The sequence below is a fragment of the Rhodothermales bacterium genome (genome assembly GCA_017643395.1).
Taxonomy (GTDB): domain Bacteria; phylum Bacteroidota; class Rhodothermia; order Rhodothermales; family UBA10348; genus JABDJZ01.
The window spans coordinates 1-57,671 of record JAEPNP010000008.1 but is presented as its reverse complement, the minus strand read 5'-3'; the positions used below and the strand labels follow the sequence as shown (position 1 = coordinate 57,671).

54 protein-coding genes and 1 tRNA gene (1 of these 55 running past the window's edge) are annotated in these 57,671 nt (G+C 63.0%); 13 read left to right on the top strand and 42 right to left on the bottom strand.

Translation table 11 applies throughout. The features are described from left to right. On the top strand, positions 1-339 hold the 3' portion of the coding sequence (locus JJ896_18230; protein MBO6781602.1) for a methyltransferase domain-containing protein. The gene continues 1,455 nt to the left of window position 1, outside the view; the window shows 339 of its 1,794 coding nt (coding positions 1,456-1,794); its start codon lies off the left edge, out of view; the stop codon is at positions 337-339. Here the strand turns inward: JJ896_18230 and miaA are convergent. The 5 genes from miaA to JJ896_18205 form a co-directional block, all read right to left on the bottom strand. Then, on the bottom strand, positions 317-1,228 hold the full coding sequence (gene miaA, locus JJ896_18225; GenBank protein MBO6781601.1) for a tRNA (adenosine(37)-N6)-dimethylallyltransferase MiaA: 912 nt from the start codon (positions 1,226-1,228) through the stop codon (positions 317-319). The genes JJ896_18230 and miaA overlap by 23 nt on opposite strands. A 1-nt stretch (position 1,229) precedes the next feature. Then, complete coding sequence (locus JJ896_18220) at positions 1,230-1,565, bottom strand: rhodanese-like domain-containing protein (protein ID MBO6781600.1); 336 nt, start codon at positions 1,563-1,565, stop codon at positions 1,230-1,232. Positions 1,566-1,745: 180 nt separating this feature from the next. Then, on the bottom strand, positions 1,746-2,666 hold the full coding sequence (locus tag JJ896_18215) for a tyrosine-type recombinase/integrase (GenBank protein MBO6781599.1): 921 nt from the start codon (positions 2,664-2,666) through the stop codon (positions 1,746-1,748). 699 nt (positions 2,667-3,365) lie between these two features. Continuing rightward, positions 3,366-4,172, bottom strand: coding sequence for a TerB family tellurite resistance protein (locus JJ896_18210; GenBank protein ID MBO6781598.1), 807 nt, complete (start codon positions 4,170-4,172; stop codon positions 3,366-3,368). A 61-nt stretch (positions 4,173-4,233) separates the two neighbouring features. Continuing rightward, positions 4,234-4,860 (bottom strand): thioredoxin family protein, encoded by a 627-nt coding sequence (locus tag JJ896_18205; protein MBO6781597.1) that lies wholly within the window; start codon positions 4,858-4,860, stop codon positions 4,234-4,236. Between the two features lie 154 nt (positions 4,861-5,014). On the opposite strand from JJ896_18205, the gene JJ896_18200 reads away from it, so the two are divergent. After that, positions 5,015-5,458, top strand: coding sequence for a CBS domain-containing protein (locus JJ896_18200; protein ID MBO6781596.1), 444 nt, complete (start codon positions 5,015-5,017; stop codon positions 5,456-5,458). Between the two features lie 31 nt (positions 5,459-5,489). Here JJ896_18200 and JJ896_18195 read toward each other — a convergent pair whose 3' ends face one another. From JJ896_18195 to JJ896_18150, 10 genes are all read right to left on the bottom strand, one after another. Then, positions 5,490-6,368: a hypothetical protein gene (locus JJ896_18195; protein MBO6781595.1), complete on the bottom strand. Its 879-nt coding sequence runs from the start codon at positions 6,366-6,368 to the stop codon at positions 5,490-5,492. Then, the gene (locus JJ896_18190) at positions 6,365-7,162 is read right to left on the bottom strand and encodes a HEAT repeat domain-containing protein (GenBank protein ID MBO6781594.1); all 798 of its coding nucleotides are present in this window, start codon (positions 7,160-7,162) and stop codon (positions 6,365-6,367) included. The genes JJ896_18195 and JJ896_18190 overlap by 4 nt, the downstream gene beginning before the upstream one ends. Continuing rightward, entirely contained in the window at positions 7,162-7,788 is a 627-nt protein-coding gene (locus tag JJ896_18185) for a HEAT repeat domain-containing protein (protein MBO6781593.1), read from the bottom strand. The genes JJ896_18190 and JJ896_18185 overlap by 1 nt, the downstream gene beginning before the upstream one ends. Positions 7,789-7,888: 100 nt before the next feature. Further along, complete coding sequence (locus tag JJ896_18180) at positions 7,889-9,637, bottom strand: HEAT repeat domain-containing protein (GenBank protein MBO6781592.1); 1,749 nt, start codon at positions 9,635-9,637, stop codon at positions 7,889-7,891. A 56-nt stretch (positions 9,638-9,693) separates the two neighbouring features. Continuing rightward, positions 9,694-10,488: a hypothetical protein gene (locus JJ896_18175; protein ID MBO6781591.1), complete on the bottom strand. Its 795-nt coding sequence runs from the start codon at positions 10,486-10,488 to the stop codon at positions 9,694-9,696. Then, positions 10,485-11,018: a sigma-70 family RNA polymerase sigma factor gene (locus JJ896_18170; protein MBO6781590.1), complete on the bottom strand. Its 534-nt coding sequence runs from the start codon at positions 11,016-11,018 to the stop codon at positions 10,485-10,487. The genes JJ896_18175 and JJ896_18170 overlap by 4 nt, the downstream gene beginning before the upstream one ends. A gap of 156 nt (positions 11,019-11,174) precedes the next feature. Beyond that, positions 11,175-12,050, bottom strand: coding sequence for a hypothetical protein (locus JJ896_18165; protein ID MBO6781589.1), 876 nt, complete (start codon positions 12,048-12,050; stop codon positions 11,175-11,177). A gap of 108 nt (positions 12,051-12,158) precedes the next feature. After that, on the bottom strand, positions 12,159-12,440 hold the full coding sequence (locus JJ896_18160) for a hypothetical protein (GenBank protein ID MBO6781588.1): 282 nt from the start codon (positions 12,438-12,440) through the stop codon (positions 12,159-12,161). Positions 12,441-12,461: 21 nt separating this feature from the next. After that, positions 12,462-12,534 (bottom strand) — tRNA-Lys (locus tag JJ896_18155). A gap of 75 nt (positions 12,535-12,609) precedes the next feature. Next, a complete protein-coding gene (locus JJ896_18150) occupies positions 12,610-13,551 on the bottom strand; it encodes a S8 family serine peptidase (protein ID MBO6781587.1) in 942 nt (313 codons plus the stop codon). 222 nt (positions 13,552-13,773) lie between these two features. On the opposite strand from JJ896_18150, the gene JJ896_18145 reads away from it, so the two are divergent. Continuing rightward, positions 13,774-14,697 carry a hypothetical protein gene (locus JJ896_18145; GenBank protein ID MBO6781586.1) on the top strand — a complete coding sequence of 308 codons (924 nt, stop codon included), beginning with the start codon at positions 13,774-13,776 and terminating at the stop codon, positions 14,695-14,697. Here JJ896_18145 and JJ896_18140 read toward each other — a convergent pair. From JJ896_18140 to JJ896_18090, 11 genes are all read right to left on the bottom strand, one after another. Next, a complete protein-coding gene (locus JJ896_18140) occupies positions 14,694-16,631 on the bottom strand; it encodes a type IIA DNA topoisomerase subunit B (GenBank protein MBO6781585.1) in 1,938 nt (645 codons plus the stop codon). The genes JJ896_18145 and JJ896_18140 overlap by 4 nt on opposite strands. 1 nt (position 16,632) lies before the next feature. Next, the gene (locus JJ896_18135; protein MBO6781584.1) at positions 16,633-18,960 is read right to left on the bottom strand and encodes a DNA topoisomerase IV subunit A; all 2,328 of its coding nucleotides are present in this window, start codon (positions 18,958-18,960) and stop codon (positions 16,633-16,635) included. A 594-nt stretch (positions 18,961-19,554) separates the two neighbouring features. Beyond that, a complete protein-coding gene (locus JJ896_18130) occupies positions 19,555-20,238 on the bottom strand; it encodes an ATP-binding protein (GenBank protein MBO6781583.1) in 684 nt (227 codons plus the stop codon). After that, positions 20,235-21,263, bottom strand: a complete 1,029-nt coding sequence (locus tag JJ896_18125) for an NAD(P)H-dependent glycerol-3-phosphate dehydrogenase (protein ID MBO6781582.1) — start codon at positions 21,261-21,263, stop codon at positions 20,235-20,237. The genes JJ896_18130 and JJ896_18125 overlap by 4 nt, the downstream gene beginning before the upstream one ends. Before the next feature lie 4 nt (positions 21,264-21,267). Next, the gene (plsY, locus tag JJ896_18120) at positions 21,268-21,951 is read right to left on the bottom strand and encodes a glycerol-3-phosphate 1-O-acyltransferase PlsY (GenBank protein ID MBO6781581.1); all 684 of its coding nucleotides are present in this window, start codon (positions 21,949-21,951) and stop codon (positions 21,268-21,270) included. Positions 21,952-22,024: 73 nt separating this feature from the next. Then, complete coding sequence (locus tag JJ896_18115) at positions 22,025-23,032, bottom strand: phosphoribosylformylglycinamidine cyclo-ligase (GenBank protein MBO6781580.1); 1,008 nt, start codon at positions 23,030-23,032, stop codon at positions 22,025-22,027. 26 nt (positions 23,033-23,058) lie between these two features. Then, positions 23,059-23,847, bottom strand: a complete 789-nt coding sequence (locus tag JJ896_18110) for a hypothetical protein (GenBank protein ID MBO6781579.1) — start codon at positions 23,845-23,847, stop codon at positions 23,059-23,061. After that, a complete protein-coding gene (locus JJ896_18105; protein MBO6781578.1) occupies positions 23,829-24,623 on the bottom strand; it encodes an enoyl-CoA hydratase/isomerase family protein in 795 nt (264 codons plus the stop codon). Before JJ896_18105 ends, JJ896_18110 begins: the two co-directional genes overlap by 19 nt. After that, entirely contained in the window at positions 24,620-25,567 is a 948-nt protein-coding gene (locus JJ896_18100) for a hypothetical protein (protein MBO6781577.1), read from the bottom strand. The genes JJ896_18105 and JJ896_18100 overlap by 4 nt, the downstream gene beginning before the upstream one ends. Next, on the bottom strand, positions 25,564-27,159 hold the full coding sequence (locus JJ896_18095; protein MBO6781576.1) for a M14 family metallopeptidase: 1,596 nt from the start codon (positions 27,157-27,159) through the stop codon (positions 25,564-25,566). Before JJ896_18095 ends, JJ896_18100 begins: the two co-directional genes overlap by 4 nt. A 2-nt stretch (positions 27,160-27,161) precedes the next feature. Further along, entirely contained in the window at positions 27,162-27,263 is a 102-nt protein-coding gene (locus tag JJ896_18090) for a 30S ribosomal protein THX (GenBank protein MBO6781575.1), read from the bottom strand. 63 nt (positions 27,264-27,326) lie between these two features. Between JJ896_18090 and xseA the strand changes: the two genes are divergently transcribed. After that, entirely contained in the window at positions 27,327-28,571 is a 1,245-nt protein-coding gene (xseA, locus tag JJ896_18085; protein ID MBO6781574.1) for an exodeoxyribonuclease VII large subunit, read from the top strand. After that, positions 28,571-29,641 carry a hypothetical protein gene (locus JJ896_18080; protein MBO6781573.1) on the top strand — a complete coding sequence of 357 codons (1,071 nt, stop codon included), beginning with the start codon at positions 28,571-28,573 and terminating at the stop codon, positions 29,639-29,641. Before xseA ends, JJ896_18080 begins: the two co-directional genes overlap by 1 nt. A gap of 31 nt (positions 29,642-29,672) precedes the next feature. Here JJ896_18080 and JJ896_18075 read toward each other — a convergent pair whose 3' ends face one another. Then, positions 29,673-30,449 (bottom strand): SDR family oxidoreductase, encoded by a 777-nt coding sequence (locus JJ896_18075; GenBank protein MBO6781572.1) that lies wholly within the window; start codon positions 30,447-30,449, stop codon positions 29,673-29,675. 92 nt (positions 30,450-30,541) lie between these two features. Here JJ896_18075 and xseB point away from each other — a divergent pair, with 92 nt between their 5' ends. The 4 genes from xseB to JJ896_18055 are packed head-to-tail and all read left to right on the top strand — an operon-like array spanning position 30,542 to position 33,304. After that, complete coding sequence (gene xseB / locus JJ896_18070) at positions 30,542-30,817, top strand: exodeoxyribonuclease VII small subunit (protein ID MBO6781571.1); 276 nt, start codon at positions 30,542-30,544, stop codon at positions 30,815-30,817. 6 nt (positions 30,818-30,823) lie between these two features. Continuing rightward, on the top strand, positions 30,824-31,339 hold the full coding sequence (locus tag JJ896_18065; GenBank protein ID MBO6781570.1) for a hypothetical protein: 516 nt from the start codon (positions 30,824-30,826) through the stop codon (positions 31,337-31,339). After that, on the top strand, positions 31,291-32,349 hold the full coding sequence (locus tag JJ896_18060; protein MBO6781569.1) for a potassium channel protein: 1,059 nt from the start codon (positions 31,291-31,293) through the stop codon (positions 32,347-32,349). Before JJ896_18065 ends, JJ896_18060 begins: the two co-directional genes overlap by 49 nt. Positions 32,350-32,359: 10 nt before the next feature. Further along, positions 32,360-33,304, top strand: coding sequence for a L,D-transpeptidase (locus JJ896_18055; protein MBO6781568.1), 945 nt, complete (start codon positions 32,360-32,362; stop codon positions 33,302-33,304). 428 nt (positions 33,305-33,732) lie between these two features. On the opposite strand, the gene lepB is transcribed toward JJ896_18055, so the two are convergent. Genes lepB through lepA form a run of 3 tightly spaced genes read right to left on the bottom strand, consistent with a single transcriptional unit; the run spans position 33,733 to position 37,467 of the window. Next, positions 33,733-34,827 carry a signal peptidase I gene (lepB, locus tag JJ896_18050; protein MBO6781567.1) on the bottom strand — a complete coding sequence of 365 codons (1,095 nt, stop codon included), beginning with the start codon at positions 34,825-34,827 and terminating at the stop codon, positions 33,733-33,735. A gap of 30 nt (positions 34,828-34,857) precedes the next feature. Continuing rightward, positions 34,858-35,661 carry a hypothetical protein gene (locus JJ896_18045; GenBank protein MBO6781566.1) on the bottom strand — a complete coding sequence of 268 codons (804 nt, stop codon included), beginning with the start codon at positions 35,659-35,661 and terminating at the stop codon, positions 34,858-34,860. After that, positions 35,662-37,467 (bottom strand): elongation factor 4, encoded by a 1,806-nt coding sequence (gene lepA, locus JJ896_18040; GenBank protein MBO6781565.1) that lies wholly within the window; start codon positions 37,465-37,467, stop codon positions 35,662-35,664. It lies immediately after the preceding gene. Between the two features lie 342 nt (positions 37,468-37,809). On the opposite strand from lepA, the gene JJ896_18035 reads away from it, so the two are divergent. From JJ896_18035 to JJ896_18025, 3 genes are all read left to right on the top strand, one after another. Continuing rightward, on the top strand, positions 37,810-38,385 hold the full coding sequence (locus JJ896_18035) for an RNA polymerase sigma-70 factor (protein ID MBO6781564.1): 576 nt from the start codon (positions 37,810-37,812) through the stop codon (positions 38,383-38,385). A 13-nt stretch (positions 38,386-38,398) separates the two neighbouring features. Continuing rightward, positions 38,399-39,373, top strand: coding sequence for a FecR domain-containing protein (locus JJ896_18030; GenBank protein MBO6781563.1), 975 nt, complete (start codon positions 38,399-38,401; stop codon positions 39,371-39,373). Positions 39,374-39,803: 430 nt separating this feature from the next. Then, complete coding sequence (locus JJ896_18025) at positions 39,804-42,602, top strand: carboxypeptidase-like regulatory domain-containing protein (protein ID MBO6781562.1); 2,799 nt, start codon at positions 39,804-39,806, stop codon at positions 42,600-42,602. A gap of 72 nt (positions 42,603-42,674) precedes the next feature. Here JJ896_18025 and lspA read toward each other — a convergent pair whose 3' ends face one another. From lspA to JJ896_17980, 9 genes are all read right to left on the bottom strand, one after another. Then, positions 42,675-43,766, bottom strand: coding sequence for a signal peptidase II (gene lspA, locus JJ896_18020; protein MBO6781561.1), 1,092 nt, complete (start codon positions 43,764-43,766; stop codon positions 42,675-42,677). Between the two features lie 10 nt (positions 43,767-43,776). Continuing rightward, a complete protein-coding gene (locus JJ896_18015) occupies positions 43,777-44,172 on the bottom strand; it encodes a TraR/DksA C4-type zinc finger protein (protein ID MBO6781560.1) in 396 nt (131 codons plus the stop codon). 38 nt (positions 44,173-44,210) lie between these two features. After that, positions 44,211-47,387 carry an isoleucine--tRNA ligase gene (locus JJ896_18010; GenBank protein ID MBO6781559.1) on the bottom strand — a complete coding sequence of 1,059 codons (3,177 nt, stop codon included), beginning with the start codon at positions 47,385-47,387 and terminating at the stop codon, positions 44,211-44,213. Between the two features lie 102 nt (positions 47,388-47,489). Beyond that, positions 47,490-48,122, bottom strand: coding sequence for a hypothetical protein (locus JJ896_18005; GenBank protein MBO6781558.1), 633 nt, complete (start codon positions 48,120-48,122; stop codon positions 47,490-47,492). Beyond that, positions 48,119-49,339: a DivIVA domain-containing protein gene (locus tag JJ896_18000; protein MBO6781557.1), complete on the bottom strand. Its 1,221-nt coding sequence runs from the start codon at positions 49,337-49,339 to the stop codon at positions 48,119-48,121. Before JJ896_18000 ends, JJ896_18005 begins: the two co-directional genes overlap by 4 nt. Continuing rightward, entirely contained in the window at positions 49,336-49,596 is a 261-nt protein-coding gene (locus tag JJ896_17995) for a hypothetical protein (protein MBO6781556.1), read from the bottom strand. The genes JJ896_18000 and JJ896_17995 overlap by 4 nt, the downstream gene beginning before the upstream one ends. 7 nt (positions 49,597-49,603) lie before the next feature. Beyond that, a complete protein-coding gene (locus tag JJ896_17990) occupies positions 49,604-50,293 on the bottom strand; it encodes a YggS family pyridoxal phosphate-dependent enzyme (protein ID MBO6781555.1) in 690 nt (229 codons plus the stop codon). After that, entirely contained in the window at positions 50,290-52,806 is a 2,517-nt protein-coding gene (locus tag JJ896_17985; GenBank protein ID MBO6781554.1) for an ABC transporter permease, read from the bottom strand. Before JJ896_17985 ends, JJ896_17990 begins: the two co-directional genes overlap by 4 nt. After that, positions 52,806-53,507 carry an ABC transporter ATP-binding protein gene (locus JJ896_17980; protein ID MBO6781553.1) on the bottom strand — a complete coding sequence of 234 codons (702 nt, stop codon included), beginning with the start codon at positions 53,505-53,507 and terminating at the stop codon, positions 52,806-52,808. The genes JJ896_17985 and JJ896_17980 overlap by 1 nt, the downstream gene beginning before the upstream one ends. 59 nt (positions 53,508-53,566) lie before the next feature. On the opposite strand from JJ896_17980, the gene JJ896_17975 reads away from it, so the two are divergent. Beyond that, positions 53,567-54,289 (top strand): arylesterase, encoded by a 723-nt coding sequence (locus JJ896_17975; GenBank protein MBO6781552.1) that lies wholly within the window; start codon positions 53,567-53,569, stop codon positions 54,287-54,289. 90 nt (positions 54,290-54,379) lie between these two features. On the opposite strand, the gene JJ896_17970 is transcribed toward JJ896_17975, so the two are convergent. Genes JJ896_17970 through JJ896_17960 form a run of 3 tightly spaced genes read right to left on the bottom strand, consistent with a single transcriptional unit; the run spans position 54,380 to position 57,222 of the window. Further along, positions 54,380-55,801 (bottom strand): NAD(P)(+) transhydrogenase (Re/Si-specific) subunit beta, encoded by a 1,422-nt coding sequence (locus tag JJ896_17970; protein MBO6781551.1) that lies wholly within the window; start codon positions 55,799-55,801, stop codon positions 54,380-54,382. Between the two features lies 1 nt (position 55,802). Next, positions 55,803-56,078 (bottom strand): NAD(P) transhydrogenase subunit alpha, encoded by a 276-nt coding sequence (locus tag JJ896_17965; GenBank protein ID MBO6781550.1) that lies wholly within the window; start codon positions 56,076-56,078, stop codon positions 55,803-55,805. A 7-nt stretch (positions 56,079-56,085) separates the two neighbouring features. Further along, a complete protein-coding gene (locus tag JJ896_17960; GenBank protein MBO6781549.1) occupies positions 56,086-57,222 on the bottom strand; it encodes a Re/Si-specific NAD(P)(+) transhydrogenase subunit alpha in 1,137 nt (378 codons plus the stop codon). Between the last annotated feature and the right edge of the window lie 449 nt (positions 57,223-57,671).

The following is a 57,671-nucleotide window of genomic DNA, read 5'->3' as shown; positions in this document are numbered from 1 at the left end:
ATCGATGCGGCCTGCGCCGTGTTTGTGCTGCATCACGTCGACAACCCCGGAGGACTCCTAAGAGAGATGGCGCGCGTCAGTCGCGGACCGGTCATTGTGGTGGAGAGTGTGCTGCGAGGAGACGTGGATCGACACGTGCTGCCGGTACTCGACCGGCTGGCCAACTTCTGGCGTGCGCCTTCGCGGGCCGCGTGGAAGGAGCACTCCTCCTTCCGATCAGCGGCCGATTGGCGCGCCCTGTTTGCTGATGCCGGCTTTCAGGTGACGGCTGAGTCGATCCGGTACAGTCCGCTGCACGCCAAGCACTTGTGGCGCCTCACATCCCGAGACGCTGTCTGACTGCGGCGCAGGTCGCATCGACCGAATCGAATCCATCGAGGGGCAGCCAATGCCAGTCATCGCGCCCTCGAAACCATGTTAGCTGCCGCTTGGCGTAGCGACGTGAGTTGCGCTGGATAAGTGCAATGGACTCATCGAGACTGCGCTCGCCACGCACAAAGGGCACCAGCTCCGAGTAGCCGATGGTACGCAAGGGATTGGCTTCCGGGTCGTAGCCCGCCTCCATCAGCCGATGCAGCTCCTCGATGAGCCCCGCCTCGATCATGGCGTGAACACGCTCGTCGATTCTGGCATAGAGGCGTTCCCGTTCCCGGTCCAGCACGACCACCCCGTACGAAAAGCGGGGAGGGGGCATGTCCTCAAAGAAGGAGGAGAGCGGCCTGCCGGTGGAGGCGTAGACCTCGAGACCCCGCACGATGCGCTGGCTCTTCGTGGGATCCAGGGTGGACGCAAATGCAGGGTCCACTCGCTCGAGAGCCTGGAAGAGCACGGCCGGACCAACGGTTTCCAGCTTTTCGTTCAGAGCAGCACGTACCGCGGGGTCCGTGGCCGGAATGTCCGCGAGGCCCTCGACCAGCGCCTGGATGTACAGCGTGGACCCTCCAACGACGACCGGCGAGCGGCCGCGATCCAGGATCTGGGCGATGCGTTCTTCGGCCACCCGGGCGTAGCGCCCGGCCGACCACGGGTCGCCAACGGTCGCCTCGCCAATAAAGTGGTGCGGAACGGCTGCGAGCTCTTCCTGGGTGGGTTTGGCTGTGCCGACATTCAGTTCAGCGTACAGCTGCCGGCTGTCACACGACACAATTTCCCCGTCCAGTTCGCCTGCCAGCTTCAGCACCACGGCGGTTTTGCCGACCGCGGTGGGCCCGGTGATCAGCGGGATCACATCAATACTGGGGCATTTCCGGGTCGATTTCCCGGCTCCACGCGAGTACGCCTCCGTCGAGGTTCACCGCACCCGTGAATCCATGCTGCTGGAGGTACTGAACCACGCGGGCCGACCTCTGGCCTGAACGGCAGTAGACGATCAGCTCGTCCGAACGATGGGACTCGAGTTCCTCCAATCGATCGGGTAACTCTGACATCTCGATGTGCAGGCCGCCGAGTGAGGCGATTTCCCGCTCGAAATCACGCCGCACATCCAGGAGCACCGGATCGGCGCCCGCTTGTCGGCGGGCCTTGAGGGCGTGAACGTCGATTGACGGAATCGAGGTGGCAAACATGTGGGACCGATGGGCTCTGAGGGACCCCGAAAATAGCACACGGTATAGTGTAATACTTGTGCAAACAGATAAATGCCGTTATTGGGATCCCTCCAGGAACGCAGGATCAGGGGCCACTTCCGTTATTGGGCCGATATCCGTATCGACCGGGGCGTGGCCATTGGCAATCGCGAGCCGAGCCTATACGTCCAGGTAGTTGGCCGAAGAGTCGTCCGGTCGTGCGTGGGTGTACTTGCTGGTCGTGGCGAGCGACTCATGACCGAGGGTCTCCTTGACCAGATGAACCGGAGCACCCCGGTCGAGCGCGTGGGACGCGTGCGCATGGCGCAGCCAGTGTGGAGAGACTTTTTGCGGCAGCCCCGCGCGCCGAGCCGCGCTTCGCACAATGCGCCACATCTGTTGGCGCGAAAGCGCTCCACCACGAATGGACCGAAACACCGGATCATCCGGGCGGCCGAAGCCGCCGGCCTGCTCGGACTCCCAGTACCGAGCAACCACGTCCCAAACCGATGCCGGAAGTAGCACGGTGCGCACTTTCGAGCCCTTTCCCAGAAGCGTGATCTGAGCGGTCGCACGCCCGTTTGATGATTTGCGCGGTCTCACGGACGTCCACGTCAGAGCAACGAGCTCGGAAACGCGGGCTCCCGAGGCGTAGAAAAGGCGGAGCAGCGCCGTATTGCGTGTAGAATCCGGATCGTTCAGCAAGAGCCGCGTTTCCTCCTCGGTCAGAATGCGCTCGGACAGGTGGCTGGGCACCTTGGGCAGATTGAAGGCCGCTCCGACATTGACCGTCAGCACGCCGATGCGATGACCGAAGCTGAACAGGCTCTTCAGCGTCGCCATCTTGCGAGCGATTGAGGACACCGACAAGTCGCGGGCCGTGAGCTCGTCATTCCATTCCCAGAGGTCGTCCAGCTTGACGTAGTGCAAGCTGCCGCCGAAGAACTTCAGGAATTGGTTCGTGTCCCGACGGTAAGCCTCGGCCGTCCGCGGACTCTTGCCGCGCAGCCAAAGATTGATCAGATCCTGGTCAGACCCGGTCGACCGCGCCAGACGCATCTGATCACGCTCACTGTACACAGGAACCAACTTATCGGACATGGGGGCTCTCAGCGCCGTTTGTTACCTTCGTGATGAAACATAAGGTAAATTACGTTGCATTAGCAAGTGGTTGGGTTGGTGGGCGTTTGAGGGAATTGCGTGGGCTGCGGCATGGCGGCCCCTGCGGCTGGTCTGTCCGCTGCGGCGATGCGGCGCGACGGCCTTTGCGCCACGTGTCCGCAGCTGCGCCGCGTCGTTGCGGCTGGCGTGTGCTTTGGCGCCGAGGCCGATGCGCCGTTGTGTGGCCCGCTCGCCGGTGCGCTCAAAAGCTGATTCGCCGCCGACATGGAATAGCGTGCCCGGATTCCACCTCATGACACTCCAGAACCGACCGCGAGTGGAATACGGGCCTCCAGTCCATGTCGCGACCACGGCGACGTGGTCCCATGTGTAATGCGCCGGGCGTTTTCCACAAACGCGCCCGGCCGCAGGCCCCAGACGCGCGGTTTCAAGCCGGACGCAGCGCGCGGCCAGAGCTCGAACCCGGCCCCGCGGCCAAGCGCGACACCGCCCCCAAGCCGAGCCCGCGGCGCAAGCGCGGGCCCAGAGAGCCGGCCCCCGGACGCGGGCGCGGCCACAGCTAGCAGGCCCCACGATGCAGCGCGCCTCAAGCCCCCATCGCCGGGCACGTTGCGCACCCTGCCCCGCCGGCCGGGCGCCGCTCGGCCCAGGATTCGCCCCGCGAGGCAAAGACAGAACTCAGGCGTCGACCCGCACGCCCAGCTGCCAAGCCTGCGCAAGCGACCCGATCATGTCGGCCTCGTTACGGTTCATGCGGCCGTCAGCCTCAGCCACCGCGATCAGGTCATCCAGCACGATCAAGCGCAGCGCGTGCGGCAGCCGCTCCTTGATGGAGCTTGCGCTCTGCTGCAGGATGACCGTGAGCTCGAGCGTTGAATAGATCTCCAGCGCCGACCGAATGATTTCCCGCGTGTCGTCGATCTCCAGTTCGGAACGCCACCCCGAGAGCCGGCCGGACAGGCTGTCGATCTCGACCTCGTCAAGACTGCCGGTGGAGCCATGCGCCACGGCGATGCCCAACACGGCGATGTCATGCAAAATGGACCACACCGGGCGGCTGTCGATGGTCGCCGTGGTATTGGCGATCAGTTCCGCCTCCGAACCGCGCAGATCCCAGGTCGCGGCCAGCACAGCAATCAGCGACCGTTCCGAGGTCAGCAGGAGCCCATCGGCCTCTGCCACGCGCATGACGTCTTCCAGTGCGCGCTGCTTGGACGCAGGTTTGAGCACCGTATTGAGGTTTTCGATGGCTCGCACCACCTCGTCACCCTCCTCGTCCTCCTCGAACACCGCCCAGGCTTCGACAACGATCTCGCGGATTCGCTCTTCGTCAGCCTCGGGGCGCCAACGGGAAAGCGCCGCCGTCAGACTTTCGATCTCCCGGTCGGTGAGTTCGGCGTCTGCGCCGTAGGCAAGGGCGATGAAAATCAGCGCCAGGTCCTGGGCGTTGTCAGGGCTGGTCGTAGGGTCGGTCTTTTCGCTCATGGGCTCCATGTCAAGATCGGCGAAAATAGGGCACAACCGTCCTACATTCCGCCCGTCCCGATCAACCGGAGACTGCCAGAAAACGCTCCTCCAGCTCTCTCGCCACCTCCAGCCAACCCTCGCCTTCGTACCACTTGATGGTGGCCGCAGATACGGTCGGACCGTCGGCGCCTGATGCCTGCAGCTCCTTCCGGTGTACGTCCAGGGCCAGAGGCTTGGATCCCCACCGAAGAATCTCATTGCCCTGGGCATCGAAGACAGCCAAAACCGGAATGGACCGGGCCTTCTTTGTCAGATACCGCTCCATTACGGACAGGTTGTCGTCCCGAAGGAGGAAGCGCACCTCCGCGCTCGGGGCGGCCTCAGCGGCCGCCAGCACCACCGGCAAACTGTAGGCGGCATCGGCACACCAGTGCTCCGTCAGGAAGAGCCAGGTTTGTGCCCCCTGCAGGCGCATCAGGGCCTGGAACGACTCAGGCAGCTCGAATGACTCGGTGACCCGATTGAATCGCTCCCAGTTGTAGCGCACATAGAACCGGTATCGGCGCTCCTCACGGTCGAGCCCGCGCAGCGGCGCCTCCGCAAGCTGCTGCCACTCGGCCAGCAGCTGCTCCGTGGTCATGCCTTTTCGGGTCAGATCATACGCCTCGGACATCGAGACGGGTACGATAAGGTCAGTATCAATCATGGTTGTCGGGCTTGCCATGCTTAGACCACAACGACTCATATTTGTTACAACAAATACCGTGCAGTTCCCGGTCAGGGAACCACCACTTTGTCCTGCTAGACTTGCATTTGGCGTCGGGATCGTTTGATTGTGGTGGATCCAACCCGTAAGTGCCATGAATACAAGCGTTGACGACCTCCTCCGCCGCAAGGGAAACGACGTCATCACCATCGACGAGAACGCCACGGTGTTTCAGGCGATAGAGATCATGGAGGCCCGCAGGGTTGGTTCCATTATCGCCACCTCAGAGGGCCGGACGGCCGGCATTTTCACCGAGCGCGACTATCTGCGCCGCATAGTCTTACAGGGACGCACCTCGCGCAGCACGTTGGTCAAGGACGCCATGACGAGCGATCTCGTCAGCGTGGAACCGGAGATGTCGGTGCAGGACTGCATGGCGCTGATGACCGAGCACCGCATCCGACACCTTCCGGTTATGGCGGACGGACGCCTGGTCGGTGTGCTGTCCATCGGGGACCTGGTAAAAAGCCTCCTGAAAGAATCACAGGCCAAGGCAGAGCACCTGGAGAACCTCATTTCCGGATCCTATCCCGGCTGAGTGTTCCCCGGGTTCCCAACCCCCTCCCCGACTACTTCAAGAGACCCGCCCTCCGGGCCAGGACCTCCAGCGCAGGCAGGCCCCGACCGTCGTCCAGATAGGCAAGATTCAAGACGGCATGCCGCTTGACCTCTTTGCTGGTGCCTGACTCAATCAAGCGCTCCAGCCTCGCCGGAGCGCCGGCCTCGTCGGAATTCACCAGCGCATAGACGGCGCTCCGTTGCACGCGAGCGTCGTCGCTATCTCGCTCTTCGGCCGAGCCACGCATGAGGCCCATCCGGCTCGCAACGGCATCGGCCATCCAGAAACGCGCCCGTTCCCTGACCTCCTCATCCGGATCGGAGTGGGCAAGCTCAAAGAGAAACGGCACAACGGTATCCGGCAATTCGTGCAGACCGATTGCAGACACTAGGTCCTCCCGTAATTCCCCACGTGAATCGTCCAGGAGCGCCATGAGCCAGGGCAGGGAATCTAGCGGGTCCGCCTCCCCCAGCCAGACCAACGGCTGCCCGCCGAGTCCCGCTGGCGCGCCCATCGACCGAATGCGCGCATCCCGAAGACTACCCTCCTCAAGCTGAAGAAGGACAGCCACGGCGGTCGTTTCTGTCTCCTCACCGGATGCGCGCAGCAGTGCGCGCCGGGCCGCCTGCTCGACCGTCGGTGGATCCAAAACGTCTTCCAGAGTGCGTCGGTCTGAATTCAGATTGCCGCCGTAGTACATACCGCCGTACTCCGTGCGAGGAACGGTGAACCCCACCCAGACACGGTCCCACTCCCGATCCTGCGCGATCCCTGCAGCGTAGCTGAGCGACTCGGTGACGTGTACCCCGGTGGCCCGTACGACATCCTGCCCGGAGGCCGGCACCGCGAGGGTCAGGACGGCGGCCCACACTGCCAACTTCTCCTTCATTGTTCCGTGCGGGCGAGTTCCAGCAAGTACATCCGGGCTTCCGGCAGGTCCAGGTTCCCCACTGCATACACCGCCGCCTTCCGGATTTCCCGGGACGTGTGACGGGCGATGAGGTCCTGCAAGGCCGTCAGGGCCTCGGGCGTGTTCACGGCCCCGATGGCGTACCCGGCCGCCTTGGAGACATCAACGGACGGGTCCTCCAGCGAGGCCCGCTTCAGTCGCTCTATGGCATCGTTTCCCGAGTGCCTGCCCAACGCATACGCGGCGGCCTTCCGCAGGTCGACGGACTCGCTTGAGACCAGCGCATCTGAGACCACGCGACCTGCTGCCGGCACATCAGACAGAATCCCGTAGGCGTACAGTCTGCCCCGTATCGCCCGGCCGCTGACGCTCAGCCCGGAAAGCGCCGCGAAACTCTCCGATTGAGTAGCGGCACCCAACCAGCGGATCGGCCTTCTGCGCTCCTCTGGCCTTCGTTCCACTGCCGGAGAATCCAGCCTCTGCGTACGGATGTGGACCACCGATCCTCCCTCGAGTCTAAGCATGATGGCTGCCTGGGCCGGGTCTCCGTCAGACAGGCCGAGCACCTCACGCAACGGCGGATCGTTCTCCGACCAGGACGACATCATGGCCTGCGAATCCACGGTCCAAAGTATGGTCGCCTCCCCCCGCTGGGCCAGCGCCCAGGAAAGGCGGTCCTCAAAGGTCTCCGCCGTGGCGGGAGGCTGAACCACCTGCTGAGCCCGGACCATGCCCGGACTCAGCAGGAGAAATGCAATGAGCAGGCGACGCATTAGTCCAACCCGCCGACCAGGTTGATCAGCACCTCCCGAGCTGACTCCAGGTCACTGTTCCCCAGCGCATAGACGGCCGCTTTCCGCAACTCCGGTTCGCCCTCCCGCGCGATCTCGGCGAGCGTAGCGACGGCCTCCTCAGAGTCCTCATTGCCGATCTGGTACAGGGCCGCCTTCCGGACTTCGAGCACATCCGATTTCTGCAGCACCTCTACAAGCGGACCGACGTCGTTGTCCTCGATCGTGTTCGACAAAGCGTACAGCGCGGCCTTGGCGGTCTCGGTCTCCCGGTGCGAGATGGCCGTTTCCTTTAGAAACTCCGCAGCCGATGCTCCGCCAACGTTTCCAATGGCGTAGAGCGCTGCCTTGCGCACCTCCTCATGCTTCGCCTCGTTGACGATGGGCACCAGAAGATCAATCTCTCCCTCCTCCAGCGAGTTCGCCAGCGCATAAATGGCAGCCTTGGCCACCTCAGGATCTTCAGAGTCCGAAGGCACCGGGGTGTCTGCAAGGACCACTTTGGCGGACTGCGTAGCGGTGCGGACCTCGTCTACAATGAAGGGGGACGCGATCAGGAGCGCAGCGGCACCGATGGTGGCCCATCCCAGGAATTTCGTTGTGTTCATGGCAGTTTCCTCCAGATACAGTGGTGGCTATTCGTGCCGCACATCGGCCGAAGAACCGTGTTAATGGGTGATTGCGCGTCGCCCTGCGGCGACAAACCGACTAGTCGTCGCCGCCTTCCAGGATTTTGAGCAAGGCCTCCTGCGCAGCCTCCGTGCCTATGTTGCCAAGGGCCTGAACAGCCGCGGTGCGCACGCGCGTGCTGGCATCTTCCTGGACCACGCGCACCAGGATTGAGACAGCGCGGTCCTCACCCGTATTGCCCAGTGCGAATACGGCGGCACGGCGCAATTCGGGGTCGCGCTCATCTTTCAAGATGCTATCCAGGGCCGCGGTCGCCTGGCTCGTATCGGAATTGCCGATGGCGTAGAGCGCGGCTCGGCGGACCTCGGCATTCGTGGCCTTGCGCAGGACTTCGATGAGCACACTGGTATCGTCATCGACGTGGTTGCCCAGCGCGTACACGGCAGCCTTGGCCAGTTCCGACTCTGCCGAGGTCGTCGCGACGTCCATGAGGAAGTCCCTGGCACCCCGCCCTTCGCTGTTTCCGATGGCATACAGGATCGCTTTCCGGACCTCCACCGACTCGCTTGCGCCGTAAATCTGCCGCAGAGCGCGCGATGCACTCTCGCCATCCGCATTTCCGATGGCGTAGACAGCAGCCTTCTGCAACTCGTTGTCATCAGAAGACATGGCCACCTCGCGCAGCATTTCAACCGCACGCGCGCCGTCCCGGTTGCCCAGCGCATACAGCGCCGCCTTCCGTACCTCGACGGACTTGCCGTTCTGGACCACGGACATCAACGCCTCCGAGCCGGCGCTTGAATCGTGGTTTCCGATGGCGTAGGCTGCAGTTTTTGCCAGTTCCGCATTGGTGGAGGATGTCGCGATCTCAGCCAGGAACGGCACCAACCCACCGTGGTCGCTGTTGCCCAGGGCATACAGCGCGGCCTTCCGGACTTCGACGGCCCCATCGCCCGAAACAATGGTTTTGAGCGCCTCCACGGCTGCCGCTCCGTCGCTGTTGCCCATCGCGTACACCGCCGCCTTGCCCAGCTCGATGTCGCCGGAGCCGGCAGCCAGTTCGGCGAGTACTGGCACCATGTCGGGAGCATCCACATTGCCAAGGGCGCGGACCGCGGTCTTGCGGATTTCGGTCTCCGCATCCGAAGCCACTATGGCCTTCAGCGCCGTGACAGCCTCGTTGTGCGAGTCGTGATTGCCCAGGGCGTAGACCGCGCTCTTGCGCACGGAAACGGACGCGTTGCCGAGGGCAATCTCCTGGAGTTTGGGCATCACTGCGTCGCTGTCGAAATCGCCCAGCATATACACGATGCGGCTGCGCACCTTGTCGCTCGTCGAGCGGTCGTAGACGGCCAGAATGGTGTCCAGCGCGCGATCGTCGCCGAGGTTTTGGAGGGCATACAGGGCGGCCAGAGCCACGTCCTCATCGTTCTCCTGCTGCAGATCCCTAATGCGGGTCATGTACTCGGGCTGGCCGGCACTCGAGAGCGCACGAGCCACCCTGATCATGTTGGCTTTGGCATCGTCGGCGTAGTTGCTGCGACCGTGGGCTTCCACGAAGTCGGAGTAGCACTCAAATACCGCGGACGAGGCCGAGTCCAGCTGATCCTGCGCGTAGCAGGCGTAGAATGACGCATCGTCGGCGCGGTCATGACGGCTGTACGTCCGCGCAAACTGCCGCATCGCGTCGCGGGCCTCGGACCAGCGCTGGTCCAATACCAGGGAATTGGCCGCACGGTAGGCGGCATCTGCGTCGGAAGTCTGGGCGGCGGCTGGCGCGACAAGTGTCGTCAGCAGCACAATCAGGATGATCTTGTACTTGGTCATGGCTCTTTCCGGATGGCCCGGAGGCTGGCGTATCTATGTACAGTCGACGGGTAGCGCTACACGGCCGCTCCCGGATCCTTGCGGGTCTCGGGTTTGCTCACCGTGCGGCGCATCTGCTCCACATCGATCTTGAAAAGGAGTGCGTTCTGATCCACGCCCGCCTTCATGATCTCGAGTTCGGGCACGTCCACGCGCTCCTCAAGATTGGCGAGTTGAAGCAGAATGATTTCGAGTTCGCTGACCAGGGCCCTCAGACGCTGCTGTTCAGACTCGGAGAGTGTCGTCTTCAGAAAGTTGGCCTCCTGCAGCAGTTCTGAGGCAATCGCACTGCGCTGAGGCAGGTTCAGGCTGGCCGGGTTGTCCGTCGCAGGGTCAAAATTGACCACGCCGAGCAGCACCGTCTTTGAGCGGTCGAGGTACGAATGTGCGCGGGCTTCCACAGGCGTGAGCTGCGCAGTCAAAGGCAGACTGGCATTCGGAGCGCTGGTCTCCTCCTGCGGAATGAGGCGTCCGATGGCAATCCCGATCACCAGAACAGCGGCCACGGCAACCATGCGATACGTCCACGCGGGCAAACGACGCATCCGGGGCATCGGCAACGGGCGCAGCGTGTGACGAGCCGTTTCGGTCAGGACGCGCTCTTCCAGGCGCGCAAGAACGGCTTCTTCAGGCGCGAAGGCCGGCCGATCCGCGGTCAACTCGAGCGTCTCCTGCAGCGAGCGAAACTCAGCGGCGCAGGTCGGGCATTCCCGTAGATGGTTCGCAATCACAGCCTCGTCGGCATCGCCGAAGAGGACATCGACCATGACAGGCTGCCAGGATTCACACGCGGTGAAATGATTCTCTTTCATGATTCCTGCCTCAGGTAATGCAGGGAGGAACGAAGTTTTGTGGTGGCGCGGAAAAGCAGACTCTTCACGGTGCCGTCCGCCACGCCCATCGCCTCGGCCACCTCGCGGGTGGAGAGCTCCTGGTAGTGTCGCATGACGAACGCACTGCGTTCTCGGGGAGAGAGCTGCTCGAGCGCACGATCTATGTGCGAGCGGGTGTCTGTGGCCTCGGCACCGGAATCCGGTGGCCTTTCGGCGCCTTCCCAGGTGTCGGTTTCCGAGACGTCGCCGAACAGCCTCATGTGGCTGACGGCTTTTTTCCGCTTGCGATTCAGGTGTGTGTTGACCGCAATGCGCCGCAGCCAGGCATAGATGCCGGAGTCTCCGCGAAAGGTCGAGAGCCCACGATGGGCCTTGATAAACACCTCCTGCGCTAGGTCCTCGGCGTCATGCGCGTTGCCCGTCAGGTCGTAGGCCAGCGCCAGAACGCCCCGTTTGTATTGCCGGACGATCTGCGGAAAGTCCAGCTGGCGGTGGAGCGGGGTCTCCATGGGGAGTGTTTGGGTGACGGCGTACATGCTGTGGCGAGAGCGATCGTCTCCATAGACAGCATGCGGCGTGGCGCGGTTTACACGAAACGCAGGGTTCGTGCGATGGGGTCCGCGCCGGGCCTGAGCGGAGCTCGGTTGGGGCGCGCCAGCGTCGGTTTACCCCGCGGCGATCACCCGGTGAAAGTGCAGCCGCACCTCCCCCATCACTACGCGCCTGAGCCCCTCTACAATGCAATGCGGCTCGTTCTCGGACTGGCCCTGCCGGATCACCTGCTTCAGCGGAGTGCCCGGCGGTACCGCAAAGGTGCTTTGGTATACAATCTGATTGCCCGCATCGAGCTCCGGAACGATGAAGTGGCAGGTGGCGCCAAACGTCAGCATGTTGCTGGCGAAAGCCGCGTGATACGGCCGAATGCCCGGAAAACCTGGAAGCAAGCCGTGGTGCAGATTGATGATTCGCCCGCCAGCAAAGCTCCAGCACATGTCTGGCGGGACCAGACGCATGTAGCGCGCCAAGACCACGTAGTCCACCTGGTAGTCGTCGATCAGGCTCATGAACCGCTCGTTGTCCGGTTCGCCCTTCTCGTCGCCGATCATTTCAAACGGTACGCCCGCGTTGTCTGCCAGCGGCCGGCAGCGGTCGCGATTGCCGATCACCACCACCGGATCCGCGGGCAAAACGCCGTTCGCAGCTGCATCCAGAATCGCCTGCACCGGCTCCTGCCTGATGGTGCAGCAAATGGCGATGCGCGCCCGACGCCCCCAGCGCGGGACCCAGGTCCGGATCATGAGGTGGGTCTGACGGCCAATCTCCTTCATCTCCGCTCGGAGGCGCTCAACGCGGTCATCCGCCAGGTGGACACGCACGAGCATGGCGAACTGGCTCGCCTCGTCGCGGTCGTACATCTGGATCTCGGCGATATTGGCGCCGGCCTGCGTCAGGCAGTGGATGATCGGATCCGCCAGGCCCCGGTGGTCCGGGCCAATTGCGGTTACGATTACTTCCGATTCGTCGGGGCGAAGGTCGGTCATTCCTTGCTATCGCTCGTTCAGCGCCTCGGCCAGCGGCACTCTGACTTCTGTGAGGCGGCCAGCGCCCTTCGTCTCAAGACCGACCTCGGTCCACCACAGGACGAGTACCTAGGTCTCTCCCTCCCAGTAGAGCGAAAACTCTTCTTCGGGCACGACGGTGCTCTCTCCTGGCTCCAGGAAGGTCCCATTCAGATCCGGTGCAAGGTCTGACAGGCCTGCCATGAGTTCGCCGATCACCATGTAGTGGACGCGTTCATCCAGGCCGTTACGAAGGACGAGCACACCGTTGCCGGCACCGACGCTGAATTCGTCCTCATCCCCGATGGGCCATTCGCACGCGCAGAGGGAAACAAGCGCCAGAGCGAGAGCAACCAGAAATCGGCGAGTCAACAAATCAGTAACCGAACGTCGTAGGCCCGCGGGGACTCGAACCCCGAACCCGCTGATTAAGAGTCAGCTGCTCTGCCAATTGAGCTACGGGCCTGAAGGCGCGCTACAACCTCGTACCCGCAAACACGCTCCCTGCTTCAACAAAAACAGATGGTTGGGGCTCGTTGCCCTACCGACCCGACGTCGGCTCCGCACTCGCCAGCGCCGGCTCCAGCTCAACCGGAGGCGCAACCGGAATCATGTATGCGTCTCCGCGCGGATCCATGACGATGCCATCCGCAAGCATGCCGCCTCGCAGCAGCATGCCGGTCACGTGAGCTGCCGCCGCTGACGTGCCGCTGATGGTCTTGTAGCCCCCGTCCTTCCACGTCGAGCGTACCCGCACGCCCGGAGCCGCGAAGTCGACGGCCGTAGATCCGAAATTGGAGAACATCGGCCAGCGGTCCCCCCTCGCAATCGCCGTGACGGTGTACACGTTCTTGGCGTTGAGGCGGGCTGGAGAGAAATCGCGCACGTGGCGGCCCTTGTTGCCTGCGGAAGCCACGAAGGGCACCCGTTTGGCGGCCCGCCGAACGGCCTTGTCAACCCGTTTGTCGGCTGCAGCTCCTATGCTGAAGTTCACCACGTCGCACAGCTGCTGGCCGTCCTTCAGGCGCGATGCGGCGTATCGAATGCCTGCGAGCACATCGCCCGTATAGCCCTGGCCGTCCTTGTTGACCACCTTGATGGCCACGACGGTGGCGCCGCTTGCGATCCCCGTGACGCCGATTCCATTGTCGATGGCGGCGACGATGCCGGCCACATGCGTGCCGTGCCCGTTGTAGTCATGTGGATCGCCCTGCTCCGGTCCTCTGGACACAAAGCTGCGACTTAGTTCTTTGGAAACGTTCAGGTCGGGGTGGTTGAGATCGACGCCGGAATCCAGGATGCAAACTCGCCCATTAACCGGGGCTGCCCCACCAGAGCGCACGACATTCCACAAGTCGGCATCGCTGTGTGTGGTAAACCCGGCCAGTTCGAACCGTGGCTCAGGCCGCTCGAATCCTGCGCACCCCGCGACGCCGGCAACCAGAAGGGTCGCGATGGCGCTCATGTAGCGGGAGTGGTTCATATGTCGGCCTCGTTCTTCTGCGCCGAGTCGCACAACCGCTGCACGACCGACGCGCATTCATGGAGGCTTCAAGAAGCCTGCCACTTACGATTTCGGCCGATCTCGAGAATTCGAAAGCGTTTACGTGAACAAATCCCGGAATTTCTGGACGACGAGGCGGCAATTCGGGCCGGCGCCATCCTTGCCCTTGGGTGTTGAGGCGCCGCGGCAGGTATCAAAGACATGCGAGCAAGTAGCCTCTCCGTTTTGTTGCTTCTGGTGGTGGGGTGTGACTCCGTAGTAGGGCCGGCAGCGCCGTCCCGGGACGACTCGGAGAAGCCGCCTCCATCCGACAACGTGCCGTTCGGCACTCCTCCCTTTACCGCGTTTGGCCGCGACAGCGACGACCCTGCGTCGCAGTGGGATCTGGACGATTTCTTTGTCGATGTGGCCACCTACCAGGTGGTTGCCTCCCATCATTCGGTAAGGGCCTACCTGATCGGCTCGGACACCAGGATCCTGTCCGTTACACCAACAGGCGAAGGTTCTGGCGTGGTGGTCGTTCGCCTGACTGGCACCGACGGTCGATCCTGGAATTGGGAGTTCACCACGCAGATCGCCGACGCGTGCGACCGACCGGTTGATTGGAGCGCGATGCTCATGCCCGTCTCAGCGGCCTCGGAGTGGGCATTCGATTACCGACACACATTCACAAATTTCAACGCGCCGTTTCCCATCACCTGGGTGCGCGGGGGCACGGCCACGTGGACATTTGCGAACCAGCGGTGCGACGACGGGGTGTACTCGGCGACGGTGCAGGAGCACATCCAGGCCCGACAGGAGTGGGAGCCTTACCCGGACTACGCAGCCGATTGGGGCCTATTTCCCCCGCAGCCCTTCGACACAACGTTCACCCGGTCCATGCTGTTGAGTCTGTCCAGGGATTCCCTATCCGGAACAGGGTACTTCGGGCTGATTGATCCGCTGCCATACGGCACGCTGCAGCCGAACACGCCAGATTCAATCGATGTACTGCTCCGGGCCGGTTTCGGTGGATCAACGTCACTGAGAGCCAGATTCGAGCCCGGTCGGGGTCTGGTCCGTCTCCAGCACTACGAATTTGGACGAATAGGCTCCTTCAGCGAGGACCTCTGGAGAAGGGACTAGACGTCCAGCTCCTCCACCTCCCCTGCGTGGTCCATGATGAAGCTGTAGCGCGCAGAGGCGTCCTTTCCCATCAGGTCGGATATGGTGCGTTCGGTCTGTACCCGCTGCCCCTCCGGAATGGCCACACGCAGTAGGCGCCGCCGTTCGGGATCCAGCGTGGTTTCCTTCAACGTGGCCGGCATCATCTCTCCCAGGCCCTTGAAGCGCTGAAGTTCGACCCGCGTGTTGCGGTTCTTCTTCTTGATAGAGGCCACGATCCGGTCTCGATCCGCCTCGTCCAACGCCCAGTAGGTATCCTTCGCCGCGTCGATGCGGAAGAGCGGGGGCTGGGCGATGTATACAAAGCCCTCGTCGATCAGGGGCTTCATGTACCGATAGAAGAAGGTCAGAAGCAGGGTTGAGATGTGGTGCCCGTCCGAGTCGGCATCCATCAGGAGAATCACCTTGTGGTAGCGCAGCTTTTCCAGGTCCAGATGGTCTCCCACCCCACAACCCAAAGCCTGAACCACATTGGATAACTCCTTGTTGTCCAACACCTTATTTAGCGCCGCCTGCTCCGCATTCAGCACCTTGCCGCGCAACGGGAGAATGGCCTGGTATTTCCGGTCCCGGCCTTGCTTGGCAGAGCCTCCGGCGGAGTCCCCCTCGACAATGAAGATCTCGCTCTCGGCCGGGTCTGTGCTGGAGCAGTCGGCCAGCTTTCCCGGAAGATTCAGCCGATGCGAAACGCTGGTCGCCCGACGCACGGTACGCGCCGCAGCCCGAGACGCGTGGCGTGCGCGGGCGGCCTGAATCACGCGGGCGGCGATGGCCTCCCCCGTCGTGGGGTTCCTGTTCAGATACTGCTCCAGCTCCAGCCGTAGCGCGCCGGAGACCAGCCCTTTCGCCTCCGGGTTGTTTAGCTTCTCCTTGGTCTGCCCCTGGAACTGGGGGTCGACCATGAAGAGGCTGATCACGGCCACTATGCCCTCCCGGATATCGTCTGCCGAGATTTCGAGCTTCTTCGGCAGCAGGTCGTGCGTATCCATGTACGCGCGGATCGCGCTTCGAACCGCGTCCTTCAGGCCGGCCTCGTGCGTGCCCCCGTCCGGCGTTGGAATGCCATTGACAAAGCTCTTGATCTGCTCCCGCGGCAGTTCGGTCCAGCGGACCACGATTTCGACGCGGCTGCCGTCTCCCATGTCCTGACGGACCACGAACGCTTCATCCTGAACCGGGCGAGCGCCAAGCGACTTGAGCAGGTGCTGCTCATACTCGGCGATACCTCCCTCATGGTGGAATTCGTGGCGCTCGCCGGAGGTCTCGTCGCGAAAAACAATGCGCAGCTCGCCATTCAGGTAGGTCTTTATCTCCAGCTGCTCCGCAATCCACGCCGGATCGAAGTCCACCGACTCGAAGATTTCCGGGTCGGGTCGGAAGAACATCGACGTGCCGGTGCCACGGATTCCGGTGCCGACCACCTTCAATTTGGTGATCGGAACGCCGCGAGCATAGCGCTGCTCGTATGTCTTGCCGCCCCGTTTCACCTGCGCTACCAGTTCCTCCGAAAGCGCGTTCACCACGGATGCACCCACACCGTGCAGACCGCCGGAAGTGATGTAGTTCGAGGAATCGAACTTGCCTCCGGCATGCAGAGTGGTCAGAATGACCTCAAGCGCAGGCTTTTTCTTGGTGGGATGCCTGTCCACGGGGATGCCACGACCGTTGTCGACCACGGTGACGCTACGACCGTCCGCATGCAGCACCACCTCGATGTGCGACGCGTACCCGTTGGTGGCTTCGTCGACGGCGTTGTCCACGACTTCCCACAACAGGTGGTGCAGCCCGGGTTTGCCGGTGCCGCCAATGTACATGCCCGGACGCTTCCGAACGGGTTCCAGGCCTTCAAGGACCTGGATATCAGCTCCTGTGTAGCTCTTTGCAGCTGTCGCCATCTTATGCCGTTCCGTTGCGCCGGATCTCAACCGGCGTTCGAACCACCTTGACCAGGGATCCGCGCTGGATCACCAGGCGGCCCTTGTTGCCACGGTTGGAGACTTCAAACTTAGTAGTCCGCACGACCTCCCGGCGGCCACGGGTCGTCTCCACTTCAAGTCCCTGACGCGCCGCCTGAGACAGCGTGAATCCGAGCACCGAGTCGCGAGCACCCAACCGCACAGCAATCACGCCCTTGGCTGCCCCCTTCATCACCGGGACCTGCTGCACCGGATAGATGAGTGCAAAGCCCTCTTTCGTAGCAAGACAGACGTTTTCGCTTCCGGAGGCCGGCTCAACACCCAACACCTCATCGTTGCCCAGGAGACGCATGAACCGTCGCCCCACGCGGGTGGAAGGCTCCGAGAACGTGGACAGCGGCAACCGCAGACACTGTCCATTGCGGGACATGGCCACAAAATACGGCCCTTCATTCGCGGGCTCCCGGTCTCCAAAGAGCTCGGGTTCGCTGTCGGGTTCAACCACCGGTTTGGGAAGCGCCGCCTCGTCCATCGACACTACACCTACGATGCGCTCTCCGTCCGAAAAATCGAACAGTTTCTGGATGGGCAGCCCATGACCGGTAGTGCTTGGCAGGGCCTCGATCCTCGTGGTGTAGGCGGTACCCACGTTCGTGAAGAAGACGGCGGCCTTGCGGGTGGAACCCGGAAGCACCCAACTGACGGAATCGCCGTCCCGGACCCGAATCGACTCGACGTCCTTGTACGATCCCTGGCGCTTTACCCAGCCATCCCCGGTGACGATGACGTAGACTTCCTCGTCCACGATGTAGTCTTCTACCGAGTACTCCAGCGCCTCATCCGGGCCTGCAACCAGCGTGCGACGGTCGTCGCCGAACTGCTTGCGCACCTCGCGAAGCTCATCCTTGATGAGTTTCCAGCGCGCGACCTCGTCTCCGAGCAGTTCCCGCAAGGCCGCCGCCGCAGCTTCCTTTTCGGCCAGCTCTGCGCGGATGGCCTCGATTTCCAGGCGGGCGAGCTTGTAGAGCTTGGTTTCAAGAATCGCTTCGGTTTGAACCTCATCCAGCTCAAACCGCGCCATGAGCTTCTCGGCTGCGTCACGCTTGCCGTCCGAGGCCCGGATCAGCCGGATGGCTTCGTCCAGGTCATTGAAGATGATCTCGAAGCCACGAAGAATGTGGATGCGCTTCTCCAGCTCATGCAGGTCATAGCGCAGACGTCGCACCACGACTTCCATGCGGAAGTCCAGGAAGTGCCTGAGCACCGTCTTGAGGTCAACCTTTTCCGGCCGGCAGACTTCCGGGTTGTCTGTCGGTAGCAGGCACGTCATGTTGACATGGAAGCGCGTCTGCAGCGACGTGTGTTTGAGCAGATACGCCATCGCCACTTCCGCGGCGGCCCCTCGCTTCAGCTCCAGCACGATGCGAACATCGTCGGTGGACTCGTCCCGCACATCGACCACCTGGGGCAGCTTCCCCTTGATGATCTGATCGGCGATCTGCTCGATCAGCGAGCTCTTGGAGATCCCGTAGGGAATCGAAGTCACGATGACCCGACTCTTGCCCTCGGACTCGTATTCGCCCCGCACCTCAACGGGCCCTTCCCCATTTTCGTAGATGGCAAGCAGCTCGTCCGGCGTGTTCAGAATCCGGCCTCCCGTCGGAAAGTCCGGAGCCCTTACAAACTTCTCCACCAGCGTCGACACCCTCGGGTTCGGATTGCCGACCATGTAGATGAGCGCATCGACCACCTCGCCCAGGTTGTGCGGCGGGATGTTCGTGGCCATGCCGACGGCAATGCCGGAGGAACCGTTGACGAGCAGGTTCGGCCAACGGGCCGGAAGGACTACCGGCTCGTTGAGCGTTCCGTCGAACGTGGGCCGAAACGCGACGGTGTTTTTCCGGATCTCCTGCAGCAGCTCCATCGCTACTGCCTGAAGCTTGGCCTCCGTGTACCGCATGGCGGCCGGGCTGTCACCGTCCAGGGAGCCAAAATTGCCATGGCCGTGGACCAGCGGTACGCGCAGTGAGAAGTCCTGGGCCATGCGCACCATCGCTTCGTAGATGGCCGAGTCTCCGTGGGGATGGTACTTGCCCATTACCTCGCCGACCACCGTCGCGGATTTGCGAAACCTTCCGTCCGGATAGAGGCGGAGGTTGTTGTACATCGCGTACAGAATCCGCCGGTGCACGGGCTTCAGGCCGTCCCGGATATCGGGCAGCGCCCGGGAGGTAATAACGGATAACGCGTAGTTGAGATACCGCTGACTGGTCGTTTCGTGCAGCGGGACTACATCGACGATGGGCATTAAGCGCTCACAATAACGGATGCATGGTCCGACCGCATAATCTACGACGCCCCTGTGACATCCTTATGCCCCCGAGAGGGGATGTGGAAAGGTTGGTTTCTCCGACGCTCTCCCTGCGGTAGTCAAATCGGCCGCCGACCTCGGGCCCGGCGGTTGGGCGATATGGAAACAGGTAGGCCGATTCCACAACCGGATCCTGCGGCATCCCGGCGATGTGGGATAAGGGCCCGGATTCCATATGCGGGTCGTGCTGAGTTGCCTCTGAGTGGAATCTCGGCCCCGGATTACACTTGGGGGCATTTTGCGGGCGCGCTCGGGTCGAGCCGGCGGCATCCGCGGGCCTGTGGGCCTCGTTCGGCCGCCGGGCGGGCACCCCGGGCGCCCCGCCACGGCGCCGAGAGGGCTCCACGCCACGCCGCCACGCCAGCGCCAAGCCGCCGGGCGGGCGCCCCGCCACGGCGCCGAGAGGGCTCCACGCCACGCCGCCACGCCAGCGCCACGCCAGCGCCACGCCACGCCGCCACGCCAGCGCCACGCCAGCGCCAAGCCGCCGGGCGGGCTCCACCCCGCGCCGCCGAGCCCGCCGAGCCCCCCTCAGGCAGCCCGGTTCCTCGCCAGCGTGAAGTAATCGCCGCCGGCGTCAATGTGCAGCTTCAGCACCTCGGCGCGCGCGAGCAGCACCAGCGTGTGCGACGCGCGCTTGTTCGGGATGTCGGCGAGCTGCGCGAATTGGCTGACCGTGATGCGCTGGTACTCGTCGAGGTAGCGCATGAGCAGCAGTTCCTTCTTGCCAAACTCGAAGCTGGTATCGGAATCGGTACCGGTCCGCATGAGCCGCACCGCCTCCCGGCTGGCCTCAATGCTCATGTCCTTGACGCGTACGTAGGCGGTCCTCCGCATGGGATCATCGGGCTCGATCACAAAGTGGGGCTTGCCTTCCGATTCGGGGACGCGCACCACGATAACCTCGCGACGGCGACTGACCTCCACCCGCTCCAGCGAATACGCGACGGCCGGATAGCAGTGCTGCTCCAGGGCACGTTCGAGCGCGAAGATCTCCTCATGCACATCGCGCAAGCCGACAACTTCCCCCGCATCGTTCACACCAAGCAGCAGATGTCCGCCGCTGGAATTCGCAAACGCCACGACCTCCTTGGCGAGGCGGCGCCCCTGAGGGACTCGCCGTTTGAACTCGATAAACTGCCCCTCCCCGATCCCGGCAAGACGCTGGACATCACTAAGACTGAGGCTCTTTTCCTGGGGGGATTCGGAAATCATGCCGGGCTGTCGATGTAGAGACGGTCTTCTCGCTTGGCCGCGCGGGTCATGAGATCGTGCACCGCGGCCCTCGGCGCCTTCCCGTTAAACAGGATGTCGTAGACGGCTTCGACGATGGGCATTTCCACCTTGTGCCGGGCAGCCAGTTCATGCACCGAAACGGCCGTGCGCACGCCCTCTGCGACCATCTTCATTTCGCTGCGAATGTCGTCGAGGGCACGCCCCTTTCCGATCTGCTCTCCTACGTACCGGTTGCGACTATGTCGACTCATGCACGTCACGACAAGGTCACCGATGCCTGCGAGGCCGGAAAACGTCTCCTCCCGCGCCCCCATCGCAACGCCCAGGCGCTTGATTTCGGCGATGCCCCGGGTGATCAGGGCGGCCTTGGCGTTGTCGCCGTAGCCAACACCATCACAAATGCCGGTGGCGATGGCCAGGATGTTCTTGACCGAACCCGCGATCTCAACGCCCAACAGGTCCGGGTTCGAGTAAACGCGAAGTCGGGGCGACATGAAGAGGTCCTGCACGTGCTCGGCCACCTCCAGGTCGTCGAACGCCACCACAACTGCCGTCGGCACTGCGGCAGCGACCTCTTCGGCGTGACTCGGGCCGTACAGCACGCCGATGCGCTCGGCAGGCACCGTCGGCACGGCTTCCCGCAACACGCCGGACGTGGTCAGAAGCGTGCCGTTCTCAATGCCTTTTGCGACCGAAACCAACACGTGCTTCGGCGTCGCGAAACCAGCCACTTTGCCCGCCACTTCTCGCACGGACTGACTGGGAGTGGCAAACAACCAGACTCCCCTGTCGCGGATGGCCGATTCCAGATCAGACGTGACCTGGACACCGTCCGGAATGATGGCCCTGGGGAGATACGTCGGATTGTGGCGCTCGGTCCGCATGACCTCGGCCGCCTCCGAACGACGCGCCCACAACGAAACATCCCGCCCTCCCAGGGCGAGACTGATAGCCAGCGCGGTTCCCCAGCTGCCGGCTCCGATTACGGCAATACGATCTTCCACAAAGTCAGAGTTCTCCCCGATTCCGCATCCCGACGGCAGGTCGGAAGCTGCGGATCCGGGACTCGGTCCCACTGCGCAATCGCTCGATATTGGATCGGTGGCCGTAAAAAATGGCAGCCGCCATGATCAGGCTCAGAAAAAGCAGACTGGCGTCCAGCGTGTCGACCCCAAATACATATTTGCGGATCGCAATCGTGGACGGGAACGCAGCCGTGGCGGCTAGGCTGGCCAGGGAGACGTAGCGCGACAGGAACAGCACTGTGGCGAATACCGCCAGTGTGATGAGCATCGAAACCGGCGTAAGCGCAAAGAGCACGCCCGCCGACGTGTTCACGCCCTTGCCACCCCGGAATCCGGCCCACACGGGATACATATGTCCCACCACAGCCGCAATCCCTGCGATGAGTCTGATCACCGATTCGGCATTCCAGAAGCCGAGTCCCTGCGGCACCGCGTCAATGCGGATGGTTGCGATCAGTCCGGCGGCCAGCAGTCCCTTGCCTACGTCGATGACCGTGGCGAGCGTGCCTGCCTTCCAACCCAGAACCCGGAAGGTGTTCGTGGCGCCGGCATTGCCAGACCCGTGCGCCCGCAGATCGACCCCATACAGGGCCTTGCCGACCAGAATGCTACCCGGGATCGATCCTACCAGGTAGCTGAGTACGATAATTACCGCTATAGAGAGCATGCCGATTCAGTTCAAGGAGAATAACATCGACACCGATCCCTGACACCGAAAAGTCGGCGTCAGGTTTCGCCGATTACGCGTCGGCGAGCACGCGTCCGATCACGGCAGGCTCCTCGCCCATGCTCCGCCAGATCTCCAGGGCCTCAGAGGCTGCAGCACCGGGCACGCAGGCAATGAGCCCGATGCCCAGGTTGAACGTTCGTCTCATATCCTCCTCCGGAACGTGCCCGATTTCCTGGATCAAACGGAAAAGCGCAGGGCGCTCCCAGGCCTCGTAGAGGACCTCGAATGTGAGGCCATCCGGCATGATGCGCCGGGTATTGCCGGGGATGCCTCCGCCGGTGACGTGCACAAACCCATGCGCCATGTCTCGCTCGGTCAGTGCCTGAATCGCCTGCAGATATGAACGATGGACGGCGAGCAATGCCTCACCCACCGAGGCGCCCCCCAGCGCATCCGGACGATCAGTCACTTCAAACCGCGAGAACAACACCTTGCGGGCAAGTGAGTAGCCGTTCGTGTGCAATCCGGTCGAGGGAAGTCCGATGAGCACATCGCCCTTCTCCACGCGGCTTCCGTCAAGGATGCGGTCCTTCTCGACCACACCCACCACCGTGCCGGCAAGGTCATACTCACCCTCCTGGTACAGGTCCGGCATTTCTGCCGTTTCGCCGCCAATCAGTGCACAACCATTCTCCCGACAGGCGACGGCAAATCCGGCAATCACATCCTCCGCCACGCCAGGATCCAGTGCTCCGGTGGAGAAATAGTCCAGGAAATAGAGCGGCTTCGCTCCACAGACGGCGATGTCGTTGACGCAGTGGTTCACCAAACACTGTCCAACCGTGTCGTGCTTGTCCGAGCGGAAGGCAACCTTCAGCTTGGTGCCGACCCCATCGACCGAGGAGACCAGGACCGGCCGTTTCCAGGCGGCGAGGTCCAGCTCGAAAAATCCGCCGAATGCACCGATGTCGGCCAGCACACCGGGGGTAAAGGTGGATCTCACCAGGGGTTTGATGCGGCGAACCGTCTCTTCGCCGGCCTCGATGTCGACTCCGGCGTCCTTGTAGGTGATGCTCATGATCTGGCGGCTGCGTGTGCGGGAAGCTACGAGGAGCGGAACGCGGTGCGACCGAAAATACTCTGAATACCCACCCTGGCCTTCGCCACCGGAGAAAGACTCGGCTTCTCCGTCCAGACGTCGAAGTCCCGTTTGTCGAGCACGTAGAGGGATTCGAGCGCGGCGAACCAGACCCGCTTGGTATAGAGCCGGTCCAGAAAATCCAGCTCTACGATCAGCGTTCGTGCGCCGGCAAGCGCGTCTCGTGCTCGGATGCTCTGTTTCCAAGCCAGCGCGCGGTAGCCTTTGGGCGGCTCCGTTCCAGCCAGGTCGTCGACGGTGATCCCCGCCTGTTTCAGTTCCTTGCGGCAAAACAGCGTCATGCCGCGCCGCGCGTACTCAGGAGCCCACTGGAGGTACTCCAACAGGATGAGGCCCTGCGCGAATTCCGATGCGGATTTGCGCTGCCAGGAGCCCTTCATCCCGATCAGGCTCACATACGTCGATGCAACGCATCCGACAAGCTGATCCAGGAACGGGGTGATCTCGGCTCCGGAGACCGGCCCGTCTCCGTAACGCAGCCTTGCAGTCGCTTCCAGCCGGTTCGCCAGCGGCACCGGGTCGACCTTCAATCTCCGGCATCGGTCCTCGAGCAGCCGCCAGTGCATGGCCGGGACCCGGAGTGGCTGCCCGCCCGATCGAACCCTGGCGGCATCCTCCTTGGTGGCACGATCGGATCCGGAGACGTCGTACCACTTCCAAAGCGCGGCGATGGCCTCTCGCTGGGCTTCGGGGTACTGCTTCCCGGAAAAGGGCCTTACGCGTTGGAGTCCCATGCGTCCGCCCAGGGAAAGGGTGTCTTGGCCAGGAAGGCCGCCACGCCCGCCCGGCACTCCGCCGTTCCGCGTGCGCGCGCGTTGAGTTCAACCGCCCGCTCCAGGCGGACGTCGTGATCCGGATGCTGTTGACGCAGGAGCAGTTTCGTGGCCGCGACGGCGGTAGGACTTGTTTCACGGGCGAGGTCCCCCGCCAGCGAGGCAACCGCGGCGTCGAGCGCATCTGCGCCCACCACTTGATTCACCAACCCGCGCTCCGCGGCCTCCGCTGCTGTAAACAGGCCCCCGTGCAGGAAGTCGCGCCGGACCGCGGCTTCCGGAAACCGTTCCAGCAGGTACACCGAAATGATGGCCGGCACAAAGCCGATCCGAACCTCAGTAAATCCGAATCGTGCCCGATCGTCCGCCACGACAAAGTCGCATACGGCGGCCAATCCGCAACCGCCGGCGATGGCATGCCCGTTGACACGGGCGACCACCGGTTTGCTGCTCTGATAGACCGACTCGAACAGGTCGGCCAGGGTGCGGCTGTCATTCAGGTTGTCTTCGAATGACGCAGACGCAAGTCGTTGCAGCGCCGCCAGATCGGCCCCTGCGGAAAAAGCCTTGCCTGTCCCGGTAAGCACGATCACCCGTATCGCATCGTCCTCGTCCGCATGCACCACGGCGGCCGTCAATGCCTCGACGAGTTCGGCATCCAACGCATTGCGTTTCTCCGCCCGGTCCATGCGAATGGTGCGCACACTGGGGTGGATCTGGTGGTCGATTCGGATCAAACCTGCTCCATCAAGTGATTACAGCCCCTCAGTTCGGCGCCTGTAAGACGGCCAAGTACTTCGAATCGATCCCCCGGGGCCATGCGACCCCGGTCCTGCGTAAGGATGGCCGAGGCCGAGTGCTGATTTGCAAGGTCCACCACGGCAATCGCACCAGTCTGACCCGCCGGTACCTCCCGCACGGGATCCTCCGGATTCACGATCGAGACCTTCATCCAGGGCGGCGATTCGAAGGCCTCCCCAGAACGCCCCCAGGCCTGGGACATCAGCTCACACATGCCGTATTCACTCCAGAGTGACGTCACAGGCACTGAAAAGCCCACTTGCAGCCGCGCATGAAGCTCGGTCCGGGGTATGCTCCGTCTGTGGGTCTTCATGCCGCCGGTTTCAACGACAACACTGCCCTCCGGCAGCGCGCGAGGCCGCTCATCGACCAGATCCAGCAAACCAAATGCAGCGCCGATCAGCCAGATCGGGGCTCCGGGAGTATGCACGGCCCGGTCCAGCAAGCCCGGGTCATCCAGGAAGAAACCCGAGCCGTCGGCCCCGAACCGCTCCATCAGATCGGAGGCCATGGCTACGAGCGATGAGGTCTCCGCATAGGCAGGCAGGTGAGCAATGATGCGCCGGGGCCCATCGCCGAAGATGCGCGTGTACCCCGCAGTGACCACCGCACGATAGTCGTCCCGATACCGCACGTAGTGCCGAGACGGCGTGCCTGATCCCGTGCCGCTGGACTGGAAGACCGCCTCGGCCTCTTCAGCCGGGAAAGTGGTGACCGCCGTGCGCTTGAAGGCCTCCACCGGCAGATGCCGTGCTACCTGGCTGAACCGGCGGTACACCGGGTTCTCCTGTCGCTGGTAGGCAAGCACCGACTCCGCCAGCTCGTCGAAGCCGTGCCGTTCGGTTTCCAGGATGGCATCAATCGGGTACGGAGCGCTCACTCCCGATGCCCGGCGGGGATGCGCAGGATCGGGTATTCCGGTCCGTCGAACTGTATCAGATCCCAATTGACAATGCCGTCGTCACTCCTTGGCTCCAGCAAATACGCCACGAGGCGGCCAAGGGGTTGCGCCAGAGGCACCCGGGTCCACTCCTGAGTCGTCTCCTGAGAACGCGGCGCCCAGCTTCCGAGTATTGTGCGCTCATTCACGCCCTGGAAGGCGCGCTCAGCGACACGCGTCGAGTCAATGCCAAAGGCCTCGCCGAGCGCGCGCCCGCCCGGAGCCGCCATGACTTCCACACCATGGTCCTTCAGGAGAGCGATGACCGAATCGTGGCCGGGAGGAATCAGGTAGGCTTCCGGTAGCACGGTCGTCTCGGCGGCCTGAAAGGCGATGTACGCCGGCATGTCCTCGACCCGTGTCTCATCTGTTCGCAGGAGCATCGGAGCCCCGGAGTACGGGTTTCGGACCTGCTCCACCTCTCCCAGCAGGATGGGGACATCCTCAGGCGTTGGCTTCCAGGTGGCCGTCACGCCGTACTCCGATCCCGGCAGGACGGCATCGTCCGCCTCCCGAAGGGCGCCCATCATGGCTTCCCGATTCGCTGCCGCATAGTTCACGATGGCCTCCACAAACGCCCGTGAGGCACGCACTCGATCTTCGAACGACGCGTAGGAGTAGGCCTCCGAGAGAATGCCGAATCGGTTGCGCAGGCCCGCATAGTTGTTGCTGAATCGCGGGCGATGATCAAACGTGTACCAGCCACGCGGGGCATTCCGGAAGGGCAGGTTGCCGTAGTGGTAGAATTCCCAGCCGTGCTGCTCGCGAACGGCGTCCGTGACTGCCGGCAGAAGCTCGTCGCGAAGAAGCCCGTCGATGGCCGGGTGGGTGTTCGGATTCAGCGGCGGCGCGTACGTCAGATGGTATCCGTGGCGGGATCCGTTGGTGGTATGCAGATCCACCAGCACGTGTGGATCATAGGCGCTGATCATGCGGACCAGAGAGCGTGCTTCGGGACTCGCGAGCTTCATGTGGTCCCGATTCAGGTCCAGATTGCGGGCATTCGGTCGCTGCCCCATGCCCCCCACGGGCCCGTGCTGTCTCGGCCTGTTGTAGAGGCTGACGCGCTCGTTCCCATCCGCGTTATAGATGGGTGCGATGAGCAGGACGACATCGTCCAGCCACGCGTCATAACCACCGGCGGCCAGGTCCCGGACCAGAGCCAACATGGCCTCCTTTCCGCAAACCTCGCCGGCGTGGATGTTGCCCTGCAGGTAGATGCGGAGCCGGGTGTCTTCGCGAAGTGAGACAGGATCAGGATCCACGTCCCCCCAGACCACCAGTGGCAGCGAACGCCCCTCTGTCGTGTATCCGAAAGTGGTAATGTGGAGCCGGTCCGACTGGGCTGCCGCAACCTCGAGAAAGGCCACCGCCTCGTCATAGCCCGTGGTTTCCGCGTAGCCCGTCGCCTCCGCGCGGGTCTGCAGAAACCCGAGATCAAGCTCTTGCGCGCCCGACCGGGGCGCGATCAGCAGAAGCACTGCCGTGGCCAGTGCGGACCACTGTGCACGGGCCACGCCGGTCTTTCGCATGCTCAGGACTTCTTGGATGCCTTGTTGCTTTTGCGCGGTCGACTCTTGCCGTAGGACTTTGCCCGAATCTTGCCGCGTCTGGTGCGTTTGTCGCCTTTGCCCATCGTATTGTTTATTCCGTGGTGGAGGGAAGATACACAGGGGGACGCAGCGAAGAACCGGTAACGGTGACGCGACTGGTCAGCCGACTGGCCGGCCTCGTCGAGAGAGAGTTCCGAACCGTCTTCGTTGAAGGCGAGATCTCCAACTTCAAGCGCCCCCGCTCCGGACACTGCTACTTTACGGTCAAGGACGAACGCGCACAGGTCCGTTGCACCATGTGGGCCTCCGACGCAGCTCGCCTGCGGTTTCGGCCTGCCGACGGCATGCGCGTCCGCATCCGGGGCGGCCTGACTGTGTATGCCGCGCGCGGAGACCTGCAAATCAGCGTGCGCAGCATGCAGCCCGCTGGAGAGGGCGCACTTCAGAAGGCGCTCGCCGAACTGGCCCGCAAGCTGGACCTCGAGGGGCTGTTCGACCCCGCACGGAAACGCTCACTGCCACGATTCCCCCGGTGTGTAGGGGTGGTGACGTCCGCCACGGGCGCTGCGGTCCGGGATATCCTCACCGTTCTCAAGCGGCGATATCCCCTGGCGCGGGTGGTGGTGCAGCCGGTTCTGGTCCAGGGCGATGGCGCCGCAAACGATATCGCGCGGGCGGTGCGCTCCTTCAACCGCCTGCCCGGGTCACATCCGCAGCGTCCGGATGTATTGATTGTCGGACGGGGTGGTGGCAGCCTTGAGGACCTTTGGGCGTTCAACGAGGAGGTGACGGTGCGCGCCGTGCACGCGTCCGGAATACCGGTTGTCTCGGGTGTCGGTCACGAGTCCGACTCCACGCTGGTTGACCTTGTGGCGGACCAGCGAGCGGCTACGCCGAGCATGGCGGCCGAGCTTGCGGTTCCGGACCAGGAAGAGCTCCGTGGCACGCTGCGCGCGATCGCGGCCAGACAGGACGGACTCATCCGTGCGCGTATCCAACGCGCCAGGGCACTAGTGGAGCGGGCACGCCGGGTCCCGCATCCCGGGCTGCGCATCGACCGGGCGCGGGGCGAGGTGGACCGACGTGTCACGCGACTGGAGCGCTCCCTGGCCTCCCTGCTGGAGCGTGCGAAGCTGCAACTGGAAGCGCGCAAGGCCCGTCTCGAAGGGATGAACCCCCTCCGACCGCTTGAAACCGGCTTTGCGCTCGTCGAACACGCCGGTCGTCGCATTGTCAGCGCGCGCGACGTGCCATCCGATGAACCTTTTCGTATACGATTCCAAGAAGGAAGCGTGTCGGCACGACAGGTTCGGAACGGTGACGGGGACACCTCGTTCACCTCTGCTGATTCAGAAGGCCGCTCCCTCATTTCCAACGCCCACACCAAGTAATGGCTCAGGAACCTGCTGAAGTAACTGTCGACATCCAGCCGGAACGGCGGGTCGACATCATTGATGTTTCGAAGCGGATTGAGGAGCAGGCGCCCGGATTCCTGTCTGAGTTTCCCCGGACCACATATACGTCCTACCACACCACAGCCGGCTACTTCGAGCAGGTGTTCGCGAAGAGGCTGGGTCATGATCGTCAGACGCTGCAGGCCTATGTGGGCTCTTTTCAGGGTCTGTTTCCCGAGGGTGCCGACTACCGGCACGACCAGATGGACCTGCGGGATGAGTTGTCCGATGAACAGAAATTGGTCGAGCCCCGCAATGCCGACTCGCACCTGACCTTCATCGGGTCGGGCCTCGAAAACACGGTCACGTACCACAACGAGCCGGACACGCCAGTCTACTTTGTGGATCTCGACGGCGTGTATGAGGAGAACCGCCGGAATCGTCGCACGACGGCCCTTGGCTACAACCGGGATGAGATCGTAGACCAGTTCACTCTGGAAATCCCGGTTTCGAAGCACCCAATCGACTCCATCAATCTCTGGGATCCCCAGCTTGGCCTTTTTGACCGGCTGCATGAGCTGATTCGCATCCACGGGATCGATCGCGGCCGCATCGATCTGGCCCTGGATCCCTGTGAGAAGAACACCGGCCTGACCGTCAACGAGTACGAGACGCTGCTGATGCGTCACGACCTCCGCGAGGTGCTACAGGACCCGATCCGGTTCATGGCCCAGCGCGGCCGCAACATGCTGCGCGACCCGAAAGCCATCAAGGAGAAGGCCAAGGACTACGCCAAATATGACCTGGTGCACTTCGTGAACCGATTCATAGACCGGGCGGGTCTCTCGGAATCCTTCATCGAGCGGGTGATCGACAAGTTCGTACAGGTACCGGCCCAGCGGTTTCTCCGCATGAAACGCGGTGTCAGCCTGGTCGTCGAGGGCAGCGAGGCCGAAAAGCCGAGTCGCATTATCGCAGGGACGTACCAGAGCCCGATCCTGGTGCAATGGCGCCGGGCCGAAACGGGTGCCCGCCGCGTGAACGTCACCTACACGCGCTACGTCTGATCTCCCGGGGTCGGGCTGCCTGCGAGCCCGCCTAGATCAGGGACTTGGACTGCACGCCGTCCACGTTCAGGCATGCCCCGCTGATCCATGAGGCGCGGTCCGAACTGAGGAAGGCCGCGGTGTCGGCCACCTCCTCCACGCGACCAAACCGGCCGAACGGCAGGTTGTCAGCGATAAACGCCTTCATGCCCTCGGGGTCCTCGTTGCAGCGCCGGTCCCAGCTGCCGCCCGGAAATCGAATCGAACCCGGCGCGATGGTATTCACGCGGATGTTCTTCTCCGCAAGCTCCATGGCCATGATCTTGGCCATCGAAATCAGCGCGCTCTTGGTGCTGTTGTAGATCGAGAGGCCGGGACCTCCCCCCTCCCGTCCGAAGATCGAAGCCGTGAAGGTGATCGCTCCTCCACCGGACTGTTCCATGGCCGGCACGGCCCGACGTGCCACACGAATGTGCGCACGCAGGTTGGCGTCCAGCACGGCTTCCCAGTCGTCATCCGACGTATCGGCGAAACGGCCACGACGATTGCCGCCGACGTTGCTCACCAGCACATGCACGGCACCGAACTCGGAAAGCGCGGTCTCTATCGGCCGCACGGCCCCTTCAGCAGAGGTCACATCGCCCGAAACAGCCACCACCTCAGCACCCAGCTCACGCAGCGCCGTAGCGGTTTCTTCCAGTCGCTCTTCCCCGCGGGCGCACACCACCAGCTTGCAGCCCTCCCGGGCCAACGATTCGGCGATACCTCGCCCGATTCCCCGGCTGGCGCCGGTCACAACAGCTACACGGTCTTTCAGTCCCAGATCCATTCAGTCCAGTCCTCCTTTGGCAAGCGGGCGGGAGTATACGTGATCTTTCCGGCGCGCGGTCGGTACAAGGCCGCTCAACCAGCTTTTATGCCATGTCTTCTCCGGAAGGGACCTTTGAGGAAAGCCTCGATCGCCTCGAGAAGCTCACGGAATTGCTAGAAAGCCCGGAGACTGGTCTGGAGCAGGCGATAGAACTGTACGAACAGGGAACGAAGCTGGCACGCACATGCATGGAACGACTTGAGCAGGCAGAGCAGCGTGTGGAGAAGTTGCGTGCCCAACCAGCCGGAAGCCCGGCTGGAGGAGACGGGGAAGCCAACTCCCTTTCCGTCCCCGATTCGAACACTTCAGGAACGCTGTTTGAGTAGCCCCCGATGACCCATTTTTCCAAGATTTCCCGTCTCCCTCAGGAGGCGCGGCTCTGGCTGTACGCCTGCGATCGCGTGCTGACGCCGTCGGAGCAAGACTTTGTCATGACCCGCGTTCAGGCCTTCATGGACACCTGGACCAGCCATGGCAGACCGGTGTTGGCCGCCGCAGAGCTCATCGAAGGCCGCCTGCTTGGAATCGCCGCCGTCGTCGAGGAAGCCGACATATCCGGATGCGGAATCGACAAGTCCGTGCATATCCTGGAAGGGATTGGACGGGCGATGGACTTTCGGTGGATGACCGGCCTCTCCATTGCCTACAGAACCGATAAAGGCGAGGTTCAGGTCGTAGAACGACCGGAGTTCCGAGCCCTTGTCGCAGCCGGCAGGGTGCTCGGAACTACTCCCGTCATTGACCTCTCCCTCACTCAAGTCGCCGACCTGGGCCGCATCGAACAGGAAGCGCGCGAAACATGGCACTCACGCGTCTTCGGGATACCGAGCACAAACCTCGTGGCCTGAGTAGGGCCGACGACTCCGCCCGGCGAGAGCTGATGGCGGCCAACCTGGCCCTGGCCGGACTTATGGGGCTCGGCGCCGTGGGTTATGTGGTCATCGAGGAGTGGTCGTGGCTGGACGCGTTCTACATGACCTTCATCACGCTGACCACGATCGGGTTCGGCGAGGTGCAGAGCCTTTCGCCCCTCGGAAGAGTGTTTACGATCTTTCTGGGGCTGGGCGGCATCGGCACGGTGGCGTTCATAGCCACTCGGTCTGCCCAGATTCTGATCAACAGTCGCACGTTCAGCGAACGTCACCGCCTCAAGATGATCGAGAAGTTGTCGGATCACTACATCATCTGCGGATTCGGCCGCATCGGGAGTCGAATCGCCGTCGACCTGTCGGTTAACGACATTCCCTTTCTGATCATTGAGAGGTCCCAGCCGAAAATCGACCAGATCCTCGATGCCGGGTTTACGCATGTCGATGGTGACGCCGAGGAGGAGATGACGCTCGACGCGGCGGGTATCCGACGGGCAAAGGGCCTCATTCTCACGCTTCCCGAGGACCGGGCCAACGTCTTTGTAACGCTGGTAGCCCGGGAGATGAATCCGGACGTCTTCATTCTGGCGCGCACGGACAAGGAGCAGAATCGCCGCAAACTGCTGCGCGCCGGAGCAAACCAGGTGATTTCGCCCTACGAAATCGGGGCTGATCGCATGGCACAGGTCATTTTGAGACCCGATGTCGACAAGTTCATGAGTAGTGTGCGCTTCACCGAGAGCATGAACCTGCAGGAGGTGAAGATCGAAGAGGGCAGCCTTCTCGCCGGCTCCAGCCTGGATGGAAGCGACTTCAGGAGCCGTTTCGAGGCCATTGTCGTGGCAATCATCGACAAGGAGACCGACAAGATGGTATTCAATCCACGTTCCGATGTCGAGCTCACGCCGGGAGATTCCCTCGTGGTGCTCGGCAGTTTGGAAATGGTCCAACAATTGCGAGAGGAAGGGTGCGCTCCGGCCACCGCTTGATGCTTTGATTATGCGTTTTCGATTCCCTTTGCTCCTGTTGCTCGCTCTCGCGACTGCGCTACCGGCCAGCGGTCAGTACATCAATCAGCGGGCGCTGGCTGAGATTCTGTCGCCGTGCAGCCCGCGTGTGACCGAATTGCCCGAGGTCAATTACGAGTACTTCATCCTCTACTCGAGCCGCAACAATTCTGTACTGGCCAGAAACACGTTCTACAAGGTGATCGGAGACGGCGACCTGCAGTTGGGCCGGAAACGAGCCAAGCTTGTGGGCATGCTCAACCGCAAACTGATTGAGCGCGCCGAAGTGGGCGACACGCTGGTCGTGCCGAGCCGCTTTGACCTGGAGTTCTGCGCCTATACCCCCTTTCCGAAGTTCTACCAGGGCGGAGCCGATTTCGACAAGCTATTCGTGATCGACAAGAGTGTGCAGGCGTGGGCTGCCTACGAAAATGGACGACTGGCGCGCTGGGGAATCGTCAATACCGGTGGGGAGATCACGCCCACACCGACGGGCCGCTTCAATTTCAACTGGAAGACCGAATATCGTGTGTCGTCCATGTCGCCTCCGGGCGAACCGTGGGAGATGTACTGGGTGTTCAACTTCCACGAGGGCCGCGGCATCCATATCCACCAGTATCCCATGCCCACTGGCGGTCCGAGTAGCCACGGGTGCGTGCGCCTGGTGGAAGAGGACGCAAAGTGGATCTACGACTGGGGAGACACCTGGGTCACGTCGGCCGGATCGGGCATGGTCAGCTCCGCAAATGTGCGGGTGATCGAGCCTGGGACTACCGTGCTTGTGATCGGTGAGGATCCGGTGGGCGATCCCCAGCCGTTCCACGAGCGCGCGCGCTACCCGATCCTCAATCGCGTGATCCTTCCCGGCAATCCGTACGACGTGCCGCCGGGCACGCGTCAGCAGGAGATGTTCGACCGCGTCCGCCGCGGAGACTGACCGTCAGCTTGCGAGGCGACTTTACCGTGCGGAAGGCCCGACCGGCGCGGCGCGGTGCGGCGAGTATTGAACCTGATCGCGCCCCGGGCGGCCGAATAGGTTGACTCAGCGGCGGTATGGAACCTAATCGCGCCCCTGGCGGCCGAATAGGTTCAATCCGAGCCAATATGGAACCTAATCGCGCCCCGGGCGGCCGAAGAGGTTCAATCCGAGCCAATATGGAACCTGATCGCGCCCCTGGTGGCCGAAAAGATTGACTCAGCGCCGATATGGAACCTGATCGCGCCCCGGGTGGCCGAAGAGGTTCAATCCGAGCCAATATGGAACCTAATCGTGCCCCGGGCGCCCGAATAGGTTCAATCCGAGCCAATATGGAACCTGATCGCGCCCCGGGCGGCCGAATAGGTTGACGCAATCAGAGCCCGCGCCTACCGAATCAGCGAAAAGATGCGACCGAAGCGCGGCAGCCTCTTGCTCGCGTCCCAGCTGAAATAGACCAACACCGCCTTGCCGACGACGTGGCTCATGGGCACATAGCCCCAGAACCTGCTGTCCTCGGAATTGTCGCGGTTGTCTCCCATCACAAAGAAATAGTCCTGCGAGAAGGTGAACGTCTCTGCGGGCACGCCATCGATCGCGAACGAACCATCGGGCCGAGCCTCGAAGTCGTGTCCTTCATACCGTGTGATGGCCGGGGCGTAGAACTCCCAATTTTCGGCGGTAAGCGTCACCGTTTGGCCTTCCGAGGGGATAGGCAGCGGTCCGTAGTTGTCGGGTGTAAAGCCTTTTGAGGAGGGGTACATGAGCGCCGACAGCCCGGGATTCGGGGCGGCGATGGCGGGACGGACCGCTTCCACCCACGGCCATTGCCCAATTTCCTGAGCCGCGGCCTCCGTCGCTGCGACGCGCACGATCGCCGGATCAGGCGTCTGAATCAGCTGAGAAACGCCGAGATCCGTCAGCGCAGCTCCGGAGAGCTGCATGCGCGCTTCCGTCTTGACGATGTCCCAGGTCTGCTGCATGCCCTCCTGCAACGGCACGCGCTCGCCGTCTACCAGCACCGCCTTGTCATCGATTTGCACCGACTCGCCAGGCAGTCCGATGACGCGCTTGATGTAGTGCTCCCTTCGATCGATGGGACCTTCGTCGGCCGGCCAGTTAAAGACGATCGCATCGCCTCGCTTGACTTCACTGAACCCGGGGAAACGGGTATTCGGCAGATTGACGCCCGGCAGGTAGATGCCGGTGAATGGGATACCCAGCGTCATCGGAGTACGCGTGCCGTAGTGCAGCTTGGACACCATGAGGTAGTCGCCCACGAGCAGGCTCTTCTCCATGGACGGCGTCGGAATCCGGAACAGGTCAAAGAAGAGTGTGCGCACGATCGTCATCACGACGACGGCAAACACGACAGCATCCAGCCATTCGCGCAGCTTGCTCTTCTGCGGAGCCTGTCCGCGCGCGTTCTTACGGTCGGCGCGGCGCTTCTTGCGCTCTGCTCGTGATGATTCTGTCTTGGCCACGAAGGAACTCAGTTTCGAGGGGTCGAGGGCTTAACGCTGCGAATCACTCACGTATTGTGCCAGGCGCGGCCGCCCCATCGTGAGGTTCGGCGTCCCAATACGCTGATGGAAGAACGTTGCTCCGTCAAATCCGGTGGCATACCAGGCTGCCGTTTCTGTCTGGTAGAAATAGTCCACAAACGGTTCGCGCCGAGGATCGGTGAACAGCCTCCCGAGCAGTCCGTAGCGCAGCGCATCCAGTGACTCGCGCCACCTGGCCTCGGTTGCTACAACGACACCGCGGGACAGCGGTCCGTTTACATCGATGATCATGACGGGGATCGAGTCGTTGACCACCATCCAGTATTCGAACTGGATGATTTCCTCGGCCGAACGGCCGGCGACACTGTCCATCTCTGCAAGCGTCATGGTCGGCGGACCGAAGTGCGCCTGAAGGCGTGCCCGCAGATCGGCGGTGGACGTCGTGTCGATCTCGGTGAGTCTGCGGCCCTGCATGAACGCCCACTTGGCCTGACGATGCCTGCCCTGGAAGACCGGACGCTCCAGGCGAGTGTAGACCTTGACCCGCTCCACCCGGAACGGAGGCGGTGGCGGCTCGGGAGCGGGCAGCTCGATCTCAGGCTTCCGCGAATCCATCCAGGCGGCCAGGGAATCTCCGCGAGTAGCCAGGTGATCCGGTGGCCTGGGCTCCAGGCGCATGCCCTGCTGACGGGCCACTTCCTGCGCCACGTAGACCATGCGCACGCGGCGGAACCGGTCGGCAAGTTCCTGGGCGTGCGCTCCGGCGGGCCCGTACAGACCCAGCGCCAGGAGTAGCAACAGCCCCCTCGTCATCTACTCGTCCATCGACAGAACAGCCAGAAACGCTTCCTGAGGGACTTCCACGCGCCCGACCTGCTTCATGCGCTTCTTGCCCTCCTTCTGCTTCTCCAGCAGCTTGCGCTTCCGGGAGATGTCACCGCCGTAGCACTTGGCCGTTACGTCCTTGCGCATCGCCCGAACGGTTTCACGCGCGATGACGCGGGTTCCGATCGTAGCCTGGAGCGCCACCTCAAACATCTGACGGGGAATCAGCTCTCGCAGCTTGCGAGTCAGCTTGCGACCCATCTCGTAGGCCTTCTCCCGGTGGACAATGGTGGAGAGCGCATCGACCGGGTCCCCGTTGATCATCACGTCCAGCTTCACCAGATGGCTGGTCTGGTAGTCCGTGAACTCGTAATCGAACGAAGCATAGCCCCGGCTGAGGCTCTTCAGTTTGTCATAGAAGTCAAACACGATCTCCGCCAAAGGAAGATCGTAGACGAGGTTCACCCGCTCGGTATCGAGATACTGGGTGTTCTTGTAGACCCCTCGGCGCTCCTGGCAAAGCTGCATCAGATTGCCGATGTACTCGCTCGGCGTGATGATCTCCGCCTTGACGTACGGCTCGCGGATCTCCGAAATCACGCCCGTATGGGGCATCAGGCTAGGGTTGTCCACCACCATGTCCGATCCGTCCGTCCTCTGGACGATGTACTTCACGTTCGGGACTGTGGTGATGATGTCGAGACCGAACTCGCGGTCCAGACGCTCCTGGATGATCTCCATGTGGAGCAGGCCCAGGAAGCCGACGCGGAAACCGAAGCCGAGAGCGGCCGAGGTTTCCGGTTCGTAGGTCAGCGCGGCGTCGTTCAGCTGCAGCTTGTCGAGCGAGGCCCGAAGATCTTCGAAGTCCTCCGAGTTCGTCGGGTATACGCCCGAGAACACCATGGGCTTGACGTCCCGGAAGCCGGAAATAGGCTCGGTAGCGCCGCCCCGGGCGGTGGTGATTGTATCGCCGACCCGCGTGTCCTTGACGTCCTTGACGGATCCGATCACGTAGCCCACCTCGCCGGCACGAAGCTTCTTCACCGGCTCCATGTTCAGCCGCAGAAAGCCGAGCTCTTCCGCATCGTACTCGCGCCCGTTGGACATGAACCGCATGCGCTGCCCCTTCTGGAGCGTGCCGTCGAAGACACGGGCGTACACGATCGAGCCGCGGTACGTGTTAAAGACTGAATCGAAAATCAGCGCTTTCAGCGGTGCGTCGGCCGAGCCAGTCGGCGCCGGGACCCGACGGACGATGGCCTCCAGGAGTTCATCGACGCCCTCTCCCGTCTTGGCGCTGATGCGCAAAACGTCCTCAGCGGGCTCGCCGATCAGGTTTTCGATGGACTGCGCCACCACGTCCGGGTTGGAGCTCGGCAGGTCCACCTTGTTCATGACGGGAATGATCTCCAGATCATTCTCCATCGCCAGGAACAGGTTCGAAATGGTCTGCGCCTCGATGCCCTGCGCCGCGTCCACCACGAGAATCGCGCCCTCGCACGCTTTCAGCGCTCGCGAGACCTCATAGGTGAAGTCCACGTGGCCCGGCGTGTCGATGAGATTCAGGGTGTATTCCTGACTGTCCGCGCCCTGGTACTGCATCCGGATGGCGTGGCTCTTGATGGTGATCCCACGCTCACGCTCCAGGTCCATGGAGTCGAGCACCTGGGCTTCCATCTCCCGGGAAGTCAGGGTTCCGGTTCGCTCCAGCAGCCGATCGGCCAGGGTGCTCTTCCCGTGGTCGATGTGCGCAATAATGCAGAAGTTGCGTATCCGGCTGAGATCGTAGCTCATTGGGAGCCTTGGTGGTTCAGGATCGGGAGGCGGCAAACGTCGTACCACCGGGCGGAAGGGTCCGATCCGAATGGGGCCTCCCAACGGATGGGCCGCCTATAATCGCCATTGAATTGCGGTGTTCCGTTTAATGGAGTCGCACGACTTTACCTTCCGGATCTTCGCGAAAAGCGGGGGTTCCCGGCCTTGGAACTCCCCTCCCCCGGCCCCTCCCCTTCTTACTGCCACAACGACTTACGGGCTTGCATTCAATCCATCAGACAATGGTCCACACAGAAATGCTCTATCCATTGGGTATTTCGGGTTCCGGGGTTGTATTACCCCTGATCGGAGGTTGTCCTGATGTCTGACGTTTCGGAAGGGCAGTTTCGGATCTGGTCGATCGCCATACGGTCTTCTGACCGGGAAGCTTTCGCCGCCCTGTTTGAAAACATGCACGACCCGTTGTATCGCTATGCGGACTACATCGTGCGTGATCGGGAGGCTGCAGCGGACCTGGTTCAGGAGGCCTTTGCCAAGATCTGGCAGGTCCGGGATTCGCTTGACCCAGAGCGTTCGCTGAAGGCGCTTCTGTTTCAGATGGTGCGAAATGCATCGCTCAACCATGAGCGACACAAGAAGCGCCGTCGGACAGAGGCTCTGGATGCCGGCTCAGAACTCTCTTCGGACGAACATTCTGTAGAGGACTACATCGACGCCGATACCCTCGGTAGCAAGATCAACTCCTGGATCAACGCGATGCCCGAACGCCGGAAAGAGGCGTTCCTGCTGAGCCGCCGGGAGGGTCTGAGCCACGAGGAGATATCGAAGTTGATGGGCCTCGCGCCAAAGACTGTCAACAACCACATCGTGCTAGCCCTGCAGCACATACGGAAGAAACTGGACGCCTACCGCGAGGCAGGCGTGGAAGTCCGTTAGGCTGCAATTCACCATGCGTAACGCCGGATCATACGATTCCCTGCAACGCGTCCTTGCGGAGGTGCCTGCTGATGAGCGGGAGGTCCTCAAGGAGGCCTGGGAATTGGCGGGTGACGCCCCGGCAGTCGATGCCGGTGTGAAGGCCCGCTCGTGGCAGGCCCTGGCAGCCATGACGGCCGAGCGACCCTCCGTGCGGCTCTCGCCGAGCGTTGCGCCGCGACAGGCCGCACCGGTGCGCATGCTGCGTCTTGTACGCACCTCGGTGTTCCGCCAATACACGGCGGTAGCCGCGAGTCTGCTGCTGTTTGTAATGGCGGGCTACCTGACGCATCCCTCCCAGTCCGTGTACCGGGCCGGCGATGCGGTGGCTTCGATCAATCTGGTGGACGGCACAAGTGTGGACCTCGCTCCACACACAGAACTCCGTGTCTCAGACGGGTTTGCCGTCTCCGACCGCTCCGTAGACCTGGACGGTGAGGCCTTCTTCGATGTGACGCCCGCTTCGGAATCCGGCGACCTGCCGTTCCGCATCGGCACGTTTAATTCGTCCGTGGAAGTGGTCGGGACCGCCTTCAACGTGCGGGCCCGGGAATCCCGGTTTGAGTACGCGACACAGGTTGCGGTCGAGCACGGTGTCGTGCGCGTGTCCGGTGATGACGACGAGGTACGGTTGACCGCCGGTCAGGGTACTCGTGTCGCCACGACCGTACAGGCTCCCCAACCGGTTTCGGTAGAGCGCGCCACGGCATGGCGCTTCGGCGGTCTGGCCTTTGATGGTGTCGCCCTCGGTGGGGTGTTTGAAGAGCTCGAGCGACGCTTCGACCTGCGTATCGACGCTACCGAGGCCATCAGTCGCATCGAGGTCAACTACTGGCGGGAGACGACGATCGGCATAGACCAGATTCTCGCGGACCTGGCCGATGCGGTGGGTGCCGAGATCCGGCCCACGGCGAACGGGTTCGAGGTGTATCAGAGCGAGCGGCCGTAGCGTTTCGGTTGCGCAGGGCCGTGACCGGGAGGCCTGGGGCTGCCCGCACCGCGCCCAGCGTTAGTCGCGGGGCCGCCACCGCCCTCCACCCCGCCAATGTGGAATCAGGGCCCCGGATTCAACCTCGGCGGCCCTTCGAAGCCCGCGATTGTGGAATCAGGGCCCGTATTCGACCAAGGGTGCTCTTGGAAGGGTGTAGTTGTGTAATCAGGGCCCCGTTTTCGACCCCGCACACCACATCCGGAGCAGCACCCACCCACTACCCCGCGGCCACGATTTTTCGCGGCACTCGCTTCGACCTGCCGCGTATGGGTGGCGAACTGTCTGCACCACTCCCCTGGCGTCACTGTATCCCGTCTCGCTGCGCGGTATTTTTCGGTCTGGGCGGACCGTAGGATTGAGGTTGCACGGTCTGTCCGGTATTGGACAGATGTCGCGGACGAATACCATAGCCGGCGCCGGGATGCGAACCCTGGTGCTGCTTCTGCTGCTGGTCGCGGCCTTGCCCGTCAGGGAAGCCGCTGCCCAGGACGCCACGTACACGTTTGCCTGGCGCGGCACGCCGCTGGATGAGACACTCCGGCAATTTCAGGCGGCGGCCGACCTGAACATCGTCTGGCTTCCAATTCTTGTGGAAGGCAAACGGGTCTATTGTGTCGCCCGCGACGAGCGGGTCGAGGGCGTGCTGCAGTGCATTCTGCGGGGCACGGGCCTGGACTTCTACCGTCGCTCGTCCGGCACGTACGTCATCGAGGCCGCGATCGAGGCTCCTCCCCTCTGGGGCAACATGCGTGGCATCGTGGTGGACTCGGGTACCGGCCAGCCGGTGCCTTCGGCGCACGTTTATCTGGCTGAAGCCCAGCGCGGCCGCGTGGCCAATGAGAGCGGCATGTTCGCTTTCGACAGGTTGCTGCCGGGCGAGTACGCCGTACAGGTATCCCACATCGGCTACCAGACCACCTCCAGGCAAATTGTCATCGAGCCGGGCGGCTCCGTTCGCCCGGAAATCGAACTCACCGCCCAGGCAGTCCTGCTAGCCCCCCTCGTACTGGAGGGTCTGGCCATGCAGCCCTCGTCCACGGTGCTGGGATTCGCCCTCGCCGAACAGGAGGATCTTACCAGCGGCTTGGGCACCGCAAACAGCCTGCAAGGCCTGGATGCCCTGATGGGCGTGCGTGTGAACGACGCGACCGGAGACGTGCATATCCAGGGCGGCGACGCCGGGGAGCATCAGTTCAGGCTCGACGGAGCGCCGGTGTTCATCCCGCTCAACGTCGCGTCTTTCATCGGACCGTTCAGTCCGTTTGCGCTCGGATCGATCCGAATCAACAAGGCGGGCTTCGGCGCCCCGCTGGGAAGTCACATCTCGGGTGTGATCGAGGCGCGCCATGACTTGCGCTACGCCCTGCGCGGCCTCAATCCCGAGGCCGGATTCGCCTCTCGCTCGCTTGTTCAGGCCGACCCGCTCAGCATCAATGCACGCTTCTCCGGCGTGCACGCGGGACGCGATATGCGCGCGACCGTCATGGGGGCATCGCGCATCGGCTTGTGGTCCCTGTCCGCGCCGCGCAGTCTCTCAAACCTGCTGGACGACTGGAATCTCATCGACAGCTTCCTGCTGTCTGCCTTTGCCGAACGCAACACGCCCTTCGACACCTTCCCGCCCATCGGCAGCCCCAGCATGCAGTTCGGCGATCTGCACCTGGCCGGAGAGGTCAAGCGCAACCTGCAAACGCTCGGCGCCTCTCTGTTTCTGGGTGGCAGCCAGCTCGGCAACGACCTCTCCGGCATCGACGTCTCCAGCACGGGAGGCATCGTGGACATAGACAGTTTGGGCCAGCTGTCGGACGTCTACTTCTGGCGGACAGCCACGGCGCAAGTATCCTATGATGCCGTGCTTTCGGCGCGATCCCTGGGCTCACTGCAGGCCCGGTACTCCCGATACGGCCTGCGCCACGACTTCGTAGCCCGGGATCAGATTACACTCGCCTCCCCGGAGGACGATGGAAATCGCGTTTCGGAGGCTGGCCTCTCTGCAGGAATCGACTATACGCTCTCCGACCGGCACTACGCAGAAGCCGGTATCGAAGCGGTTCTCACATCGGATCGCGTGCGAATCGCCGGCAGCCAGCAGCTGCCTCTTGAGCACAGCTTCTCCGGTTGGCGCTTCGCGTCCTTTGTACAGGACAAAATGCAGGTGGGTCGGCATGCGGTGCTCGAAATGGGAAGCCGGTTCACCTACCTGGCTGCCAGGAAGTCGCTCTACGCCGAGCCCCGCCTGGCGGCGCGACTGGATTTCCCGGGCACCCGTTCCGGCGATTGGTCCTTTTACCTCGGCAGTGGCATCTACCGTCAGTTTGTCAACCAGTTTGATGTCTCCAGTCGCAGCCCGCGCACGTTTGTCTCGTCCACCCGGTTCTGGATGGCTGTCGACTCAAGCGTCGCTCCCCCCAAGTCCGGCCATCTGACGGGCGAAGTACTGTGGCGGCCGGCCCCCCGGTGGACCGTCAGTGCGGAGAGCCACTACAAGCGGCACTACCACATTCTTGCCCTCGACTATGCGGCATCTACCGACGTGCCCAACCTTGCCCAGTCTGATTTCCTTCGCTCGTCCAGCGGAAGCACCCGGGGCTATTCCCTGGTCCTGAAACGATCATTCGGCCTCTCCAGCCTGCAGGCCCGATACGAGTACACGGACGGCCGACGCCGCATTCAGGGCACGGACCGGCTACTCACCGTGCCCTGGGGTGAGCCTCATCGCGTGGAACTCTCCACGAACGTCATGCCTCGAGCGGGCATGGTCCTGCTGGCGCGTTGGCGCATGATCTCCGGTCGGACCTGGGGATTCCGACAGGCCTACTACGATTTTCTCGGTGCCTACTCGAACGACCTCGATCGCCTGCTCGAGTCCACCATCAACACGGGCACCGGTGAGCGGATTCGGCGACAGGCTGAGCACTACGCATTGACCGAACCCGACACCCACAAGCTGCCCGATTTGGTGCAGCTGGACGTCGGCGCCGGCTACTCGTTCGAGTTGGGACCGGTCGGCATGCAGGCACGCCTGGACGTCATCAACCTGCTTGGTCGTACCAACACGGCAGACTGGCGGTTCGTCCTGGACAAGGAGCGCTACTACAGTTCGACACCGGACTCCGGCATTCTGGACCGAGGAGTGCGTGAGCTGCTGCCGCGCGTGGTGACCTTCGCAGTCAGAGCCAGCTGGTAGGCGCTTGCCCGGACTGACCGCGTCCGGCATGGGGTCTGACCAGTCGGCGGGCGGCTCGAACGCCCTGCTCGCCTACTTGGGCGCCGCTTCGCTATCGGGAGCCAGTGGGTCGTTTGGCGCTACGCCGTCGATGGGTGCCGTGCCCGCCACAACCGGACTCGCCGAGACCTCCATGGCCGCCATCGCTCGGTGGAACGAACGCTGAAAGATCAGAATCCCGGCGACACCCGTCACGATGGCCATGTCTGCCACGTTCCAGATGGGAAACAGGGCGATGTAGTTGCCGCCTATGAACGGGATCGCCTCCGGCACATGACCTCGCCAAAGGTTGACATGGATAAAGTCCACAACGCGCCCGAGGAATAGCGGCTCGTCGTACCAGATGGCGCCGTAGAAGACACGATCTATGATGTTGCCCACAGCTCCCCCAAGTACCAGCGACAGGCTGTACCGGTAAGGCGCGTAGAGTCGTCCAACCCGAGCCAGATACACCACGATGAGGATGGTGGCGACAATGGAGAAGATCGTCACGAGCGCGGGTGCCCCGAGCTCGATGCCGAACGCCATGCCCGGATTCTCGGTGTAGGTCAACCTCAGCCAGTCCCCGATGACGGGGATGCTCTGACCGTAGTCCATGTTCTTCAGGACCGTGATCTTCGTGACCTGGTCAACAAGAACAATGATCGCCGCGGCAATCAACAGCGGCGTGTAGTTGGTCTTGCCCGTATCCAGTTTTGGTGCAGGAAGCGGCATCACCTCCGGCGCGCCGGCCTGCGAGTCTTCACCCTCGGTCGATGCCGGGGCCTCCACGGGCTCCGCAGCGGGCTCCGGGGGAACCACAACCGCAGTAGCTTCCTCGATCTCCTCCCCTGCAGGTTCGATTTCCCCACCGTCCGCCGCCGATTCGGATTCACGGCGTTGAAACTGCGTGGCAGGCAGGTCGGCCTCGCCGTCGAGCGCGCGTTCGATTTCGTCCGCCACGGACTGCTCGGGACCCGTTGCCTGACTGGCGACCGAGCCCGGCGCCCCGCCGTTCGTCTCCGCCGGGGGCTTCACGGCACCGTCAGCGTGAGTGCCGGCCGCGGCTGATTCCGGCGCCGCAGCATTCGTCTCTGCCGGCGCCTCCGAGTCGGGGGTGTCGCTGTGGGGCTTCTCTTCTGCCAAGTCGGCCTGCCTAGCGCTTCTTCTGCTGGAGCTTGGCCTCGATGGAGATCTCGGTGTGCGGGACCGCCTCCAGGCGCTCCTTCGCGATGGGATTGCCGGTGACTTTGCAGATCCCGTACGTGCCGTTTTCGATGCGCTCCAGGGCCCGATCCAGGTAGCCGACGTACTTCTGCTGGCGTGCGATCATCAGGTACAGCTTCTCGCGCTCCATGGCGTCCGTCCCGGCATCAGCCATGTGAAAGCTGTAGGCCGTGTCGTTCTCGGCCTGCTCGCGCGCATCTGCCAGCTGGTCGCGCATACGGCCGATGTCGTCCTGTGCGGAAGCGCGCTTCTCGTGAATCAGGCCGCGGAAGTGCTCCAGTTCCTTCGAAGAAAATGGAGTCGTCGTCGTCTTGGTTTCACTCATCGTGCTTCCCCTCTGCACGCGCTTCCCAGGAGCGCGCTCTATTCCGAAACTCTGTTAACTGACAGGGTGATGTGTTCGGCTTCGATGTCGAAGCGTTCCACCAGATCGCCCTCCGGCTGTAGGCTGCGGTCCAACTCGACAGCCAATGTCTCGTTCCGAATCCGATCGGCGAAGGCGGCAACCGCATCGGCCAAACCCGTGCTGGCTTCATACTGGATCAGGACCCGGTCGGAGACCTCATATCCGGCCTGTTTGCGCATGTTCTGGACCCGATTCACAACCTCACGTGCAAGGCCTTCACGAACCAGTTCGGGCGTGCGATTCACGTCCAGGGCCACAGTCACGGCACCCTCCTGACCCACCAGCCAGCCCTGAATGCCCTCCGACAAAATCTCGATGTCTTCTCCGCTGAGCGTGACCTCCTCGCCGTTGGCCGGAAACGTGACCGAGCCTGAGCTGAGATAGGCATCGATGTCTTCGCTCGTCATGCCACGAATGGCGGCGCCGACCGGCTTCATGAGCGGCCCCAGCCTCCGGCCAAGGGCCTTGAAGTTCGGCTTCGCCTGCCGCCTGACGACGTCGCTGGCGCCATGCACGTAGCGGATCTCCTTGACGTTGACTTCGCTGAGAATGACCTCCCGAACGCTCTCCACGACATCCTCCTCCACGCCAACGCCGGTCACCACCATGATTCCGGCCAACGGCTGCCGCACGTTGATCGAACTCTGGTTCCGCAGACTGAGGGTTACGGACGATATGGTGCGCGCCAGATCCATGCGATGCTCCAGATCGGCATCGATCCAGGTCTGTGGGGCCTCCGGGAAGTCAGCCAGATGCACGGATTCCGCGCTGCCGCCGAGGTTGCGGTATAGGAAGTCGCTGAAGAAGGGCGCAATCGGCGCCATCATGCCGGCCACGTCAAGCAGGCAGCGTGCCACCGTCTGGTAGGCGGCCGTTTTTGAGGCACTGTGCCCATCGCCCGTTTTGGCGCTCCAGAACCGGCGCCGATTCCGACGGATGTACCAGTTCGACAACTCGTCCACAAACCGCTCCACCGCCCGCGCCGCCTTCGTCGGATTGTAGTCTTCGTACGCCTGGTTCACCTCGATGGTGGTCGTGGCCAGGCGACTCAGGATCCAGCGATCCATCTCAGGGCGCTCGGCCACCGGCACCTCCGGCTCCTCGCCGGTAAATCCGTCAATGTTGGCGTAGGTGGCGAAGAAGGCGTAGACGTTGCCCAGCGTGCCGAAGAACTTGCGCTGGGTCTCCCCGAGACCACGATCGCTGAACTTGAGGTTCTCCCACGGCGGCGCGTTGGACATCATGTACCAGCGCACCACGTCCGCCCCGTGCTCCTGGATGGTGGCAAACGGATCCACGGCGTTGCCCTTGGACTTGGACATCTTCTCGCCCTTCTCGTCCAGCACCAGGCCGTTAACCACCACGTTTCGATAGGCCACCGAGTCCATCACCAGCGCGCCGATGGCGTGCAAGGTGTAGAACCAGCCCCGAGTCTGATCCACACCTTCGGCGATGAAGTCCGCCGGGAAGTTGCGCTCGAACAACTCCTTGTTCTCGAAGGGGTAGTGCCACTGTGCAAACGGCATGGCGCCCGAGTCGAACCAGACATCAATCAGGTCCTCCACGCGGCGCATCGTTCCCCCATCGGGAGCGGGCCACGTCAGATCATCGACAAATGGGCGGTGCAGGTCCACCTCGTCGTCGTCGGCCGGGATCTGGTCGCCGCACTTGGCGCGAAGCTCAGCGATCGAGCCGATGATCTCCCGGTACTCCGAATCCGGCTTGTCTGACTGCCAGATAGGCAGTGGCGTACCCCAGTAACGGCGTCGGCTGAGCGCCCAGTCCACGTTGTTCACGAGCCAATCGCCAAACCGCCCGGTTCCGATGCCCTTCGGCTGCCAGTTGATGGTGTTGTTCAGCTCGATCAGCCGGTCCCGTATCGCGGTCGTGCGGATAAACCACGAATCCACGGGGTAGCTCATGAGTGGCGTGCCCTTGCGCCAGTCATGCGGATAGTTGTGCAGGTAGGTCTCGTGGCGGTACATCAGACCCCGGTCACGGAGATCACGGGCGATGACCTTGTCGGCGTCCTTGAACCACATGCCGGCCACAAGGTCGATTTCGTGCGTGAACGTACCGTCCGGATTCACCGGATTGACCATCGGAAGACCGTGTTTGCCGGCCGTTTCGTGGTCCTCAGCGCCAAAGGCCGGGGCCGTGTGCACGATGCCGGTACCGTCTTCGGTCGAGACATAGTCCGCATCCACGATGCGCCACGCATTTGCCGTCTCCTCCTGACCCTCGAAATAGGGATACAGCGGCTCATACCGCTTGCCGAGCAGCTCTGCACCGGTCATCCGGCCGACCACCTCGTACTCCTCCTTGATTACCGGCAGACGGGCCTCCGCCAGAATCAGGTCGTGCTCGCCGATATCCTCCGTCGTCAGGCGGATACGCACGTACTCGATATTCCGGCCGACGGCCAGGGCCACGTTGGAGATCGTAGTCCAGGGCGTGGTGGTCCAGGCCAGGAAGTAGGCGTTCTCGTCCTCGCGCAGGCGGAATCGTGTGTAGATCGATGGATCCTGCACCTCCCTGTAGCCCAGACTCACCTCATGGCTGGAGAGCACCGTGCCGGAGCCCGGGCTATACCACTGGATCTTGAACCCCTTGTACAGCAGGTCCTTCTCATAAATCTGCTTCAGCAGCCACCAGACGGACTCGATGTACGAGGACTTGAACGTGATGTATGGATCATCCAGGTTGACCCAGAATCCGATGCGGGTGGTGAGCGTGTCCCACTGGTCCTTGTACTTGAGCACGCTCTTGCGACAGGCGTCGTTGTACGGCTGGATGCCGAACTCTTCTACCTGATGCCGGCCTTCCAGGCCCAACTCTTTCTCGACTTCAATCTCTACCGGCAGCCCATGCGTGTCCCAGCCCGCCTTGCGCGCCACCTGGAATCCCTTCATGGTCTTGAACCGGCAGAAGGCATCCTTGATGGTGCGCCCCATCACATGATGGATACCAGGACGCCCGTTGGCCGTCGGGGGGCCTTCATAGAACGTAAACGATTCGGCACCTTCCCGCTGTGCGATGCTCTTGCCGAAAATGTCGTCGCGTGACCAGTCGTCGAGGATCGACTCCTCGATGGCAGGATGATCAAGCCCTTTGACTTCGGGAAAACGGGACATGCGTGGCGGCTCGGGACAGGTTGGCTGGAGCCGGAAAATACTTCTCCGGATCCGCGTTCAGAGCGAAGGGCGCGGGAATACGCGCTTCATCGCGGGTCGATCCTAACCCTGGCCAGCTGCCTCCAAGGCGTGCGCGACAGCCTGGAGCACGGCGTCTTCCTTGCCTGCGGGGGCAACCACCAGGGCGCATCGCAGCCCGGCATGGCGCGCCGCCAGAATGCCGTGGACCACCGCACCGCCAACCGCGGCCTGGGCCCCGAGGCCCTCGACGGCGACCAGATCCTGCGGAGTGGCCTCGTCGGTCAGTCCCGCAACCACCACTTCCGGTCCGATATCACCCAGCAGCGCCCGCAGCTTCGGGTCGTACGGCTCGGTCATGTCCGGAAAGCGGACCCCGAATCGATCCTGGTTCGGGCCCGTCAACGGATTGGAGCCCGAGAGATTGATGTGATCCGAGGCGACCACCGGTCCGTCCGTGCCACTCACGCCTGGGGCCACCAACACAAACGTGGTGAGTCCCCTCAGCGCGGCCGCGCGGGCAATGGCCACTGGATTCGGCCAGGAGAGACGCGCCACATGTCGCCATTTGCCCTGATCAACGAGCGGAGCCTGGCCCGGTACGTTGATCAAGGGCGCGGGAATCGAGCCTACGCCGACAACGAGCGTATGGACCGAGGCCGGAAGCGCGCCCGACACCATGTCGGCCAACTGATCCGGTCCCAGGGACTCGATCAATTGTCCAGGTCCTCGAGGATCCTGCGGATCTTTTCGATCTCCTCTTCCGCGCCAAATTCCCTGTCGGGGTCATCTTCGGCGGGGGTCACCTCCTCCCCCTGGCCGCTCACCAGGCGCATGTCGGATCCGGCCTCGTCCTCAAACCCATCATCCGCCGAAGGCAACTCGTCCAGAAAGGCATCCTGCTCATCGACAGCCTCGGAGGGACCGTCGTCCAGAGCGACCCACTCCGGGGCTTCGTCTGCAGCGCCGTCTTCCGTCTCAAACCCTTCCGCCTCAAGCAAGGCATCAGCGGCGGGCGGCATGCCTCCTGCCACGGCAGAAACAGACGATGAGCGCTCCGGCGACGCAGGCTGAGACGCCGAATCCTCGGTCGGACCGTCGGAATCTCTCAGCAGTTGGGGCGCAGGTACTGCATCCGTCGCCACTCCGGAGACCCTCACGGGCTTGGCAGCCACCTCATCGGCGAGCCCTGCCACATCAGCGGGTCCCACAGACGGTCCCACCTGCTCGAACTCCTTCAGTTCAGGCGGCGGCACCGCTTGCTGAAACTGACCGACGTAGGCCAGACCGTCCTTCATGAACTCCTCGAAGGACTGCAGCAGGCGCTGGCGCTCGCTCTCTACCCGCTCCAACTCCCGGTTGGCCGCACGCCGGGCAGCTTCCGCCGCCTGCTGGATGGTCTCCAGGCGCGCCTCCGCCTCTGCAATCACGGTGCGAAGACGTTCCTCCGCCACACGCTGCATCCCGGTGGTGCGCCGTTCAGCGGTCTCGAGCGCTTCGCTCGCCCGCTGCTCGGCGTCCGAGAGACGACGACTTGCACGTTCTTCGGCATCGGCCAATTGAGCCGTGGCCCGCGATTCCGCGTCCTTCAGCGTGGCTTCCGCCTTGCTCTCCGCATCCCGCACGGTGCTCTCGGCCTGTGTCGTCGCGTCGCTGATGCGGGTCTCGGCTTCGGTCTCGGCCGCCGCGAGCTTTTCCTTGCTGGCGGATGCCGCGTTCTCGACGGCGTGCTGGAGCGCCTCCTCCACCTTTTGATAGTGGTTGATGCGTTCCGCCTGCTCCTCGAGGCGCTCCTCGAGTCGCTTCATGTCCTGCGACACGGTCTGCCAGTGCTGGGCAACCATGTTCAGGAAAGCATCCACCTCCTCGGCATCGTATCCGCGGAACGCTCTCGCGAACTCATGTTTGCGGATTTCAAGTGCTGTGAGCTTCATGTCCTTCCGAGACGGGCCTTTTTCAGGGGCTGGGCCGTTTCTCCGGGCATCGGTTGTTCCGAGCCGGTCTCAAGCACATCGACTGATGCAATGGTCTCCAATGACCGCACACGCGCCTCAAGACGGTCAATGGTCGCCTGCATGGACGTCATCTGTTCCTGCATCGCGGCGGTGCTGGCAGCCTCGTAGCGGGTCATGGCGCGGAGGAGGCCCATTACGACCACTCCGATCGCAACCCCTACAATCAATGGCAGCATGCCGGTACTACTGGTACGACCTGTTGCCGAAGATAGCGCTTCCTACCCGCACGTGCGTGGCCCCTTCTTCGATCGCCACCTCAAAGTCGCCGCTCATCCCCATGGACAGCGCGCGCAGTCGGGTATTGCCCCCGGGAGCCGGGGTCGAGAGCAGGCTGCGCAGGAGTGAGAACTGGGGACGGACGTGCTCCGGATCATCCGTGGGCGCGGCGAGAGTCATAAGGCCCTCGATGCGCAGCCGCTCAAACTGGGCGACCTCCTCCAGAAAGGGAGCCAGGGCGCTCGGATCCAGTCCGAACTTGGACTGCTCGCCGCTGACGTTCACCTGCACCAGGCATCTCAGCGTGCGATTCTCCTCCTCCAATCGTCGGTCCAGGGCTCTCGCCAGTCGCACACTGTCCAGGGCGTGGAATACGTCGGCATGTCGTGCGACCACCGGTGCCTTGTTGCGTTGCAGGTGTCCGATGAAGTGCCATTCGACATCGGAGGATGTCCACGCCGTGGCCTTTTCGTCCAGTTCCTGGGCCTTGTTCTCCCCGAAGACCATCTGGCCCTGGTCGGCCGCTGCCTGAAGGCGCTCCAGTGGAAACGTCTTCGAAACCGCGACCAGGGTCACCTCCGCCGGGTCGCGGCCGGATTTCAGACACGCCCGGGCGATGCGCTCATGGACCACATCCAGGTTGGCTCGAATGCTCATCCTTCGCTGCGGAGCACCTCGAGTGCCGGTAGCCTGTATACGCCGCGACTGCTGAGCACGCCGATCATCACCACAAGGCCCACCACGCCCGCCGAAATCCAGAGCAGGACCGGACCTCCGGTAGCAACCGGTGTCTCGAACACGAACTGGGCCAGTGCCCAGCCTCCGAGCAAAGCCAGGCCCAACCCGGTCAGCGATGCCAGGGCGCCCAAGGCGATGTACTCCACCAGCATGATGCGCACCACCTGGCGGCCGGAGGCGCCGAGCGTTTTCAGAAGCACTGTCTCACTGATGCGCTGCAGGCGACTGGTAAGCACCGCTCCGAACAGCACCACGAAGCCTGTCAGGATCGAAAACAGTGCCATGAACCGGATCACAAATTCGATTCGGCTGAAGATGGCCTCGAAGACACTCAAGACGAGCGACACGTCGATGGCCGAGACGTTGGGATAGGCACGCGCCACTGCGGCCTGGGCGTCCGCCGACTCGTCAGCATTGGGAGCCCGAGCGAGCACCACAGTGAATTGCGGCGCCGCTTCCAGAATCCCCTCTGGGAAGACAAAGAAGAAGTTGGTCTGTACGCGCCGCCAGTCCACCTCGCGCACACTTCCGATCACGGTCGTCATGTCGACGCCCTGTACATCCCACACAATCGTATCCCCGAGAGCCACGTCGAGATCGGCCGCCAGATCCTGCTCGACGGACACTGGAATAGCCCCATCGGACAGGCTCCAGGAGGGGGTGAACTCCCCGGCCACCAGCGTTTCCGAGCTGGTCAGGTTGCCGCGGTAGGTCGAGCGGTACTCACGGAAGAACGGCCAGCGCGGCCCCTCCCTGGTCGAATCCGCCCGAATCTCCTCCACAGTCCGCCCCTTGACAGACGCAATGCGCATCGTAACGAGGGCCACCTCGTCCACCACGGGCACAGCCTCCTCTTCCAGAACAGCGCGAACGCCTTCCACCTGGTCGGTCTGGATGTCGAAGAACACCAGGTTCGGTGACTCCGCGCGCCCCGACAGGTCCACCTGCGCAACGAGGGTGCGCTCCGTGACGAGCATGATGCCAATCAGGAACGTGCCCAGGCCCAATGCAAGAGTCAGAAGCAGGGTCTGGTTGTTTGGACGATGCAGATTTGCCAGCCCCTGCCGGGCCACGTACGGCATGGACGTGCTGCGAATCCGTTGCACCGCCCAGATCAACCCGCGCGCAAGCAGGGCAAGGGCTCCGAAAACGGCCGCAATCGCGACGGCATACCAGAACCCGTACATGGGCGATGGGGCCTGCAGCATCGAAAACACAATTACGCCGGCCGCAACGATGCCACGGATGAGCCAGGTCAGCCCGTCCGTGCGCCCTTCGTCCACCGGGTCAACCTGGGCTCTAATGGCCCTCAGCGGAGAGATCCCTCGAACCGCCAGGAGCGGCAGAAGCGCAAACAGCACCGTGACTCCGACTCCGATCCCTGCCCCCAGGAGAATGGCTCCGGGAGCAAGCGCAAATTCCACGTCGACCGGCAGCGCATCGGCCAGTAGCGTCGGCACAAACAGCTGGATTCCGATGCCGATCAGGGCACCGACCGTGGCACCGATGAGGCCCATGCCCAGGGCCTGCACGGCGTAGACCATGATCGTGGTGCTGCTCTTGGCTCCAAAGCAACGCAGTGTGGCCACCGTGTCGATCCGCTGGCGGATGTACACATGCACGGCGCTCGCAACACCAAGGCTGCCCAGCAGCAACGCTATGAAGCCGACCAGACTCAGAAAACGGTAGAGGTTTGTCAGGGACTCGTCCCAGTTCTCCTGCTCCTCAAACACCGAGTCCACACCGACATCGGCGGGCCTGAGGGCGGGACGCAGCGAATCTGCCAGCGCTTCGTAGTCCCGTCCGTCGGTAAAGCGAAAATACACCTCATAGTCCGCCTGAGAGCCGAAGCCGAACAAGGTGGTATCGACGTTGGCTATCGGGATGTATACACGCGGCGATACCAGCCCCGCCGCAGCCGACTCCCGGGGCGTCTGCAGCAGCCTGCCTCCGATCCGGTACGAGGTGTATCCGATGCGCACGGAGTCTCCAACCGCCAGATCAAACTCGCGAAACAGCGTCTGGTCTACCAGCGCCTCCCCACGCTCTACCCAGCCGGTCGCGGCTTCCGGGGGGTCTGTCTCCACGGCACCGTACCAGGGATAAATCCCGTCCTGGGCACGTACCGTGGACAGCCGAACACCGCTTTCGAACTGCGCCATGCTCTGAAAGGACGTCCTGCGAGATTGCTCGCCGCCGATCTCGGCAATCAGCACCTCAATCGAGTCTGCGAAGGCCACGTCGGACTCGAGGGACATGTCGGCGCCCAGAAGTGCCTTGGCTTGCTCGTCGATGGCGCTTCGCAGGTTGGTGCCGAACGAGTTGATCGCCACCAGCGCCGCAACGCCGAGCACCATGGATCCGACAAACAGCAGCATGCGACGCCTGCTGCCCCGGCTGTCTCGCCAGGCCATGGAAAGAATCCAGCGCATCAGCCCGCCTCCGCGACTTCGACAACCGCCGAGTCCATGTGCACCGCGCCCGCCCTCAGGCGAATGACGCGATCCGTGCGACCCGCCAGTTCGAGGTCGTGGGTGACCAGCACCAGCGTGGTTCCTGCGGTGCGGTTCAGATCAAACAGCAAGTCGGCGATGCGCACCCCGGTATCCGTGTCCAGATTGCCGGTGGGCTCATCAGCAAACAGGATGCGCGGCCGATTGATAAACGCGCGCGCCAGGGCCACACGTTGCTGCTCTCCCCCCGAAAGCTGCGTCGGGTAGTGGCCCATGCGGTCCCCGAGCCCGACCTGAGTGAGCAGTTCCTCGGCTCGGGCCCGGCAGTCGCGGTCGCCGCGCAGTTCGGCGGGCACCATGACGTTTTCCAGAGCCGTGAGCGTGGGGATGAGCCGGAAAGACTGAAAAACAAAGCCTACATACCGGTTGCGCAGGTTGGCGCGCTCATCTTCCGAGAGACTGCCTACCTCTTCGCCGCAAAGCTCCACCGTTCCGGAGGTCGGCGCGTCCAGGCCGGCGGCCAATCCGAGCAGCGTGGTTTTTCCACTGCCGGAGGGCCCGACAATGGCACACGTGTCGCCTTCCTGGATGTCAAACGTGACGTCTTGCAGAACGTGCAAAGGCTTTCCGCCGCTGCGATAGGTTTTCGACAGGTTGCGTACAGCCAGGACAGGAGGCATGGAGGTCTGAAACCGGAATTGCCCGGGCAGGTTTTGCAGTGTGCAACCAACCAGGACCTATGAAAAAGTCGCTGCTATACCCCCTTCTCGCCGTCGTGGTTCTTCTCACAGCGGCTTGCGGATCGCAGGCGGGAGAGAACGCACCTCCTGAGGGTTCGGCGGCTTCTCCTACGCCAACTCCCCGAGCCCAGGTTGCGGAGAACAGCTCCGGGCCGCGGGTACTGTTCTTTGGTGATTCCATCACGGCCGGCTTTGGATTACGGGAGGACCAGGCCTTCCCGGCCCTTCTGGACAATCGCCTGGACTCGCTGGGCATCGAAGCAGAGTTGGTTAACGCAGGGCTCAGCGGAGAAACCACGGCGGCCGGTCTGCGCCGCATTGATTGGGTACTCCAGAACCATGTCGACGTGCTCGTACTGGGGCTTGGAGGCAACGATGCCCTTCGCGGCGTCGACCTCTCATCTACCCGCGAGAACCTTCAAGGCATCGTGGACAAAACCCGCGCATCGAACCCGGAGGCCGTGGTGGTCGTCGCCGGCATGATGATTCCTCCCAATTTCGGCCCCGACTACGCGCGTGAGTTTGCGGAGCTCTTTCCCGAGCTGGCGCAGAACAATGACGCCATCCTGATTCCCTTCATTCTGGACGGCGTCGGCGGATTCGACGAATACATGCTGCCGGACCAGATCCACCCGAATGAGGCGGGCCATCGCAAGGTGGCCGATTTGGTGGAGCCGTACTTGCTTGAGGCCCTGGAACGCGTGCCGCAGCAGGCCTCGTAGTCAGCGCCGCCCCTACGCGGCCTGCCGGGATTCCCGCGATCGGTCCGCCGCCGGGCCCGGGTCATTAGGACCCATCGCCCGAAACGGGGCCTAGAGGGCCTTCAACTCGTTCACGACTTCCGTGATGCTGTCCTTGGCGTCGCCAAACAGCATGCGGTTGTTGTGATTGAAGAACAGCTCGTTCTGGATGCCTGCGTAGCCGGGACGCATGGAGCGCTTCAGGACGATGGACGTGCGGGCCTTGTCCACGTTCAGAATCGGCATGCCGTAGATCGGGCTGGCCTTGTCATGGCGAGCGGCGGGGTTGACTACGTCGTTGGCGCCGATCACGATGGCGACATCACACGTATCGAACTCGCCGTTGATGTCGTCCATCTCGAAGAGCAGGTCATACGAGACGTTCGCTTCGGCCAGGAGCACGTTCATGTGCCCCGGCATGCGGCCCGCAACCGGGTGGATGGCGTACTTGACCTTCACGCCGCGCTTTTCGAGTTCGTCTCCCAGTTCGCGCACGGCGTGCTGGGCCTGCGCCACGGCCATGCCGTATCCGGGCACCACGATCACCTTCTCGGCATAGGCGAGCATAATCGCGGTGTCGTCCGGGCTGGTGGACGTGACCGACTTGCCCTCCATCGAGCGCGCCGGATCTGCGCCCTCGGCGGAATCTCCGCCGAACCCGCCGATCAGCACGTTCAGCAGCGACCGGTTCATCGCCACGCACATGATGTTCGTCAGGATCAGTCCTGAGGCTCCCACCAGCGCGCCGGAAACGATGAGCGCCGTGTTGTCGAGCACGAATCCGGTGGCCGATGCGGCCAGACCCGAGTAGGAGTTCAGAAGCGCCACGACCACCGGCATGTCGGCGCCGCCAATCGGTATGACGAGCAGAATACCGAGCAGGAAGGCCGCGACCGTGAGCGTGATGGCGCCGTTGATCACCCCGTCCGGAACGTCGGGGAACGCGCCCGACTCCATCGCCATCCAGACCGTAGCGCCGATCGCCGCGAGGGCCGCTACAATCGTGATGAGTCGCATCCCGGGGAACGAGACGGGATTGCCGTTGATGCGGCCGGACAGCTTGCCAAAGGCCACAAACGACCCCGTGAACGTGATCATGCCGATCAGCACGGAGAGGCCGATCGTGACTGCGCTGGCGGCGCTAAGCGGCTCGCCGTCTGCCATCATGCGCGCGATTTCGGCGCCGGCAACCAGGGCGGACGCGATTCCGCCGAATCCGTTGAAGGCCGCCACGAGCTCCGGCATGCCGGTCATTTCGACGCGTTTGGCCAACAAGACACCGATTCCGGCGCCTAAGACCAGCCCGCCGATCATCTCGACCGGCGTAACGATCTCACGTACCAGCAGGGTCGCCACTACGGCGATGAGCATGCCGACCGAAGCCAGCTGGTTGCCCTTCCGCGCCGTGGCCGGCGAAGTCAGCTGCTTGAGCCCGGAAATGAAGAGGACTGCCGCGACCAGATAGGCGACGTCGACCAGTTCGATGATGTTCATGTCAGTCCTTCTTCTTGAACATCTGTAACATGCGATCCGTCACCATGAAGCCGCCGACCACGTTGATGGTCGCGAAAATCAGTGCTGCCAGGCCGATGTAGGTCGCGTACGGACTGTCTTCGACCATGCCGGCCACCACGAGCGCGCCGACAATGGTGATCCCGCTGATGGCGTTGGAGCCCGACATAAGCGGGGTGTGCAGCGTCTGCGGCACCTTGCTGATTACCTCACGACCCACAAAGGCCGCCAGGACGAATACGATGATGTTGTCCAGCATGGGCCGCTCAGGCTGATTGCAGGATGGATTTGACGCGCTCGTGCACGACCTCTCCGTCGTGCGTGACACAGGCGCCGGCGAAAACCTCGTCGTCAAAGTTGGGCGTGAACCCGTCTTCTCCCGTGAATTCCTGCAGGATGGCCAGCAGCGTCTTGGCGTAAAGCTGGCTGGCGTGCACCGGCATTTCGGCGGGCAGGTTGGTGGAGCCGACGATGGTCACTCCGTGTTCCTCAACCGTTTTTCCGGGCTCGGTAAGCTCACAATTGCCGCCGTTGGGTGCGGCCAGGTCCACGATCACACTGCCCGGAGCCATGGCTTCCACGGCCTCCCTGGTGATCAGCGTCGGTGCCGCGCGGCCCGGAATGAGCGCGGTCGTGATCACGACGTCGCTCTTGCCGATGAACGGGACCAGCAGTTTGGTCTGCTGCTTGGCCTTCTCAGCCACGAGCGCCTTCGCGTAGCCGCCGGAGTCCTGCATGGCGTCCATCTCGATCTCGAGCTCGACGAAGGTGGCTCCGAGGCTCTGGATTTCCTCGCGCACCACGTCGCGGATGTCGTACCCCGATACACGCGCACCCAGCCGGCGGGCGGTGGCAATGGCCTGGAGGCCAGCGACACCTGCTCCCAGCACGAGCACATTCGCCGGACGCACCGTGCCCGCGGCCGTCGTCAGCAGCGGGAAGAACTTGGGCAGGCGGATTGCCGCCTCGAGCACGGCGCGGTATCCGGCCACACCGCTGAGCGCGCTGAGCGCGTCCATTTTCTGCGCGCGTGAAATGCGCGGCACCAACTCCATCGCCAGTGCAGTGACGCCCTGTTTGGCGAGTGCCTGCGCCGTCTCCGGCTGGTCGAGAGGGCTGAGAAATCCGATGAGCACTCCGCCCTTTTCAAGCAGCCCGATCTCCTTCTTGTCCGGCGGGCGCACCTTGGTGACGACATCGCAGGAGAACGCTTCCTTGCGTTTGACAATCTGCGCCCCTGCGGCCTCATAGTCTCCGTCGCTGTGGAATGCGCCCTTTCCCGCGCCACGCTCCACCTTGACGGTGGCACCGCCCTTGACCAAACGTCCAACAACTTCCGGTGTGAGGGAGACCAGGCGCTCACCGGAGAGGGTTTCCTCCGGGACGCCGACCGTGTAGGACATGCGTATGTACAGGGCCGGTTTTGAAGGGCGATCAAATGTAGACGCGCCCCGATGCCCATGCAATCCGGGCGATGAGGTTGCGGAAATCCGCTGCGTGGGGAGCTCCTGGGGCCGTTGCAGAGCGCCGTTGCGGAGCGCCTTTGCCGAGCGCCGTTGCCGAGCGCCGTTGCGGAGCGCTGTTGCGGAGCGCCGTTGCGGAGCGCTGTTGCGGAGCGCCGTTGCGGGGCGCCTTTGCGGGGCGCTGTTGCGGAGCGCTGTTGCGGAGCGCCGTTGCGGAGCGCCGTTGCGGAGCGCTGTTGCGGCTCCCGTCGAAACCGATTTGCCGTTCTCATGGAATCTCGGGGCCCTATTCCATGTCCGGGCGGAGATTTTGGCGAAGAGTCAATCCTAGTTGAAACTTTCGTCAGCGAGGGGCTCGTTTTCGGCGGGTGTTTCTGAGTTTGGGATCT

Coding starts and splice junctions, on each gene's coding strand:
- JJ896_18220 (MBO6781600.1), bottom strand. CDS start 1,565: ATGTTTGCCACCTCGATTCCGTCAATCGACGTTCACGCCCTCAAGGCC.
- JJ896_18215 (MBO6781599.1), bottom strand. CDS start 2,666: ATGTCCGATAAGTTGGTTCCTGTGTACAGTGAGCGTGATCAGATGCGT.
- JJ896_18210 (MBO6781598.1), bottom strand. CDS start 4,172: ATGAGCGAAAAGACCGACCCTACGACCAGCCCTGACAACGCCCAGGAC.
- JJ896_18205 (MBO6781597.1), bottom strand. CDS start 4,860: ATGATTGATACTGACCTTATCGTACCCGTCTCGATGTCCGAGGCGTAT.
- JJ896_18200 (MBO6781596.1), top strand. CDS start 5,015: ATGAATACAAGCGTTGACGACCTCCTCCGCCGCAAGGGAAACGACGTC.
- JJ896_18195 (MBO6781595.1), bottom strand. CDS start 6,368: ATGAAGGAGAAGTTGGCAGTGTGGGCCGCCGTCCTGACCCTCGCGGTG.
- JJ896_18190 (MBO6781594.1), bottom strand. CDS start 7,162: ATGCGTCGCCTGCTCATTGCATTTCTCCTGCTGAGTCCGGGCATGGTC.
- JJ896_18185 (MBO6781593.1), bottom strand. CDS start 7,788: ATGAACACAACGAAATTCCTGGGATGGGCCACCATCGGTGCCGCTGCG.
- JJ896_18180 (MBO6781592.1), bottom strand. CDS start 9,637: ATGACCAAGTACAAGATCATCCTGATTGTGCTGCTGACGACACTTGTC.
- JJ896_18175 (MBO6781591.1), bottom strand. CDS start 10,488: ATGAAAGAGAATCATTTCACCGCGTGTGAATCCTGGCAGCCTGTCATG.
- JJ896_18170 (MBO6781590.1), bottom strand. CDS start 11,018: ATGGAGACCCCGCTCCACCGCCAGCTGGACTTTCCGCAGATCGTCCGG.
- JJ896_18165 (MBO6781589.1), bottom strand. CDS start 12,050: ATGACCGACCTTCGCCCCGACGAATCGGAAGTAATCGTAACCGCAATT.
- JJ896_18150 (MBO6781587.1), bottom strand. CDS start 13,551: ATGAACCACTCCCGCTACATGAGCGCCATCGCGACCCTTCTGGTTGCC.
- JJ896_18145 (MBO6781586.1), top strand. CDS start 13,774: ATGCGAGCAAGTAGCCTCTCCGTTTTGTTGCTTCTGGTGGTGGGGTGT.
- JJ896_18140 (MBO6781585.1), bottom strand. CDS start 16,631: ATGGCGACAGCTGCAAAGAGCTACACAGGAGCTGATATCCAGGTCCTT.
- JJ896_18135 (MBO6781584.1), bottom strand. CDS start 18,960: ATGCCCATCGTCGATGTAGTCCCGCTGCACGAAACGACCAGTCAGCGG.
- JJ896_18130 (MBO6781583.1), bottom strand. CDS start 20,238: ATGATTTCCGAATCCCCCCAGGAAAAGAGCCTCAGTCTTAGTGATGTC.
- plsY (MBO6781581.1), bottom strand. CDS start 21,951: ATGCTCTCTATAGCGGTAATTATCGTACTCAGCTACCTGGTAGGATCG.
- JJ896_18115 (MBO6781580.1), bottom strand. CDS start 23,032: ATGAGCATCACCTACAAGGACGCCGGAGTCGACATCGAGGCCGGCGAA.
- JJ896_18110 (MBO6781579.1), bottom strand. CDS start 23,847: ATGGGACTCCAACGCGTAAGGCCCTTTTCCGGGAAGCAGTACCCCGAA.
- JJ896_18095 (MBO6781576.1), bottom strand. CDS start 27,159: ATGCGAAAGACCGGCGTGGCCCGTGCACAGTGGTCCGCACTGGCCACG.
- JJ896_18090 (MBO6781575.1), bottom strand. CDS start 27,263: ATGGGCAAAGGCGACAAACGCACCAGACGCGGCAAGATTCGGGCAAAG.
- JJ896_18080 (MBO6781573.1), top strand. CDS start 28,571: ATGGCTCAGGAACCTGCTGAAGTAACTGTCGACATCCAGCCGGAACGG.
- JJ896_18075 (MBO6781572.1), bottom strand. CDS start 30,449: ATGGATCTGGGACTGAAAGACCGTGTAGCTGTTGTGACCGGCGCCAGC.
- xseB (MBO6781571.1), top strand. CDS start 30,542: ATGTCTTCTCCGGAAGGGACCTTTGAGGAAAGCCTCGATCGCCTCGAG.
- JJ896_18065 (MBO6781570.1), top strand. CDS start 30,824: ATGACCCATTTTTCCAAGATTTCCCGTCTCCCTCAGGAGGCGCGGCTC.
- JJ896_18060 (MBO6781569.1), top strand. CDS start 31,291: ATGGCACTCACGCGTCTTCGGGATACCGAGCACAAACCTCGTGGCCTG.
- JJ896_18055 (MBO6781568.1), top strand. CDS start 32,360: ATGCGTTTTCGATTCCCTTTGCTCCTGTTGCTCGCTCTCGCGACTGCG.
- JJ896_18045 (MBO6781566.1), bottom strand. CDS start 35,661: ATGACGAGGGGGCTGTTGCTACTCCTGGCGCTGGGTCTGTACGGGCCC.
- lepA (MBO6781565.1), bottom strand. CDS start 37,467: ATGAGCTACGATCTCAGCCGGATACGCAACTTCTGCATTATTGCGCAC.
- JJ896_18035 (MBO6781564.1), top strand. CDS start 37,810: ATGTCTGACGTTTCGGAAGGGCAGTTTCGGATCTGGTCGATCGCCATA.
- JJ896_18030 (MBO6781563.1), top strand. CDS start 38,399: ATGCGTAACGCCGGATCATACGATTCCCTGCAACGCGTCCTTGCGGAG.
- JJ896_18025 (MBO6781562.1), top strand. CDS start 39,804: ATGTCGCGGACGAATACCATAGCCGGCGCCGGGATGCGAACCCTGGTG.
- JJ896_18015 (MBO6781560.1), bottom strand. CDS start 44,172: ATGAGTGAAACCAAGACGACGACGACTCCATTTTCTTCGAAGGAACTG.
- JJ896_18010 (MBO6781559.1), bottom strand. CDS start 47,387: ATGTCCCGTTTTCCCGAAGTCAAAGGGCTTGATCATCCTGCCATCGAG.
- JJ896_18000 (MBO6781557.1), bottom strand. CDS start 49,339: ATGAAGCTCACAGCACTTGAAATCCGCAAACATGAGTTCGCGAGAGCG.
- JJ896_17995 (MBO6781556.1), bottom strand. CDS start 49,596: ATGCTGCCATTGATTGTAGGGGTTGCGATCGGAGTGGTCGTAATGGGC.
- JJ896_17990 (MBO6781555.1), bottom strand. CDS start 50,293: ATGAGCATTCGAGCCAACCTGGATGTGGTCCATGAGCGCATCGCCCGG.
- JJ896_17985 (MBO6781554.1), bottom strand. CDS start 52,806: ATGCGCTGGATTCTTTCCATGGCCTGGCGAGACAGCCGGGGCAGCAGG.
- JJ896_17980 (MBO6781553.1), bottom strand. CDS start 53,507: ATGCCTCCTGTCCTGGCTGTACGCAACCTGTCGAAAACCTATCGCAGC.
- JJ896_17975 (MBO6781552.1), top strand. CDS start 53,567: ATGAAAAAGTCGCTGCTATACCCCCTTCTCGCCGTCGTGGTTCTTCTC.
- JJ896_17970 (MBO6781551.1), bottom strand. CDS start 55,801: ATGAACATCATCGAACTGGTCGACGTCGCCTATCTGGTCGCGGCAGTC.
- JJ896_17965 (MBO6781550.1), bottom strand. CDS start 56,078: ATGCTGGACAACATCATCGTATTCGTCCTGGCGGCCTTTGTGGGTCGT.
- JJ896_17960 (MBO6781549.1), bottom strand. CDS start 57,222: ATGTCCTACACGGTCGGCGTCCCGGAGGAAACCCTCTCCGGTGAGCGC.